43 protein-coding genes, 4 tRNA genes and 1 pseudogene (1 of these 48 only partly in view) are annotated in these 45,118 nt (G+C 56.1%); 13 read left to right on the top strand and 35 right to left on the bottom strand.

The features are described from left to right. The 17 genes and pseudogenes from tuf (DFR30_RS02440) to DFR30_RS02360 form a co-directional block, all read right to left on the bottom strand. Entirely contained in the window at nt 1-1,191 is a 1,191-nt protein-coding gene (tuf, locus tag DFR30_RS02440) for an elongation factor Tu (protein ID WP_132971158.1), read from the bottom strand. 38 nt (nt 1,192-1,229) lie between these two features. Next, nucleotides 1,230-3,329 (bottom strand): elongation factor G, encoded by a 2,100-nt coding sequence (fusA, locus tag DFR30_RS02435; RefSeq protein ID WP_132971157.1) that lies wholly within the window; start codon nt 3,327-3,329, stop codon nt 1,230-1,232. A gap of 27 nt (nt 3,330-3,356) precedes the next feature. Further along, nucleotides 3,357-3,827 (bottom strand): 30S ribosomal protein S7, encoded by a 471-nt coding sequence (rpsG, locus tag DFR30_RS02430; protein WP_132971156.1) that lies wholly within the window; start codon nt 3,825-3,827, stop codon nt 3,357-3,359. Between the two features lie 38 nt (nt 3,828-3,865). Next, on the bottom strand, nt 3,866-4,240 hold the full coding sequence (rpsL, locus tag DFR30_RS02425; RefSeq protein ID WP_132971155.1) for a 30S ribosomal protein S12: 375 nt from the start codon (nt 4,238-4,240) through the stop codon (nt 3,866-3,868). A 191-nt stretch (nt 4,241-4,431) separates the two neighbouring features. Beyond that, nucleotides 4,432-8,637, bottom strand: coding sequence for a DNA-directed RNA polymerase subunit beta' (rpoC, locus tag DFR30_RS02420; protein WP_132971154.1), 4,206 nt, complete (start codon nt 8,635-8,637; stop codon nt 4,432-4,434). 10 nt (nt 8,638-8,647) lie between these two features. Next, nucleotides 8,648-12,895 (bottom strand): DNA-directed RNA polymerase subunit beta, encoded by a 4,248-nt coding sequence (gene rpoB, locus DFR30_RS02415; protein WP_132971153.1) that lies wholly within the window; start codon nt 12,893-12,895, stop codon nt 8,648-8,650. Nucleotides 12,896-13,111: 216 nt separating this feature from the next. After that, nucleotides 13,112-13,489 (bottom strand): 50S ribosomal protein L7/L12, encoded by a 378-nt coding sequence (gene rplL, locus DFR30_RS02410; RefSeq protein WP_132971152.1) that lies wholly within the window; start codon nt 13,487-13,489, stop codon nt 13,112-13,114. Between the two features lie 57 nt (nt 13,490-13,546). Further along, a complete protein-coding gene (gene rplJ / locus DFR30_RS02405; protein ID WP_132971151.1) occupies nt 13,547-14,074 on the bottom strand; it encodes a 50S ribosomal protein L10 in 528 nt (175 codons plus the stop codon). Between the two features lie 227 nt (nt 14,075-14,301). Further along, entirely contained in the window at nt 14,302-14,997 is a 696-nt protein-coding gene (rplA, locus tag DFR30_RS02400) for a 50S ribosomal protein L1 (protein ID WP_132971150.1), read from the bottom strand. 2 nt (nt 14,998-14,999) lie between these two features. Further along, nucleotides 15,000-15,434 (bottom strand): 50S ribosomal protein L11, encoded by a 435-nt coding sequence (gene rplK, locus DFR30_RS02395; protein WP_132971149.1) that lies wholly within the window; start codon nt 15,432-15,434, stop codon nt 15,000-15,002. A gap of 82 nt (nt 15,435-15,516) precedes the next feature. After that, nucleotides 15,517-16,050, bottom strand: a complete 534-nt coding sequence (nusG, locus tag DFR30_RS02390) for a transcription termination/antitermination protein NusG (protein ID WP_132971148.1) — start codon at nt 16,048-16,050, stop codon at nt 15,517-15,519. A 3-nt stretch (nt 16,051-16,053) separates the two neighbouring features. Further along, a complete protein-coding gene (gene secE, locus DFR30_RS02385; protein WP_132971147.1) occupies nt 16,054-16,425 on the bottom strand; it encodes a preprotein translocase subunit SecE in 372 nt (123 codons plus the stop codon). 52 nt (nt 16,426-16,477) lie between these two features. Further along, nucleotides 16,478-16,553: transfer RNA gene (locus tag DFR30_RS02380), tRNA-Trp, on the bottom strand. Between the two features lie 16 nt (nt 16,554-16,569). After that, nucleotides 16,570-17,759: pseudogene (tuf, locus tag DFR30_RS02375) on the bottom strand (elongation factor Tu). A gap of 91 nt (nt 17,760-17,850) precedes the next feature. Beyond that, nucleotides 17,851-17,926: transfer RNA gene (locus DFR30_RS02370), tRNA-Thr, on the bottom strand. A 51-nt stretch (nt 17,927-17,977) separates the two neighbouring features. Next, nucleotides 17,978-18,051: transfer RNA gene (locus DFR30_RS02365), tRNA-Gly, on the bottom strand. A gap of 161 nt (nt 18,052-18,212) precedes the next feature. Next, nucleotides 18,213-18,297, bottom strand: a tRNA-Tyr gene (locus tag DFR30_RS02360). A gap of 256 nt (nt 18,298-18,553) precedes the next feature. Between DFR30_RS02360 and DFR30_RS02355 the strand changes: the two genes are divergently transcribed. Further along, nucleotides 18,554-19,897: a UDP-glucose dehydrogenase family protein gene (locus tag DFR30_RS02355; RefSeq protein ID WP_132971146.1), complete on the top strand. Its 1,344-nt coding sequence runs from the start codon at nt 18,554-18,556 to the stop codon at nt 19,895-19,897. A 44-nt stretch (nt 19,898-19,941) separates the two neighbouring features. Here DFR30_RS02355 and DFR30_RS02350 read toward each other — a convergent pair whose 3' ends face one another. Further along, complete coding sequence (locus DFR30_RS02350; RefSeq protein ID WP_132971145.1) at nt 19,942-20,412, bottom strand: aminoacyl-tRNA deacylase; 471 nt, start codon at nt 20,410-20,412, stop codon at nt 19,942-19,944. Nucleotides 20,413-20,553: 141 nt separating this feature from the next. Here DFR30_RS02350 and DFR30_RS02345 point away from each other — a divergent pair, with 141 nt between their 5' ends. Together DFR30_RS02345 and DFR30_RS02340 are read left to right on the top strand one after the other, a co-directional pair. Next, a complete protein-coding gene (locus DFR30_RS02345) occupies nt 20,554-21,237 on the top strand; it encodes a zinc metallopeptidase (protein ID WP_132971144.1) in 684 nt (227 codons plus the stop codon). A gap of 72 nt (nt 21,238-21,309) precedes the next feature. Next, nucleotides 21,310-21,732, top strand: a complete 423-nt coding sequence (locus DFR30_RS02340) for a hypothetical protein (protein ID WP_132971143.1) — start codon at nt 21,310-21,312, stop codon at nt 21,730-21,732. Here DFR30_RS02340 and DFR30_RS02335 read toward each other — a convergent pair. From DFR30_RS02335 to DFR30_RS02310, 6 genes are all read right to left on the bottom strand, one after another. Then, nucleotides 21,704-22,261 (bottom strand): hypothetical protein, encoded by a 558-nt coding sequence (locus tag DFR30_RS02335; protein WP_132971142.1) that lies wholly within the window; start codon nt 22,259-22,261, stop codon nt 21,704-21,706. The genes DFR30_RS02340 and DFR30_RS02335 overlap by 29 nt on opposite strands. 56 nt (nt 22,262-22,317) lie before the next feature. Next, nucleotides 22,318-23,199 carry a DMT family transporter gene (locus DFR30_RS02330; protein WP_132971141.1) on the bottom strand — a complete coding sequence of 294 codons (882 nt, stop codon included), beginning with the start codon at nt 23,197-23,199 and terminating at the stop codon, nt 22,318-22,320. Between the two features lie 200 nt (nt 23,200-23,399). Continuing rightward, entirely contained in the window at nt 23,400-24,479 is a 1,080-nt protein-coding gene (locus DFR30_RS02325) for a PAS domain-containing sensor histidine kinase (RefSeq protein ID WP_243640750.1), read from the bottom strand. Next, the gene (locus DFR30_RS02320; RefSeq protein WP_132971139.1) at nt 24,442-24,696 is read right to left on the bottom strand and encodes a PAS domain-containing protein; all 255 of its coding nucleotides are present in this window, start codon (nt 24,694-24,696) and stop codon (nt 24,442-24,444) included. Before DFR30_RS02320 ends, DFR30_RS02325 begins: the two co-directional genes overlap by 38 nt. 42 nt (nt 24,697-24,738) lie before the next feature. Then, complete coding sequence (locus tag DFR30_RS02315) at nt 24,739-25,272, bottom strand: mismatch-specific DNA-glycosylase (protein WP_132971138.1); 534 nt, start codon at nt 25,270-25,272, stop codon at nt 24,739-24,741. After that, nucleotides 25,269-25,985 (bottom strand): MBL fold metallo-hydrolase, encoded by a 717-nt coding sequence (locus DFR30_RS02310; RefSeq protein ID WP_132971137.1) that lies wholly within the window; start codon nt 25,983-25,985, stop codon nt 25,269-25,271. The genes DFR30_RS02315 and DFR30_RS02310 overlap by 4 nt, the downstream gene beginning before the upstream one ends. A 119-nt stretch (nt 25,986-26,104) precedes the next feature. On the opposite strand from DFR30_RS02310, the gene DFR30_RS02305 reads away from it, so the two are divergent. Beyond that, nucleotides 26,105-26,512: a cupin domain-containing protein gene (locus DFR30_RS02305; RefSeq protein WP_132971136.1), complete on the top strand. Its 408-nt coding sequence runs from the start codon at nt 26,105-26,107 to the stop codon at nt 26,510-26,512. On the opposite strand, the gene DFR30_RS02300 is transcribed toward DFR30_RS02305, so the two are convergent. Continuing rightward, nucleotides 26,509-27,156 (bottom strand): helix-hairpin-helix domain-containing protein, encoded by a 648-nt coding sequence (locus DFR30_RS02300; protein ID WP_132971135.1) that lies wholly within the window; start codon nt 27,154-27,156, stop codon nt 26,509-26,511. The genes DFR30_RS02305 and DFR30_RS02300 overlap by 4 nt on opposite strands. Nucleotides 27,157-27,421: 265 nt before the next feature. Here DFR30_RS02300 and DFR30_RS02295 point away from each other — a divergent pair, with 265 nt between their 5' ends. Both DFR30_RS02295 and DFR30_RS02290 read left to right on the top strand, forming a co-directional pair. After that, nucleotides 27,422-29,302 (top strand): ATP-binding cassette domain-containing protein, encoded by a 1,881-nt coding sequence (locus tag DFR30_RS02295; protein WP_132971134.1) that lies wholly within the window; start codon nt 27,422-27,424, stop codon nt 29,300-29,302. 98 nt (nt 29,303-29,400) lie between these two features. Next, nucleotides 29,401-29,700, top strand: a complete 300-nt coding sequence (locus DFR30_RS02290; protein WP_132971133.1) for a segregation and condensation protein A — start codon at nt 29,401-29,403, stop codon at nt 29,698-29,700. 9 nt (nt 29,701-29,709) lie between these two features. Here the strand turns inward: DFR30_RS02290 and DFR30_RS02285 are convergent, their stop codons facing one another. Genes DFR30_RS02285 through DFR30_RS02275 form a run of 3 tightly spaced genes read right to left on the bottom strand, consistent with a single transcriptional unit; the run spans nt 29,710 to nt 34,939 of the window. After that, nucleotides 29,710-30,801, bottom strand: coding sequence for a DUF2333 family protein (locus DFR30_RS02285; protein ID WP_132971132.1), 1,092 nt, complete (start codon nt 30,799-30,801; stop codon nt 29,710-29,712). Next, on the bottom strand, nt 30,798-33,860 hold the full coding sequence (locus tag DFR30_RS02280) for an efflux RND transporter permease subunit (RefSeq protein WP_132971131.1): 3,063 nt from the start codon (nt 33,858-33,860) through the stop codon (nt 30,798-30,800). The genes DFR30_RS02285 and DFR30_RS02280 overlap by 4 nt, the downstream gene beginning before the upstream one ends. Next, the gene (locus DFR30_RS02275) at nt 33,857-34,939 is read right to left on the bottom strand and encodes an efflux RND transporter periplasmic adaptor subunit (protein WP_132971130.1); all 1,083 of its coding nucleotides are present in this window, start codon (nt 34,937-34,939) and stop codon (nt 33,857-33,859) included. The genes DFR30_RS02280 and DFR30_RS02275 overlap by 4 nt, the downstream gene beginning before the upstream one ends. 122 nt (nt 34,940-35,061) lie before the next feature. Between DFR30_RS02275 and DFR30_RS02270 the strand changes: the two genes are divergently transcribed. Continuing rightward, nucleotides 35,062-36,228, top strand: a complete 1,167-nt coding sequence (locus DFR30_RS02270; protein ID WP_132971129.1) for a cation:proton antiporter domain-containing protein — start codon at nt 35,062-35,064, stop codon at nt 36,226-36,228. Between the two features lie 4 nt (nt 36,229-36,232). Here the strand turns inward: DFR30_RS02270 and DFR30_RS02265 are convergent, their stop codons facing one another. Together DFR30_RS02265 and DFR30_RS02260 are read right to left on the bottom strand one after the other, a co-directional pair. Continuing rightward, nucleotides 36,233-36,703 carry a hypothetical protein gene (locus DFR30_RS02265; protein WP_132971128.1) on the bottom strand — a complete coding sequence of 157 codons (471 nt, stop codon included), beginning with the start codon at nt 36,701-36,703 and terminating at the stop codon, nt 36,233-36,235. A gap of 107 nt (nt 36,704-36,810) precedes the next feature. Next, nucleotides 36,811-37,212 (bottom strand): MbcA/ParS/Xre antitoxin family protein, encoded by a 402-nt coding sequence (locus tag DFR30_RS02260; RefSeq protein WP_132971127.1) that lies wholly within the window; start codon nt 37,210-37,212, stop codon nt 36,811-36,813. Between the two features lie 277 nt (nt 37,213-37,489). Between DFR30_RS02260 and DFR30_RS02255 the strand changes: the two genes are divergently transcribed. From DFR30_RS02255 to DFR30_RS02235, 5 genes are all read left to right on the top strand, one after another. Further along, nucleotides 37,490-38,515, top strand: a complete 1,026-nt coding sequence (locus tag DFR30_RS02255) for a DUF481 domain-containing protein (RefSeq protein WP_132971126.1) — start codon at nt 37,490-37,492, stop codon at nt 38,513-38,515. Between the two features lie 2 nt (nt 38,516-38,517). Continuing rightward, the gene (locus tag DFR30_RS02250; protein ID WP_165869067.1) at nt 38,518-38,817 is read left to right on the top strand and encodes a DUF3301 domain-containing protein; all 300 of its coding nucleotides are present in this window, start codon (nt 38,518-38,520) and stop codon (nt 38,815-38,817) included. A 95-nt stretch (nt 38,818-38,912) separates the two neighbouring features. Then, nucleotides 38,913-39,152, top strand: coding sequence for a hypothetical protein (locus DFR30_RS02245; protein WP_132971124.1), 240 nt, complete (start codon nt 38,913-38,915; stop codon nt 39,150-39,152). Between the two features lie 9 nt (nt 39,153-39,161). Beyond that, on the top strand, nt 39,162-39,617 hold the full coding sequence (locus DFR30_RS02240) for a hypothetical protein (RefSeq protein WP_132971123.1): 456 nt from the start codon (nt 39,162-39,164) through the stop codon (nt 39,615-39,617). 110 nt (nt 39,618-39,727) lie between these two features. Beyond that, nucleotides 39,728-39,946 (top strand): YdcH family protein, encoded by a 219-nt coding sequence (locus DFR30_RS02235; protein WP_132971122.1) that lies wholly within the window; start codon nt 39,728-39,730, stop codon nt 39,944-39,946. Between the two features lie 12 nt (nt 39,947-39,958). Here the strand turns inward: DFR30_RS02235 and DFR30_RS02230 are convergent, their stop codons facing one another. Further along, nucleotides 39,959-40,648 (bottom strand): hypothetical protein, encoded by a 690-nt coding sequence (locus DFR30_RS02230; protein ID WP_132971121.1) that lies wholly within the window; start codon nt 40,646-40,648, stop codon nt 39,959-39,961. Nucleotides 40,649-40,735: 87 nt separating this feature from the next. Continuing rightward, on the bottom strand, nt 40,736-41,167 hold the full coding sequence (locus DFR30_RS02225) for a PilZ domain-containing protein (protein ID WP_132971120.1): 432 nt from the start codon (nt 41,165-41,167) through the stop codon (nt 40,736-40,738). 224 nt (nt 41,168-41,391) lie between these two features. Between DFR30_RS02225 and DFR30_RS02220 the strand changes: the two genes are divergently transcribed. Further along, nucleotides 41,392-42,828 (top strand): hypothetical protein, encoded by a 1,437-nt coding sequence (locus tag DFR30_RS02220; RefSeq protein ID WP_132971119.1) that lies wholly within the window; start codon nt 41,392-41,394, stop codon nt 42,826-42,828. Here DFR30_RS02220 and DFR30_RS02215 read toward each other — a convergent pair. The 3 genes from DFR30_RS02215 to DFR30_RS02205 form a co-directional block, all read right to left on the bottom strand. Further along, entirely contained in the window at nt 42,820-43,281 is a 462-nt protein-coding gene (locus tag DFR30_RS02215) for a DUF2914 domain-containing protein (protein ID WP_165869066.1), read from the bottom strand. The two genes, DFR30_RS02220 and DFR30_RS02215, sit on opposite strands and share 9 nt — an antisense overlap. A 67-nt stretch (nt 43,282-43,348) precedes the next feature. Beyond that, the gene (zapE, locus tag DFR30_RS02210; RefSeq protein ID WP_132971117.1) at nt 43,349-44,437 is read right to left on the bottom strand and encodes a cell division protein ZapE; all 1,089 of its coding nucleotides are present in this window, start codon (nt 44,435-44,437) and stop codon (nt 43,349-43,351) included. Between the two features lie 31 nt (nt 44,438-44,468). Next, nucleotides 44,469-45,118 carry the end of an insulinase family protein gene (locus tag DFR30_RS02205; RefSeq protein ID WP_132971116.1) on the bottom strand. Its footprint extends 2,320 nt past the window's final position, so only the last 650 of its 2,970 coding nucleotides appear in the window; its start codon lies beyond the right edge, outside the window; the stop codon is at nt 44,469-44,471.

Genomic DNA, 45,118 nt, shown 5'->3' with positions numbered 1-45,118 from the left:
TTACTCGATGATTTTTGCGACCACGCCGGCGCCGACGGTACGGCCACCTTCACGAATCGCAAAACGTAATCCTTCTTCCATCGCGATCGGTGCAATCAGGCTGACCGTGATCTTCACGTTGTCACCCGGCATCACCATCTCCACACCTTCCGGCAGATCCACCGCGCCCGTTACGTCCGTGGTACGGAAGTAAAACTGCGGGCGGTAGTTGCTGAAAAACGGCGTATGACGTCCACCTTCTTCCTTGCTCAGTACGTACACTTCCGCCTCAAACCTGGTGTGCGGGGTGATCGTTCCCGGCGCTGCCAGTACCTGGCCACGCTCCACTTCTTCCCGCTTCGTGCCACGCAGCAGCACACCCACGTTGTCGCCGGCTTCTCCCGAATCCAGCAACTTGCGGAACATCTCCACACCCGTGCAGATGGTCTTGGTCGTATCCTTGATGCCGACAATCTCGATCTCGTCGCCAACCTTCACCACGCCGCGCTCGATACGACCGGTGACAACCGTGCCACGACCCGAAATCGAGAACACATCCTCGATCGGCATCAGGAACGGCTGGTCAACCGGACGCTCCGGTACCGGAATGTAGCTGTCCAGTGCGTCCAGCAGCTTCTCGATCGACGGTACACCGATGTCGCTCGTGTCGCCTTCCAGCGCCTTCAGCGCAGAACCGGTGATGACCGGGGTATCGTCACCCGGGAAATCGTAGCTGTCCAGCAGCTCGCGAATCTCCATCTCAACCAGCTCCAGCAATTCTTCATCGTCAACCTGGTCGGCCTTGTTCATATATACAATGATGTACGGAACACCCACCTGGCGCGCCAGCAGGATGTGCTCGCGCGTCTGCGGCATCGGGCCGTCGGCCGCACTCACCACCAGGATCGCGCCGTCCATCTGCGCCGCACCGGTGATCATGTTCTTCACGTAATCCGCGTGTCCCGGGCAATCGACGTGCGCGTAGTGACGTGCTTCTGTCTCGTACTCCACGTGCGCGGTCGCAATCGTGATGCCACGCGCACGTTCTTCCGGCGCATTGTCAATCTGGTCGTAGGCCTTGAATTCGCCGCCCTGCTTCTCCGCCGCCACTTTCGTCAGCGCCGCGGTCAGCGTCGTCTTGCCATGGTCTACGTGACCAATTGTTCCCACATTGACATGCGGCTTCGTACGTTCAAATTTTTCCTTGGACACGACTGCTACCCTCTTCCGGTTTTGTTAGTGCCTGATTGTTAAGATGCCTTCTTGACGGCGTCGGTAATGCTGTTTGGTGCTACAGCGTAATGCGCGAACTCCATCGAATACGTTGCGCGACCCTGGGTGGCGGAACGCAGATCGGTGGCATAACCGAACATTTCCGCCAACGGAACCTCGGCGCGGATAATCTTGCCTGCAGGGCTGTCTTCCATACCCTGTACCTGGCCGCGCCGGCGATTCAGATCGCCCATTACGTCACCCATATTCACTTCCGGGGTGACGACTTCAACCTTCATGATCGGTTCCAGCAACACCGGGTCACCTGCCAGCGTCCCTTCCCTGAAACCCATCGAACCCGCGATCTTGAATGCCATTTCGGACGAATCAACATCGTGGTATGAACCGTCATAGAGCGTGACCCTGATATCCACCATCGGATAACCGGCAAGCACGCCACTTTCCATCTGTTCCTGTATGCCCTTGTCAACCGCGCCGATATATTCGCGAGGAATGACACCACCGGCAATCTTGTCGACGAACTCGTAACCATCACCTGCCGGCAAGGGCTCGAGCTTGAGCACAACGTGGCCATACTGGCCACGGCCGCCGGACTGGCGCACAAACTTGCCTTCCGCCTTTTCGACCACCTTGCGAATGGTCTCCCGGTAGGCAACCTGCGGCGCACCGACGTTTGCTTCAACACCAAATTCGCGCTTCATGCGATCGACAATGATGTCGAGGTGCAGTTCGCCCATGCCCGAAATAATGGTCTGGCCGGACTCTTCGTCTGTGCGCACCCGGAAAGAAGGATCTTCCTGCGCGAGCTTGCTCAGCGCTACACCCATCTTTTCCTGGTCCGCCTTGGTGCGCGGCTCAACCGCAACCGATATCACCGGTTCCGGGAAGTCCATGCGCTCCAGCGTAATCACGTTATTGATATCACACAGGGTATCCCCGGTAGTGACATCCTTCAGGCCTACCGCCGCAGCGATATCACCGGCAAACACTTCCTTTATCTCTTCGCGAGAATTGGAGTGCATCTGCACGATGCGGCCCACACGCTCTTTCTTGTGTTTAACCGGGTTGTATAGGGTGTCGCCGGACTTCAGCACACCGGAGTACACCCGGAAAAACGTCAAGGTCCCCACAAAGGGGTCCGTTGCAATCTTGAAGGCGAGCGCTGCAAAAGGCGCATCGTCCGAGGCTTCACGTACTGCCTCTGTCTCGTCCTTGTCATCGAGATGGCCGGTGATCGGCGGCACGTCGACCGGCGACGGCATGTACTCGATGATGGCATCCAGCATGGCCTGGACACCTTTGTTTTTGAAGGCCGACCCGCACAATGCCGGGACCACCTCGTTGGCCAGCGTCCGCTGGCGAATACCTGCTCGAATCTCGTGTTCGTCGAGATTTCCGTTCTCGAGGTATTTCTCCATCAATGCTTCATTGGCCTCGGCTGCCGCCTCAACCATGTGCTCGCGCCATTCGTCGCAGAGCGCCTTGAGGTCACTCGGGATCTCCCGCGCCTCGTAGGTCGTCCCCATGTCGGCCTCGTTCCAGTAAATGGCCTTCATGCGGATCAGGTCAACCACACCTTCAAATTTCTCTTCTGCGCCGATAGCGATCTGCAGCGGCACCGGGTTGCCCCCCAGGCGCTCGCGGATCTGCTCGACCACACGCAGAAAATCGGCGCCTGCGCGGTCCATCTTGTTGACGAACGCCATACGCGGTACACCGTAGCGCGTAGCCTGCCGCCAGACCGTCTCGGACTGCGGCTCGACACCACCGACAGCGCAGAACACAGCCACTGCGCCATCCAGCACTCTCAGGGAACGTTCGACCTCAATTGTGAAGTCTACATGCCCGGGCGTATCAATAATGTTGATACGGTGCTGCTCGAACTGCTTGTCCATGCCCTGCCAGAAGCAGGTCGTTGCAGCGGACGTGATGGTGATGCCACGCTCCTGCTCCTGCTCCATCCAGTCCATGGTGGCAGCGCCATCGTGCACCTCGCCAATCTTGTGCGAGATGCCCGTGTAGTACAGGACGCGCTCCGTCGTTGTCGTCTTGCCGGCATCGATGTGCGCCATGATGCCGATGTTGCGATAACGACTGATTGGAGTCTTGCGCGCCACTGCCGTCAATCCTGTTTTGTTGCGCTGTTACCAGCGATAGTGCGCAAAAGCCTTGTTCGCGTCGGCCATGCGATGCGTGTCTTCCTTTTTCTTCACAGCAGAGCCACGACTTTCCGAGGCATCCATCAATTCACCGGCCAGACGCAATGCCATGGATTTTTCGCCACGCTTGCGTGCTGCATCGATCACCCAGCGCATGGCCAGCGTGGTACGACGTGCCGGACGTACTTCAACCGGCACCTGGTAAGTTGCACCACCAACTCGGCGGGATTTGACCTCGACAGACGGGCGAATATTATCCAGCGCCTTGTCGAGCAATTCGATCGGGTCATTGTCACCGCGTGACTGAATCTGGTCCAGCGCACCATAGATAATGCGCTCGGCAACAGACTTCTTGCCCGACTTCATGACCATATTAATAAATCTGGCCAGCATCAGATTGCCAAACTTCGGATCAGGGAGAATCTCCCGGCGCTCAGCTGCTCTTCTTCTCGACATGGTTTACGTCTCTAAATCCAGTTAACTCAAATGGAACGTTACGACTTCGGTCGCTTGGCACCGTACTTGGAACGACCCTGGCGTCGACTTTCAACGCCCTGGGTATCCAGACTGCCGCGCACCGTGTGATAGCGCACACCCGGTAAATCCTTCACACGACCACCACGTATCAGGACAACCGAGTGTTCCTGAAGGTTATGCCCTTCACCACCGATATAAGTTGTCACCTCAAAACCGTTGGTCAGGCGCACACGTGCGACCTTTCGCAGCGCCGAGTTCGGCTTCTTCGGGGTCGTGGTATAGACGCGTGTGCAAACGCCGCGCTTCTGAGGACATGCCTCCAGCGCCGGGACGTTGCTTTTTACCTGTTTACGGGTGCGCGGTTTGCGCACCAGCTGGTTGATTGTGGCCATTAATGTGTACTCCACCCTCAATCACTCGGGGTGCTAAAAATTTTTGTAAAGTCCTGAAAATAAACGACAGGTCGGGAGAACCCGGCCTGTCGAAGGAGGCGCATTTTAGGTATTCCGCCCGACACTGTCAAGCAGAAATTCGGCAATCCCGGGCTTTACGCCGCGCCCTGGATCACCGGACGATCAGATCGTCAACCTTCCGTCACCTGGGACGGCTCATCATCGGCGGCCGGCTCACTGGCCGGTTTGCTTTCCATCACATCCTCAACGGTAATGCCCTGGCGCTGGCGACGTCGCTCAAGGTGATGCGCCAGACCGGTACCGGCCGGGATCAGACGACCAACGATGACATTTTCCTTGAGACCGCGCAGCCCGTCGCGCAGACCGCGAACCGATGCCTCGGTCAGGACTCGCGTCGTCTCCTGGAACGAAGCAGCGGACACGAACGACTCGGTTGCCAGCGAAGCCTTGGTGATACCCAGCAGCATCGGCGTCCATTTTGCCGGCTCCTTGCCTTCTGCTTCCAGCTTTTCGTTTTCGTCCAGCACGCGAGCCTTGTCGGCCTGTTCGCCACGCAGGAACTTCGAATCACCGGCATCGGTGATCTCAATCTTGCGCAGCATCTGACGGATAATGACCTCTATGTGCTTGTCGTTGATCCCCACACCCTGCAGGCGATACACATCCTGGATTTCCTTGACCAGGTATTCCGCCATCACGGTCGTGCCGAGCAAGCGCAGAATATCGTGCGGGTTCGGCTCGCCATCGGCCAGCATTTCACCCCTGGTGACCTGCTCACCCTCGAATACCGAGATATGACGCCATTTAGGAATCAATTCTTCATAGGTTTCACCACCCGACTCGGCAATAACAAGTCGTTGTTTACCCTTGGTTTCCTTACCAAAGCCTACGGTACCTGACGTCTCGGCCAGAATCGCCGGATCCTTCGGCTTGCGGGCTTCGAACAGGTCGGCAACGCGTGGCAGACCACCGGTAATATCACGCGTCTTGGAAGATTCCTGCGGAATACGTGCAACCACGTCACCCACCTGGACTTCCGCGCCATCCTCCAACGCAACGATTGCACCCGCTGGCAGGAAGTAGTGCGCTGCAAACTCGGTACCCGGGATCTTCAGCTCATTACCTTCGTCATCGATCAGCTGCACCATCGGTCGCAGATCCTTGCCAGCACTGCCGCGCTGCTTGGGATCGGTCACGATAAGACTGCTCAGGCCGGTAATTTCGTCGGTATGCTTCTGCACAGAAACACCGTCGACAAAATCAATGAAGCGCACATGGCCAGCAACCTCAACCACGATTGGATGGGTATGCGGATCCCAGTTGGCAATAATCTGCCCACCTTCAACCGACTGACCTTCATTGGCCGAAATAACCGCACCGTAGGGCACCTTGTAGCGCTCACGCTCACGACCGTGTTCATCGACTACACCGATTTCACCGGAACGCGATACAGCCACCAGGTTTCCGTTCTTGTCGGTCACCGTCTTGATGTTGTGCAACTTCAGTGAACCGCGGTTCTTGACCTCAACATTATTGACGGTCGCCGCACGACTCGCCGCACCACCGATATGGAAGGTACGCATGGTGAGCTGTGTACCCGGCTCACCGATTGACTGTGCCGCAATAACACCGATGGATTCACCGATGTTCACCCGGTGACCGCGCGCCAGATCACGGCCGTAGCACTTGGAACAGATGCCATAACGGGTCTTGCAGGAAATCGGCGAGCGCACCTTGATCTCATCGATACTGGCTTCTTCAATCTTTTCAACCCACTTCTCGTCGATCAGCGTACCGGCAGGAACAACGATATCGTCTGTACCGGGCGCATAGGTATCGGCTGCCGTAACTCGACCCAGTACACGCTCACTGAGCGATTCAACCACATCGCCGCCTTCAACCAGCGGCGTCATCAGCATGCCTTCCTCGGTGCCGCAATCAACCTCGGTCACAACAAGATCCTGAGCCACATCGACCAGGCGGCGGGTCAGGTAACCGGAGTTGGCTGTTTTCAGCGCCGTATCGGCAAGACCCTTACGTGCGCCGTGAGTCGAGATAAAGTACTGCAACACGTCCAGACCTTCGCGGAAGTTCGCGGTGATCGGTGTTTCGATAATCGAGCCATCCGGCTTGGCCATCAGGCCACGCATACCGGCCAGCTGGCGAATCTGCGCAGCGGAACCACGCGCACCGGAGTCAGCCATCATATATACCGAGTTGAAGGAGTCCTGCTTGACCTTCTCACCTTTGGCGTTGATGACTTCTTCCTTGCCAAGCTTGTCCATCATCGCCTTGGCCACCTGGTCATTGGTGCGTGACCAGATATCAACGACCTTGTTATAGCGCTCACCATTGGTCACCAGGCCAGAGGTGTACTGGTTTTCGATTTCCTTGACCTCACTCTCTGCCTCGGCAAGGATCTCGGCTTTCTCTTCCGGGATCACCATATCGTTGATACCGAATGACACAGCGGCGCGTGTTGCATAGGCAAAACCGGTGTACATCAGCTGGTCGGCGAATATCACTGTCGCCTTCAACCCGACGTTGCGATAGCAGAGGTTAATAACGCTCGAAATTGCCTTCTTGGTCATGTTGCGGTCAACCGCCTCGAAAGGGATACCCTCGGGCAGTATCTCGGACAACAGTGCCCGGCCTACCGTCGTCTCGAGTATGCGGCAACGGTGTTCAAGCTCACCATCATCGGTGATATTGCTGTCTTTCAAACGAACTTTCACACTGGCATGCAGATCGGCAACACCACTCTGGTATGCCCGATGCACCTCGGATACGTCGGCAAACATCATGCCTTCACCCTTGGCGTTCACACGCGTGCGGGTCATGTAATAGAGGCCCAGCACCACGTCCTGCGACGGCACGATAATGGGTTCACCACTGGCCGGCGAAAGAATATTGTTGGTGGACATCATCAGGGTACGCGCTTCCAGCTGGGCTTCCAGCGACAGCGGTACGTGAACAGCCATCTGGTCACCATCGAAGTCGGCGTTGAATGCCGCACACACCAGCGGGTGCAGCTGAATAGCCTTGCCTTCGATCAACGTCGGCTCAAATGCCTGGATACCGAGACGGTGCAGGGTCGGCGCGCGGTTAAGCATGACCGGGTGTTCACGAATGACTTCTTCGAGGATATCCCACACTTCCGGACCTTCACGCTCAACCAGCTTCTTGGCCGCCTTGATGGTGGTCGCCAGACCACGCAACTGCAGCTTGCTGAAAATGAACGGCTTGAACAGTTCCAGCGCCATGCGCTTGGGCAGCCCGCACTGGTGCAGACGCAGTGTCGGGCCGACCACGATAACGGAACGCCCCGAGTAGTCGACACGCTTGCCGAGCAGGTTCTGGCGGAAGCGGCCCTGCTTGCCCTTGATCATGTCGGCGAGCGATTTCAGCGGGCGCTTGTTGGTACCTGTAATGGCGCGACCGCGACGACCGTTGTCGAGCAGCGCATCGACTGATTCCTGCAGCATGCGCTTTTCGTTACGAACGATAATATCGGGTGCGTTCAGCTCCAGCAGACGTTTCAGACGATTGTTACGGTTGATCACGCGTCGGTACAGATCGTTAAGATCAGAGGTCGCGAAACGACCGCCATCCAGCGGTACCAAAGGACGCAGTTCCGGCGGCAGTACCGGCAAAACGGTCATTACCATCCATTCGGGCTTGTTGCCGGACTCCATGAAGGACTCGACCAGCTTCAGTCGTTTGCCAAGGCGCTTGAGCTTGGTTTCGCTCTTGGTAGCGCCCATATCCTCGCGCAGCTGGATAATTTCTTTCGGCAGATCCAGGTCACGCAGCAGTTCGAACACGGCTTCCGCGCCCATACGTGCATCGAATTCGTCGCCGTTTTCCTCGATGGCTTCAAGGTAGGCTTCTTCCGACAGCAACTGGCCACGCTCCAGCGTGGTCATACCGGCATCGATCACCACGAAGGCTTCGAAATACAGCACACGCTCGATATCACGCAACGTCATGTCCAGCAGCAAACCGATACGTGATGGCAGCGACTTCAGGAACCAGATATGCGCAACCGGGCTGGCCAGTTCGATGTGGCCCATGCGTTCGCGACGCACCTTGGCCAGCGTGACTTCAACACCGCACTTCTCACACACCACACCGCGGTGCTTGAGGCGTTTGTACTTGCCGCACAGGCATTCGTAATCCTTGACCGGGCCAAAGATCTTGGCGCAGAACAAACCATCACGTTCCGGCTTGAAGGTACGGTAGTTGATGGTCTCGGGCTTTTTGACTTCGCCATACGACCAGGAACGAACCAGGTCCGGAGACGCCAGACCGATGCGGATGGCATCAAAGTCGTCATTGTGACCTTGCGGTTTTAGCAGATTGAGTAAATCTTTCATGTTGTCTCCCTCAGTCCTGTTCCAGTTCCAGGCTGATACCCAGCGATCGAATTTCCTTCACAAGCACATTGAAGGACTCGGGCATTCCGGCTTCCATAAAATGGTTACCGTCAACGATGTTCTTGTACATCTTGGTACGGCCGTTTACATCGTCGGACTTGACCGTCAGCATTTCCTGCAAGGTATACGCGGCGCCGTAGGCCTCCAGTGCCCACACTTCCATTTCACCGAAGCGCTGACCACCGAACTGCGCCTTGCCACCCAGCGGTTGCTGGGTCACCAGGCTGTACGGTCCGGTAGAGCGAGCATGCATCTTGTCGTCGACCAGGTGATTCAGCTTCAGGATGTACATGTAACCCACGGTAACCTGACGTTCGAAGGTCTCGCCGGTGCGACCGTTGTACAATGTTGTCTGGCCACTCTCCGGCAGGCCGGCGAGTTGCAGCATACGCTTGATTTCCGATTCGGCAGCACCGTCGAATACCGGTGTCGCCATCGGCACGCCCTTGCGCAGGTTATTTGCCAGCGCAACGATCTCTTCATCAGTGAAGGAATCGAGGTCTTCTTTCTTGCCGCTGGCGTTGTAGATCTCACCGAGGTACTTGCGCAGCTCCTGAATCTTCGCCTGCGCATCCAGCATTTCGCCAATACGCACACCCAGTCCGGACGCTGCCCAGCCAAGATGCGTTTCCAGTACCTGGCCGACGTTCATACGTGACGGCACGCCGAGCGGGTTAAGGACGATATCAACCGGTGTACCATCCTCATCGTACGGCATATCTTCCACCGGCACGATCATGGAGATAACACCCTTGTTACCGTGGCGACCGGCCATCTTGTCACCCGGCTGGATGCGGCGCTTGACGGCCAGGTAAACCTTGACCATTTTCAGCACACCAGGCGCAAGGTCATCGCCCGCGGTAATCTTGTTGCGTTTTTCTTCCAGTCGGCGATCAAATTCTTCACGCACACTCTTGAGCTGTGTTGACGCTGCTTCAAGCTGTGTATTGTCATCCTCGCTCTTGAGACGGACTTCGAACCACTTGTCCTTGTCCAGACCATCAAGATAGGAAGCCGTGATTTTTGCGCCCGACTTCAGACCGGAAGGACCACCGGCTGCCGTTTTGCCAACCAGTAACTTCTCGACACGCTGGAAGACATCGCCTTCCATGATGCGCAACTGATCATTCAGGTCCTTTTTGACACCTGCAACCTGTTCATCCTCGATCTGCAGTGCGCGGGCATCCTTGTCGACACCATCACGGGTGAATACCTGCACATCGATAACAGTACCGTCCATGCCGGACGGCACGCGCAGCGAGGTGTCCTTCACGTCGGAGGCCTTCTCGCCAAATATGGCGCGCAGCAGTTTTTCTTCCGGTGTCAGCTGGGTTTCACCCTTAGGTGTCACCTTGCCGACCAGGATGTCGCCCGGTTTGACATCGGCACCGATGTATACAATACCGGACTCGTCCAGCTTGCCCAGCGCCCCTTCACCCACATTCGGGATATCGCCGGAGATCTCTTCCGGACCCAGCTTGGTGTCACGGGCAACACAGGTCAGCTCTTCAATATGAATGGTGGTAAAGCGGTCTTCCTGCACCACGCGCTCGGAGATAAGAATGGAATCCTCGAAGTTGTAACCGTTCCAGGGCATGAACGCGACGCGCAGGTTCTGCCCCAGCGCCAGTTCACCCAGATCCGTACTCGGGCCGTCGGCCAGTACGTCACCACGCGCTACCACGTGACCCGGCGACACCAGCGGACGCTGGTTGATGCAGGTATTCTGGTTGGAACGGGTGTACTTGGTGAGGTTATAGATGTCCACACCCGCTTCACCAGCCTCCGTCTCGTTGTCATTGACACGCACCACGATACGGCCGGCATCGACTGAATCAACAACACCCCCGCGGCGTGCAACAACGGTTACACCGGAGTCGACCGCCACCGTGCGCTCGATACCGGTGCCCACAAGAGGCTTCTCTGCACGTAACGTCGGAACGGCCTGACGCTGCATGTTGGATCCCATCAGCGCGCGGTTGGCGTCATCGTGCTCAAGGAACGGGATCAACGCAGCCGCCACCGACACAATCTGTTTGGGTGACACGTCAATGTAATTAACGCGGTCCGGTGTGGACAGCGTAAATTCATTCTGATGACGGCAGGACACCAGCTCGTCGATCAGCTTGCCTTTCGCGTCGGTATTGGCGTTGGCCTGCGCAATCACAAACTCGCCTTCCTCAATCGCCGACAGGTAATCCACATCGTCGGTCACACGACCGTCGATAACCTTGCGGTATGGCGTCTCCAGGAATCCATATTCGTTGGTCCGCGAATACACGGCCAGCGAATTGATCAGACCGATGTTTGGACCTTCCGGTGTCTCGATCGGGCAAACGCGACCATAGTGCGTCGGGTGCACATCGCGTACTTCAAAACCGGCACGTTCGCGCGTCAGACCACCCGGGCCAAGCGCCGATACGCGACGTTTGTGGGTAACTTCCGACAAAGGGTTGTTTTGATCCATAAACTGGGACAACTGGCTGGAACCGAAGAATTCCTTGATAGCAGCAGCCACCGGCTTGGCGTTGATAAGCTCCTGTGGCATCAGGCTTTCGGATTCCGCCACGCTGAGACGCTCACGCACGGCGCGCTCAACACGCACCAGGCCGATACGAAATACATTTTCCGCCATCTCACCAACACAACGTATACGGCGATTACCAAGGTGATCAATATCATCGACAACACCTTTGCCATCACAGATATCAACCAGTGTCGTCATAACGTCAAGGATGTCGGACCCACGCTCCGCAAGCACTTCTTTCAGCTTGCCCCAGGTGATGGTTTCATCTTTGTAATCGATACTTTCAAGCAACTGTTGCAGCCACGGCCAGGGAGACAGATCAACCAGGGCAATTTCCTTGTCATCACTCTTGGGTTTCAGTGCCGCTTGCAGCTGACGCGTGAAATAGACCGAGTCAACCAGGATGCCGGCGCCCGTGTCGCCTTCGCGACCCACACGACGGTTAAACTTCATGCGACCGACCACTGACAGGTCGTAGCGCTCGAAGGTAAAGAACAGGTTGTGGAACAGGTTTTGCGCAGCTTCCTTGGTCGGTGGCTCACCGGGACGCATCATGCGGTAAATCTCGACCTGGGCTTCCAGCGCATTATTCGTTGGATCGATGCGCAAGGTATTTGAAATATACGGGCCCCGGTCCAGATCATTCGTGTAGAGCGTTTCGATTTCCTTGACACCGGCAGCCTTGAACGCCTCGATCATCTCTTCAGTGATCTCGTCGTTGGCATTGGCAATGACCTCGCCGGTTTCCTTGTTGACCACGGTACGCGCCAGCGTTTTTTCAAGCAGGTAATCAGCCGGGACTTCCAGCGTCTTGACACCGGCCTTGTCCAGTTCGCGGATGTGCCGCGCGGTAATGCGACGACCTTCCTCAACGATCACCTTGCCCTTGATCTTGATATCGAAGGTTGCGGTTTCCCCACGCAGACGCTCCGGCACCAGGTCGAGCTCGACCTTGTCACCCTTGAGGTGGAAAGTATTGGTTTCAAAGAACAGGTCGAGGATCTGCTCGGTTTCATAACCGAGCGCACGCAGCAGTACCGTAGCCGGCAGCTTACGACGGCGATCAATGCGCACGAACAACGCATCCTTGTGATCGAACTCGAAGTCCAGCCAGGAACCACGATAGGGAATCACGCGCGCGGAAAACAAAAGCTTGCCGGACGAATGGGTCTTGCCCTTGTCGTGGTCGAAGAACACACCCGGCGAACGATGCAACTGCGAGACGATAACACGCTCGGTGCCATTGATGACAAAGGTGCCGTTTTCCGTCATCAGAGGCAGTTCGCCCATGTAGACTTCCTGTTCCTTTATATCCTTGATGGACTGGTTGCTGCCTTCCTTGTCATAAATAATCAGACGCACCAGCGCGCGCAGTGGCGCCGCGTAGGTCATACCCCGCATCTGACATTCCTTGACGTCAAACACCGGCTCGCCGAGGCGGTAGCTCACATAGTCGAGCGCCGCCGTTCCGGCGTAACTGGTAATGGGGAACACCGACGAGAACGCTGCATGAAGTCCCTTCTCCCGCCGACTGCTTTCAACCGTATCCGCCTGAAGAAAATCACGGTACGAATTCAGCTGAGTCGCCAGCAGGTAGGGAACGTCAAGAACGCTCTGCCGCTTGCCGAAATCCTTACGGATGCGTTTCTTTTCGGTATAGCTATAAGCCATTGGTGTTCCTCTTGGTCGTAATGAGCAGAGCCTGCCATCAGGCCCCGGTATTTCCAGCGGTTGTTGAAAATCACCGTTTCCGGCGGCTTTCAACAACCTGCTTTGTAAAAGCGGGAAAAGGCCGGCAGCGAAAACTCGCTACCAGCCATCCCGATCATGCAGTCAGCACAAGGCCAACTACAGACTGTCGCTTCAGCCCTGCGGGCATCGAGGTACTTACTTGACCTCGACGCTGGCGCCGGCTTCTTCGAGCTGCTTCTTGATATCTTCGGCTTCGTCCTTGGAAGCGCCTTCCTTGATCGGGGAAGGTGCACCCTCAACCAGTTCTTTGGCTTCCTTCAGACCGAGGCCTGTGATAGCACGAACAGCCTTGATAACGGAAACCTTGTTGGCACCAAAGCTGGTCATTATCACGTCAAACTCGGTCTGCTCTTCTGCGGCGGCGCCGGCATCGCCAGCTGCTGCCGGAGCTGCTGCGACTGCAGCGGCGGCCGATACACCGAATTTTTCTTCCATCGCAGAGATCAGATCAACGACCTCCATGACACTCATGTTGGAAATGGTTTCCAGAATTTCTTCTTGAGACGCTGCCATAATTGCAAACTCCTGAATACTTGCCTGTGTCAGGCAAAATAAATTTTAAATAAAGATTTAGGCTGACTGTTTCTGATCGCGAACTGCCGCCACCGTACGAACCAGCTTGCCCGGCACCTCGTTGAGGGTACGGACCAGCTTTTCGGTCGGCGCCTTCATGACCGCCATCAACAGGGCAATTGCCTGATCACGGGTCGGCATGCTGGCCAGACGGTCCAGATCCGATGCGGCGAGCATTTCACCGCCAAACGACACCAGTCTGGGTACGAGTTTGTCGTGCTCTTTCGCGAAGTTCTTGACCAGTCGCGCTGCCGCACCGGGTTCCTCCTGGGAGAAAGCCAGCAACAGCGGTCCGACCAGACCATCCTTCATGCACTCGAAATCCGTACCTTCAACGGCACGTTTGGCCAGCGTGTTCTTGACCACACGAAGATATACCCCACCATCACGCGCCATCACACGCAGGTCGGTCATTTCTTCGACGGTAAGACCACTGTACTCGGCAGCAACGGCTGAATGCGCCTGTTTGGCGATAACAGCAACTTCTGAAACTACAGCCTTTTTCTGTTCAAGACTTAGTGCCACCTGTTTACCTCCATAAGCCGGATCAAAATCACCCGACCTACTGTTAACGGTATTCGGCCCGGTAAGGCACGAACACCGGTTGCGGCGACCTCGACAAGAAAAAACTTGTTCGGGTTACGCCATCTGCGCCGGCTATCAGATTTTCACCTGATGATTAAGCCTTTCGGCACCTGCGGTCTTTGACGGCTTCCCGGTTACACCGGGCAGCGTCAAATTCGTTTAAAGCGTTACAGTTCCAGTGACGCAGGGTCAATCTGCAGACCGGGACCCATGGTCGTCGAAACGGTAAGCTTCTTCATGTATACGCCCTTGGCAGAGGCGGGTTTCAGCTTGTTCAGGTCGGTCAGCAGGGCCTGCAGGTTTTCCTTCAGGTCACCCACGGCAAAATCTGCCTTGCCGATAGAACAATGAATGATGCCGGCCTTGTCGGTGCGGTAACGCACCTGCCCGGCCTTGGCATTCTTTACAGCTGCCGCCACATCAGGCGAAACCGTCCCCACCTTGGGATTCGGCATCAGGCCGCGCGGACCCAGGATCTGGCCCAGCTGTCCCACCACGCGCATGGCGTCGGGACTGGCAATCACCACATCGAAGTCCATATTGCCTTTCTTCACTTCTTCTGCGAGATCATCCATGCCGACAATATCCGCGCCAGCTTCTTTGGCAGCATCAGCATTGGCGCCCTGGGCAAATACCGCAACACGCACTGTCTTGCCGGTACCGTTTGGCAATACCGTGGAGCTACGCACCACCTGGTCAGACTTGCGCGGGTCGACACCGAGATTAACGCTGATATCGACAGACTCGTTAAATTTGGCTTTCGGCAGCTCACCCAGCAGGGTCAGCGCCTCCTCGGCCGGGTACACCTTGCCCGGCTCGATCTTTTCATTGATCAACTTTTCTCGCTTGCTCAGTTTGGCCATGACTATTCAACTCCCTCGGTATCAAGACCCATGCTGCGCGCGGTACCGGCAATGGTGCGCACCGCGGCGTCCATGTCGGCTGCCGTCAGATCCGGCTCTTTCACCCGGGCAATCTCTTCCAGCTGCGCACGGCTAACCTTGCCTACCTTCTCGGTATTGGGAGTACCGGAGCCTTTTGGAACACCTGCTGCTTTTTTGAGCAGCACGGAAGCTGGCGGGGTCTTGGTAATGAAGGTAAAGCTGCGGTCGTTATAAACGGTAATAACAACCGGAACCGGCATACCTTTTTCCAGGCCCTGCGTCTTGGCATTAAATGCCTTGCAGAATTCCATAATATTGACACCGTGCTGACCCAGTGCGGGACCAACAGGGGGGCTGGGGTTGGCGTCCTGGGCTGGTACTTGCAGCTTGATGTACGCCTCGATCTTCTTGGCCATATGATGACTCCTGTGGGTGCAAACGCCTCTCGGCTCCCCGGTTAAAATCAGGGACAGAATTCAATTCTGTCCCTGTAAAAAATCAGCCTTTTTCGACCTGACCGAAGTCCAGGTCAACCGGTGTGGAACGTCCGAAGATCATGACTGCAACACGCAGCTTGCTCTTCTCGTAATTGACTTCCTCAACCACACCATTGAAATCGTTAAACGGTCCGTCGGTAACACGAACCACTTCACCCGGCTCGAACAGTACTTTCGGCCGCGGTTTCTCGACGCCTTCCTGGACACGCTGCAGGATGGCTTCGGCTTCCTTGTCACTGATTGGCGCAGGCTTGTCAGTGGTGCCACCGATGAATCCGAGGACCTTGGGCACATCCTTGACGGTATGCCAGGTTTCGTCATCCATCTCCATCTGCACCAGCACGTAGCCGGGGAAGAACTTGCGCTCGCTCTTGCGCTTCTGCCCTTCCTTCATTTCCACCACTTCTTCGGTGGGAATAAGGATCTCGCCGAACTTGTCCTGCAGACCGCTGCGTTCGATGCGCTCTACCAGGGATTGCCTTACACGGTTCTCAAAACCGGAGTACGCGTGTACTACATACCAACGTTTCGCCATGGTTCAGCCTCCCTGACCTGTCAGTATGCGAATGGCCCACAACAAAAACATATCAAGCATCCACAGCAGCACACCCATCAGGATGACCACGAATATGACCGCCATGACGGTCTGTGTGGTTTCGGCACGTGTTGGCCATACCACTTTGCGCACCTCGGTACGCGTATCACCCAGAAAAGCGATAATCGAATGCCCGAGCGCGGTCTGTGCGGCGATAAAAATCGACACACCAACTACTGCCAGCAACCCCAGCACCCGCATCAGCAGCGACTGGTCAGCAAACCAGTAAAACGCTGCAACCCCTCCGACAAGAAGGGCGGCTGCTGCTGTCAGCTTGGCGGTATCCGCACCACCTGCCTGTATTTCTGTACTCATATACCTGCTTTGGTAACGAAACAGCATTTAGCCCGTTTCGTCTCCCGATTAATGGCAGGCCAGGAGGGAATCGAACCCCCAACCTGCGGTTTTGGAGACCGCTGCTCTGCCAATTGAGCTACTGGCCTAAACGTTTACTGCTTCTTACTCGATGATTTTTGCGACCACGCCGGCGCCGACGGTACGGCCACCTTCACGAATCGCAAAACGTAATCCTTCTTCCATCGCGATCGGTGCAATCAGGCTGACCGTGATCTTCACGTTGTCACCCGGCATCACCATCTCCACACCTTCCGGCAGATCCACCGCGCCCGTTACGTCCGTGGTACGGAAGTAAAACTGCGGGCGGTAGTTGCTGAAAAACGGCGTATGACGTCCACCTTCTTCCTTGCTCAGTACGTACACTTCCGCCTCAAACCTGGTGTGCGGGGTGATCGTTCCCGGCGCTGCCAGTACCTGGCCACGCTCCACTTCTTCCCGCTTCGTGCCACGCAGCAGCACACCCACGTTGTCGCCGGCTTCTCCCGAATCCAGCAACTTGCGGAACATCTCCACACCCGTGCAGATGGTCTTGGTCGTATCCTTGATGCCGACAATCTCGATCTCGTCGCCAACCTTCACCACGCCGCGCTCGATACGACCGGTGACAACCTGCCACGACCCGAAATCGAGAACACATCCTCGATCGGCATCAGGAACGGCTGGTCAACCGGACGCTCCGGTACCGGAATGTAGCTGTCCAGTGCGTCCAGCAGCTTCTCGATCGACGGTACACCGATGTCGCTCGTGTCGCCTTCCAGCGCCTTCAGCGCAGAACCGGTGATGACCGGGGTATCGTCACCCGGGAAATCGTAGCTGTCCAGCAGCTCGCGAATCTCCATCTCAACCAGCTCCAGCAATTCTTCATCGTCAACCTGGTCGGCCTTGTTCATATATACAATGATGTACGGAACACCCACCTGGCGCGCCAGCAGGATGTGCTCGCGCGTCTGCGGCATCGGGCCGTCGGCCGCACTCACCACCAGGATCGCGCCGTCCATCTGCGCCGCACCGGTGATCATGTTCTTCACGTAATCCGCGTGTCCCGGGCAATCGACGTGCGCGTAGTGACGTGCTTCTGTCTCGTACTCCACGTGCGCGGTCGCAATCGTGATGCCACGCGCACGTTCTTCCGGCGCATTGTCAATCTGGTCGTAGGCCTTGAATTCGCCGCCCTGCTTCTCCGCCGCCACTTTCGTCAGCGCCGCGGTCAGCGTCGTCTTGCCATGGTCTACGTGACCAATTGTTCCCACATTGACATGCGGCTTCGTACGTTCAAATTTTTCCTTGGACATCTGACGGCTCTCCCGTTTTACTGTTCGCCAAGCTGCGGTTTAACGATGCTATCTATAATCTCAAGGGCCGGATTTACATCCAGCCCACAACTGGAGCTCATAACCGGATTTGAACCGGTGACCTCTTCCTTACCAAGGAAGTGCTCTACCGACTGAGCTATATGAGCAAATTCTTCCCTGCGTGCCCCTGGACACTGTCCCGGCGCGCACGCCTCACCTGGAGCGGGTGATGGGAATCGAACCCACGTATTCAGCTTGGAAGGCTGAAGTTCTACCATTGAACTACACCCGCAATACCCTGTTCGACGACACCCTCCGGGGGCGGTGCTGCCGCATGCATCGCGGCGCTCTTACTCGTCTTTCAGCATGCCGGTTTTACCCGACCCCGCTGCCGCAAAATAACGTGCAGTCCAACTGACACAAGGCCTTGCCTTGCACCGAAAACAGGCTTACTGGTGGAGGGGGGAGGATTCGAACCTCCGAAGGCTGAGCCGTCAGATTTACAGTCTGATCCCTTTGGCCACTCGGGAACCCCTCCGAAACGCAAGCCGCGTATTTTGATCCAGGCCCGGCCCGGAGTCAACCGTAGTGAACGGGATTTCTCAATAAAACAGCAAGCTTGTGCAGGTCATCGGAAAACCGGATAGCATGTCAGGATAAGCGGGTTTCTGGTAGCATGGCGCCGCTCGAGACCGGGTGGGGCAGTACTTTATCAGCAGTCCCGGCAAAATCACAAAGCAGGTAACCCCGTAGAAATCAGGGTGCCATCAACAATATTCGGGAGTTTCACTCACATGAAAGTCACAATTTACGGCTCTGGCTATGTTGGCCTGGTCACCGGTGCATGTCTTGCGCAAGTCGGAAATGACGTACTTTGCGTCGATATCGATCCTGACAAGATCGAAAAGCTCCGGCGGGGGGAAAGTCCGATTTATGAACCCGGGCTGAGTGAAATGCTTCAAAGTAACCAGGCTGCAGGTCGCCTGAATTTCACTCTTGAGCCTGAAGAAGGCGTGCAGCACGGCCTGTTTCAGTTTATTGCTGTCGGTACTCCGCCGGACGAGGATGGCTCGGCCGACCTGCAGCATGTTCTGGCTGTGGCAGGCACCATTGGCGAACACCTGGATGAATACCGGATTATCGTCAATAAATCGACGGTGCCAGTCGGAACTGCCGACCGCGTAAGGGCGCGTACCCGCGAGATTCTCGACAAACGCGGTCTTGACCTGGAATTCGACGTGGTTTCAAATCCGGAATTCCTTAAAGAGGGCGCCGCCATCGATGACTTCATGCGCCCCGATCGCATCATCATCGGCACAGACAACCCAAGAACCACTGAACTGTTACGCGCGCTGTACACACCCTTCAATCGTAACCGTGAACGCATAATTGCCATGAATATCCGTTCTGCTGAGTTGACCAAGTACGCAGCAAACTCACTGCTTGCAACAAAAATCAGTTTTATGAATGAGTTATCAAATATTGCCGAACGACTTGGCGCCGATATCGAAGCCGTACGTAATGGTATTGGTTCAGACCCCCGTATCGGCTACCAGTTTATTTACCCGGGTGCCGGGTATGGCGGCTCCTGCTTCCCCAAGGATGTCCGGGCACTGGAACACACGGCAAAGGAAAATGGCTACGATGCCGAACTGCTCCACGCGGTCGAGGCCGTCAATTTCCGCCAGAAGCAAAAACTGTTCGAGAAGATTTCCGATCATTACAACGGTGATGTCAAAGGTAAAACCTTTGCCTTATGGGGGCTCTCATTCAAACCTAACACTGACGATATGCGTGATGCGTCGAGTCGCGTCCTCATGGAATCGTTATGGGAGAATGGCGCCAGCGTTCAGGCCTTCGATCCCGAAGCTCATCACGAAACGCAACGCATCTATGGCGAGCGTGATGATCTCCGGCTATGCGACACCCCTGAACAGACACTGGAAGATGCCGACGCGCTGGTTGTTATTACGGAATGGAGCCAGTTCCGCAGCCCCGATTTCGATTTGATCCGGGACAAGCTCAGGGCACCAGTGATTTTCGACGGCCGCAACCTCTATGAACCCGAGACATTGGCGGCCAGGGGCTTCAGTTATCACTCCATTGGCCGGCAAACGCTCACGCCTTCAACGCTGTAAGCCCTGCGCCCCTGGTCCGCTGGCCAGGGGCACAATTTCGCCACCTAGAGATGACGACTGCAATCCGTGTGCTGCGCCTCGCCCAGCAAGGTCTCAAAGGTCTCGCCGCTCACATGTACCAGCTGCTCATGATCACCGGCCTCGAAATAGATATCCGGTTGTTCGGCCAGCGTTTCATCTACGATCGTTTCCAGATCGTAGGCGGGGCCCAGCGGCGGAACGGCGCCTGGCTCACAGTCTTCAAATAACGCACCCAGCTCGTATTCAGTGGCCAGACCGAGGTTGCGTCGCGTCAAGCGGTGTAATTCACCCAGATCTACCCGGCAACTGGCCGGCACTACCACCAGAAGGTAGCCACGCTCGTCTTCCAGCACGACTGACTTTGCGATCCTGTCGCCAGAAATGTGCGCCAGCTGCGCGGATTCCATGCTGGTAGCAGAATGCGGGTGATCCAGCAGGTCGAAATCGACATCCTGTTCAAGCAGGTAGTTCACTACCCGGTTTGCCATAGCCATATCACTTCCTCCCTTCGTCAACCTGTAAATTGAGTATAGTCCAGCGATCGGGCTTGCAAGTCGATTGGCGCAGGATTAGACATTTAGTCACACCCCCGCTGACGTGAGATACTTCCCACCTGATCATTCCAGATATCCTGCATGCATATTCTGCTCGCCACACTACTCATCCTGATCATCCTGTTTGGCCCGCAACTCTGGGTGCAGGCCGTTTTCAGGCGTCACGCCAGGCCTCGCCCCGAAATGGCAGGCAATGGAGGAGAGTTTGCGCGCCACCTGCTCGACCGTCTGCATATGACAGATATCGGCGTAGAAGTGGCAACCGATGGCGACCATTATGATCCGGTCAGTAAAATGGTTCGCCTTGACAAGGAAAGGCTGGAAGGAAAGTCACTTACCGCTGTCGTTGTCGCTGCACATGAAGTCGGTCATGCGCTGCAGGACAAACTGGGGTACCGCCCATTGCGCTGGCGAAGTCGCCTCGCCTCACTGGCCCAGGTTGCACAGCAACTGGGCAACGCCATGTTTGTACTCGCACCCGTGGTCGCCGGCCTGACGCGCGCACCGTCCGTTGCCGTCGTCATGTTACTGGCCGTCATCGCCAGCTTTGGCTCAGCCGCCCTGCTGCACCTGATCACATTGCCGGTAGAATGGGACGCCAGCTTTCGTCGCGCCCTGCCATTGCTTGAAGCCGGACACTATTTATCCGACAACGACCAGGCCGCGGCCCGACAAATACTGACTGCCGCGGCCTTCACCTATGTGGCCGCCTCGCTGGCCAGCTTGCTGAACTTGTGGCGGTGGATGCGCTGGATACGACGATAAGCCGCAACATTCCTACAGATTCATCCCCGGCATGCCGATGCTGTGGGCGAAACACGTAAAAGGACACCCGCTATGAAAAGTATGGCCGGCATTCTTGCCCTGCTGCTCACCACCAGCCTGTTTACCACATCGGCCCGATCACGTGATATGGATGACCAGTACGCCGTATTCGGCGTAGGTGCAGAAAATTGTGCGGCCTACCTGGTGGCCCGTGACCATGGTGGTACAGCAGAGCGCTGGTACCATCACTGGCTTGCCGGTTTTATGACGGCTGTCAACAACGCAGCTGCCGGCACCTATAACATTCTTGGCGACAAGCGTATGGCCGATGCGCTGGACTGGCTGGAAGGCTATTGCGCCGCCAATCCCAATGAAAACTTCACCAGCGCCGTTGCTGACCTCGTTACGATCCTTTACGAAGAACGAAAAAATATTGCTCCCGGCAAACAGGGTGGCTGGAACAAGCTCAAGAGCCAGCCGACCCCGGAGCCCTGACCACCACCTTTTTACCAAGCGCCTGACGCATCTCGTCAAGCCGGACAGGTGCTGCCTCCATGGGCGGCGCAAATGCACCGGAACAGACCAGACGCTCGGGATCTGCCTGGCCCGTAATATCCAGCAACATATGTGTTTCAAAGGCTATCACGCCGGGGCCGTCCCCGCTGCCGAAGACACCCCGGTGCGCGACTCTCAGCGGTGTAGCGAGACGCACATCCTGCTCACGGAGCTCAACCGAACGGACATTAAAAGTGGCGGGCCGGATATCGCGGGCCACAGGTGACGGTTTATGCATCAGAAAATAACAGAACGGCTGGTATTGATCGATGTGCTCATAACGGCTCACCTCTCCACCTTGCAGGTACACTCGCGCACTGCCTGCCGGCACACGCAATACTTCAACCACTTCCAGTGCTGTACCGACCTCAACCGGGTTACTGAAATAACCCGGCTTACCTGTACCTGCAGACTGACACGCCGCCAGACCCAGTGATATCGCTACAACCGCCAGTGCATGAATCCTCATAACATACGCCTCCCGACTCAACTGCAAACTAACCCGCCACATTACACGACAGAACATTAACCCGTCGCTGGACGACGCAAAAGCTGATCCCACTGATGTATCAACAACCCACCCACAATCAACGCTGTCCCGAACCATACACCGGCATCAATCACCTCGCCATTGAACCAGTGTCCCAGCAGAAGCGCCGTGACCGGTGTCACCAGCGTTACCAGGTTCACACGTGCTGCTTCAACCTCCCGCAGCAGGTAGAAATACCAGAAGAACCCCAGCAATGAACCAAAAAGAGCCAGGTAAACAATGGAAAATCTTGCGCGCTCGGGCAAGACTGCCGGCCAGCTGCCGTCGAACAATAACCAGGTCAGGATAAAAAGCGGCACCGCCAGCGTAAGCCCGCCCCCGGTGACAGCCAGCGCCGGCAACTCTACAGACAGACGACGCACCCAGACCGCACTGGCTGCATGCACCACGGCCGACAACAGCACGGCGGCAATACCGAGCTCTGTGTAGCCACCCTGCTCACCGCTCTTGAGGAACATCATCGCCAGGCCAGCCAGCCCCAGCAGCATGCCACCTATACGCACCAGCCCCAGTGATTGTTCAGACAACCACAGGGCCGCAAATAGGCTTGTCACCAGCGGCGACAAGCCGAACAACACGGCAATCCAGCCGGACGGTACATACTGCGCACCCCAGTACACCAGCGACATACTCCCGTAGATACCCAGTCCGGCCGCCGCATAAGCAAGCCGCGCACGCCCGTGCCAGGGCATTGATACCCCGGTAAAACGAATGGCCAGCAGGCAGAACAACAGTCCCAACGCCATCCTCGCCGTTACACCAAACAGGTAACCGCCACCCTCGCTGCTCCACTGGATCGCCAGCGGGGTGGTCGACCAGATCAATATGACACCTGCAAATGCTGCCGGCACTGACATCAGCCTGTCCTCTTTTTTCCTTCCAGAACGAAAAAGGCCGCAGTCCTTTCGGGCTGCGGCCTTTGTAAAAACGGTTTTACTAGATATTCAGATCGTTTTCCCCGGGCAGCAGCAACGCACACACCACATCAGTTTGGGTGTGGCACAAATTACGGCCTGTCGGGAATGGATCACATTAAACATGGTTTCAAGTCTGCACTTCAAGACGCATCACTGTCAACAGCCCCGAGCGTGAAATAAAAACAGGCACCCTCACCGACAACGCCCTCCGCCCAGACCCGTCCACCATGGCGTTCGACAACACGTTTCACGGTCGCAAGGCCTATACCGGTTCCTTCATGCTCTTCACCATGCAACCTTTGAAAAACGCCAAACAGTTTGTCTGCATAAGCCATATCAAAGCCCACGCCATTGTCCCGGACAAAGAACACCGTCTCTCCACTCTCTTCCGATGACCCCACTTCAATACACGCCCGGGTGGTTTGCGCGGTAAATTTCCAGGCATTGCCAATCAGATTATCCAGCAGGACATCAGTAAAATGACTGTCTGAGGCAGATGTCATACCCGGGTGTATCACAATTTTTATCTTGCGTTCCGGGTCGTGCTCCTGCAGACGCGACAGCGAAGACTCCGCTGCCGCACTCAGATCAACCGGTTTTGTCTGCAAGGCGCTGCTGCCCAGCCGGGAAAGCGCCAGCAAACCATCGATCAGGGATGACATGCGATTGGTTGCACCAATAATTCTTTGCAGATACGCTGCCCCGGTTATATCCAGGACATCGGCATAGTCTTCCCTCAGGATACTGGAGTACCCGTTAATCGCACGTAGTGGTGAACGCAGATCATGCGATACGGAATAACTGAAAGATTCAAGCTCATGGTTAGCCGTCTCGAGTTCACGGGTGCGTAGTGCGACCAGTTCCTCCAGACCTTTCCGATAGCCTTCCAGCTCTTTTTCAATGGCTTTTCTTTCGCTGATATCGCGCACGTGGCCCTGGAGATAGGATTCCCCATCCAGGGTTACCGCCGTCAGATGCACATCCGCCTCGAAGTTGCTGCCATCCGCGCGACGATGCAGCCATTCGAAAGATTGCGGACTACCGGCCAGCGTGGCATCAATGGTTTTCCGCGCAAGAACGGAAGAATCGGCGCCGTCCAGCTGTTGTGGCGGTGAAAAATCCATTGGCGTCTTGCCCAGCAATGCATCGCGTTCACAACCGAATATTTCCAGTGCCTTTGGATTACAATCCGTGAAGCGACCATCCCGGAGGGTAAGAATCGCGTCCGTCGTATTGGCATGGCGGCGAAAATGCCATCGGCGTGTTATTCAGAATCTGCTCGTAGGTGCAGCCGAACATCTTCAGCGTTTTGTGATTGCATTCGACAAACCTGTCACCGGTCATCAGGAAAATGGCATCATTTGCTGTTTCGAACAACAGTCGAAAACGATCGCCGTACGCACTTTCAGGCAATCCCTGTTGCTCGAATTCTGCCATCTTATCCAACCTCGGGAAGTAGCACTACTTCGAATTTTGAGACTAGCTTTTATTCAACACCCATGCAAACGTATTGTAGTGCGCGATGAGGTCATCAAGGGAAAACGCTGCATTGGCCGGACTTGGGTTTGGCGTGACAAATACCTGGCTACTACCGATAGCAAAGGACTGTTGCCCCCAGCCTTCATCGTCACCTTCGATGTCTGCATGGCGCAGGAAATGTTGCCAGGCCAGCTTGCCATGGAACCAGGCCCAGCGAGGCTCCAGTGACTCAATCAGCGCCAGCAGTCGTGGCGCACCTTGCCGGTAATCAGCAGCGCGCAAATCCGCCGCACCGCGGGTTGGTCGCTTCACCACATCAGTGAAACCGATACCCTCACCCTCAAGCAACTGCTGCATGGCATCAACACCCGGCTTGAGCGGGGCCGACACCAGCTTGCTGGCATTCAGCGCTTTCCAGAACCGGTTACGTGGATTGGCGAAAGGAAACCCCGCCTCTACCGAAGGCAGGGACGGATTCAGACCGACAGACAGAATCCGAAGTCCTGGCGCTACAAAATCAGGCAGCGTTTTCACGAATCGTCTGGCATCTCATGTCCCTTACATACCGGACCGTAAGGCCCGTGACGGTGCTTGTCATGGTAGTCCATCCGATAATGCACGAAGCGCTCTGGCGCATCGAAGTGCAGGAACGGGTTTCCTTCAATTTGTTCCTGCATTGTGGATACCGGCTTTTCAGCATAATTGTGCCCGGGGAGGATCAGCGTATTTTCAGGGAGATTCTGCTTCATGTTTTTCAGCGTATGAAACATCTGTTCCGGATCCCCGCCAGCCAGATCGCACCTCCCGCAACCGAACACAAAAAGCGTGTCGCCGGTTATCAATTGCTGTCCGACCTTGTAGCATGCCGACCCCGGCGTATGCCCGGGTGTATGCAGAACTTCGATTTCGGTATCGCCCAGCTGAATGCAATCACCACCATGATGCAGGGCAGGCCTGCCGGTGTCCGCGCCCCAGAATTTTGCTTCGGGCTTCAGCAGGTGTAACTGGGCATCGTGACTGGCCAGTAATTCTTCAATACCGTTGATATGGTCATAGTGACTGTGTGTGAGCAGGATATCGGTGATCGTCACACCGTGCTGTTTTGCCAGCGCCAGCACCTCGGGAATATCCCAGGCCGGATCGACGACTGCGGCACGACCACTTGCGCGGTCCTCGATAAGATAAACGAAATTCTCCATTGGCCCGAGCTCCAGGGCATGGATCGAGCCAGTTGCGGTTTCTGTCATTGCGCTGTCCTTCCGGGATAAGTATCCCCTTATGAAAACGCAAACGCCCCGGGAACGCAAAACCTCTGCCAGCAGGTGTATCTGCCCATGACGCTGGCCGCCCGAAAGGGCATAATCTGATGCAATTCAATTCAGCGAGACGGACAGTGCCAGGTATTGTCGCAAGACCCGACGAAACAAAGGAATACTGGTTCCATGAAGGTTGCCATATTCTTGAAATATCCAACCGTGACGATGACCCGGAAGCCTCTATTGCACGCGCACGGGTAGCGCCCGGAGTCACCACGCACTGGCACAGTCTGCGCGGCGTGACGGAACGTTATCTCATTTTAAAAGGAAGGGGAGAAGTCGAGGTGGGTGAGTCCGGTATCCAGATTATGGAAGCCGGTGACATCATCCTTATACCATCCGGTACACGACAACGGATACGAAACTGCGGGAACGATGACCTGATTTTTTACGCGATCTGCACGCCGCGCTTCACATCGGCCTGCTACCAGGACATCAGTGAACCAGACAGCGGCTAGTCACAATCGAAATGGCGGCGCAACTTGCGCACTGTGGCGGATCCGACGCCACGAATGGTCAATAAGTACTCATCACTGGCCGCACACAGCTGTTTCGGTGTTCGCACCCCTGCGCTGAACAGGGCTCGTGCTATCGCCACATTTACCCCTGCTGCACGAACGCCCGCAAAGAATACCTGCACATCATCGCCACCAGGCACTAACTTCAAAACCGGTTTTGCAGCCGCCCTGGCACTCGAGCGCCGGACTCCCTGCGGTGTTTTCGTCGGCTGTGCAGCACCAGGCACCTTCCAGCCGCAAAAATGGATAAACCGACGCAAGCGATAAGGCATGACAATGTCTTGTGGCCAGCTCCGCAACGCTTGCTGCAGCGAAGCCTGACAAGCCAGCAACGCCATCATAATGGTGATCACCTGGGCCATTGACTGGTTCCACGCCACAATACCTTCACCACTCATGCGACTGGTCAGCGTCCAGCCAAATACACCTACTGCCGTCGCTGCAAATACGATTGCCATGACAGAAAATGCCAGTGTCCAGCCATAGGGAGAGAGATTTCGGCTATACCTGCACAGCAGACTGCTGCAGCGGCCCTGCCAGTAATCGAACACGGTTGGATCAGCGTAGAATTCGTGATCTTGCATGGCCTGTATCCTGTAACCCGGAGCGGAGATTATCCGCGTACCAATAGCAAATTAGCGTGATACCGCACACAAATACGATTCAGTCCGTTGAATTTCCTGGCTGCCTTCTGCGCCCCACACACCCGGGGTTTCAATATAAACATCAACAACCTGTAAATCTTCCCCGGTGCGAAGCATAACAGCAGGGCGGTATCCCATACCAGTCTATCGGCAGCCGACTAAATCAGTTGAGCGAACCGCTGGCAGCGCTTATGCTCTGCGCCCCATGCCCATCCTCAGAACACGCAAACTACGCCTTGGTTTTGGTGGCCCAATGCTGCTTGATGGTATCGATCTCACCATCGATGCCGGTGAACGTGTGTGCCTGGTTGGCCGCAATGGTTCCGGCAAATCCACTCTGCTCAAGGTACTGGAAGGCCGCATAGCCCCCGACGAAGGTGAAATTGAAATACAGCAGGGTTTGAAAATCGCCTCGCTGGACCAGCACCTGCCCGACGGATTCAATGGCAGCGTTTTCGACTGTGTATCGGAAGGTCTGGGCGAACTCGGCGCCCTGATAAAACGTTTTCACCAGCTAAGCAGTCTTCTGGCCAGCCACTCTGACGAGAAGTTGCTCGCGCAAATGGAAAAAACCCAGCACGAACTCGAGGCAGGTGACGGCTGGTCGCTGGAACAGCGTGTTGAAACCGCTATTTCTCGCCTGTCCCTCGATGCCGATGCTGACGTCCAGTCGCTTTCCGGCGGCGTCCAGCGTCGCGTGCTGCTTGCAAGGGCGCTGGTCGCCGAACCCGATCTGCTGCTACTCGACGAGCCAACCAATCACCTGGATATAACGTCCATTGAATGGCTGGAAGAGTTTCTGCTCAGCTTCAAGGGCACACTGCTGTTCATCACTCATGACCGCAGCTTCCTGTCGGCGCTGGCCACACGCATTATCGACCTTGACCGTGGCATATTGACCGACTGGCCGGGTGACTATGCCACCTATCTCCGTCGCAAGCAGGACTGGCTCGATAACGAAGCCAGCGAGCAGGCACTGTTCGACAAAAAACTTGCCGAAGAAGAACGCTGGATCCGCCAGGGCATCAAGGCGCGCCGCACCCGTAACGAAGGCCGGGTACGTGCGCTGGAAAAAATGCGTGAACAGCGCCGCCAGCGCCGGCAACTGACCGGCAAGGCCAGGCTGCATGGCCAACAGCTCGAAACATCGGGGAAGCTGGTCGCGGAGGCTGTTGATGTCAACTACAGCATCGCTGGCAATACCTTGATCAGGAATTTCAGCACTACCATCCTGCGTGGTGACAAGATCGGACTGATCGGGCCCAACGGAGTTGGCAAGACCACGCTACTGCGCCTGCTGCTGGGGGAGCTGAAACCCGATAGCGGCAGCATCCGGCTCGGTACCAACCTGGAGATTGCCTATTTCGACCAGCGTCGCGCCCAGCTGGATACACAGCAATCTGTTATCGACAACCTGTCGGACGGGCGCCAGTTCATCGATATCAAAGGCCAGCAACGTCACGTCATAAGCTACCTGCAGGACTTTCTGTTTGCTCCGGACCGTTGTCACACGCCTGTATCCGCCCTTTCAGGCGGTGAACGTAACCGCCTGTTACTGGCCAAGCTGTTCAGCAAACCCGCCAACCTGCTGGTACTGGATGAGCCGACCAATGACCTGGATATGGATACCCTCGACCTGCTCGAAGAACGCCTGATCGACTTTGCTGGCACGGTGCTACTGGTCAGTCACGACAGAACATTTCTCGACCGGGTTGTCACCAGTTCACTGGTTTTCGAGGGGGAGGGATACGTCAACGAGTACGTGGGCGGCTACAGCGACTGGCTGCGTCAGAAGCAGGCGCAGAAATCCTCTGCACGAGCCGGCACTGATGCGCCTGCACAGGCATCCCGCAAGAAACCCGCCCGGCCAGCCAAACGCAGTTACAAGGACCAGCACGAACTCGACCAGTTACCACAACGCATCGAACAACTGGAAACCGAGATCGAGTCAATGCACCAGCGGATGGCAGATGGCAGCTTCTACCGCCAGGATGCCATTCAAATTTCTGAACAAAAAGAACGGCTTGCCAAACTGGAAGCGGAACTGGAACAATCCTATGCCCGCTGGGAAGCCCTGGAACCCTGACAGGTCTTAAAACCGTATCGTGCACAGGCTTTCTGGGGCGCAATTTCACACTGTGGCACAATAGCGCTATCGCAATTCCCGAAACAGAGATTACAACCATGAGCGAACCAGAACTGACGACCGAAGAACGCGTGCTGCGTATGATGAAACGTACACTGACCGATATTGCACGCGACACCGCACCGGAACCCGGTCTCCGCCACCCCCTTTCCCAGGGCACCATTCAGGGTATACGGGAATGTCTGCAAGTCATTACCAGCCGCGAACAGGAACTGGCCACCGAATATGGCCGAAATACCGGTTCGCGACCACGCTACATCGATGAACCCCGTGACGAGGTGGTTGTACCACTGAATATCAATACCCTGAAAGAAGGCCTGAAAAAGGACGGTGAATAGGCGTCCCGCTCAACCCTGCTGTAACAAGTCCCTGAGATCGATAATCGCCGCATTGGCACGCGCAATGTAGTTGGCCATGGTCAACGAGTAGTTGGCAAACAGACCAAAACCACTACCATTGATAATGACCGGGCTAAGTGTTGGCTGCTGCGCCTCTTCCAGTTCACGGATAATCTGGCGCAGGGAAACCAGTGCATTCTTCTTTTTCAGCACCTGTTCGAAATCGTATTCGACCGCCTTCAGGATCTCGCCCAAGGCCCAGGTGGCGCCACGTGACTCGTAAAATACATCATCGAGTTTCAACCAGGGCGTCTTTACCACCACACTCGTTGATGCAGTTGTCGACTGTTTGGCACCGACATCGCCAGCCAGATCCGTGTTCACCCGTATCTGTCCGACGCTTGCACTCAGGCGCTGCGAGAGACTGCCGAGCCGCTTCTCCACAATCTCCAGGTATTGCCGCAGATTATCCGCACGCGCATAGAACTGGGCCTGCTGGTTCGCGGGGTCAGCAAGACGACGCATATAGTCGTCGAGCGCTTTCATGCCCTTGCGGTATTCACCCTCACTGGGCGGAAACAACCAGGAATCATTGCGAAAATTAAACCGTGGCTCGGCCTCCGCCAGCGCGGCATCCTCGACTGATTGCGACTGCGAACGTGACATGTGATTGCGTAACGCCGCTGCCCCGTCGCGCAACATAACCAGCGCCCCGTACTCCCAGTTAGGCATGTTATCGAGCCACAGCCCCGGGGGCATTACGTCATTGGAGAGATAACCCCCCGGCTTGTCCAGCAGCACCTCGCCAACATGGATCAGTGTGCTGGTAAAGATCACTCCGACACGCAATTGCGCCTCGTCACCCGCAAACCGCTGCAGTGCAACCTGTTGCACATCAAAGCTGTCCGGTTCCTGACTCCAGTACCAGCCCAGCGCAAGAGAAAACACCAGGGCTGCCGCGATCAGTAATCCGGCTGACGCCAGCAGGCCTTTCTGTTTCAGGTTGGCTGGATGGTAAAGGCTGGCCAGTTTCCAGGCCACGCCTTTAAACCACTCAGCTGTTTTCCATAATGCCGTCTGTATGCGTTCAGTAGTTTTCATGGTGACATGGTAGCACTTGCAGGAGCATTACCGGAATCGGCTTCACCCAGTCGCAGCAGGGCCGGCAGCAGCAGCAGCGTAAACAGTGTACTGACGGCCAGACCGCCGACAATTACCGCGGCAAGCCCCCGGTACAATTCGGTGCCAGCACCAGGAACCAGTAATAACGGCAACATACCGAACAGACTGGTCAGGGTACTCATCAGAATAGGTCTCAGGCGCAACTGGACCGCTTGCGCAACCGCATCACGCCTCCCCAGGCCAGCACGCTCGGCACGGCGTGTCTGGTAGACCAGAAGGATCGCATTATTGACTACCAGTCCCAGCAGAATCACAAAGCCGATCATGGTCAGGAGATCGAGGGGCTGGAAAGTGAAAATATTTACCAGCTGTAGTGCAATGGCACCCCCTACTGTCGCCAGCGGCAACACTACCAGCACCAACAGGCTGTCTGTAAAGGAGCGGAACAATGCACTCATCAGCAGGTACAACAGCGCGATTGCCAACAGGAAGCTGCCACCCATGGCTGTCAGCGCCTGATCCAGTTTTTCCGCTGTGCCGGAATAGCGTATAGCACCGTCCTCGGGTAACAGCTGCTGCAGCGACGGGACAATTTTACTACGCACGACCTCCATCAGGTGCTCCAGCGACATTCCCTCGGGTGCGCGCACAGCCAACGTCACTGTTCGTCGCCGGTCCAGGCGGCGAATCTGGTTCGGGCCCGCGGTACGCTCGACATGCACCAGTTCGTCCAGTGGCAGTACACCCGCCTCTGGCGTAACCACAGGCATACCGGCCAGCGCTTCCGGCGTCGACCAGGGTTCGGAACGCACCACAATATCGCGCCGCCGCTCACCATCAAAATACTCACCGACAAACAGGCCCGAACCAAAGGCACGTGCCACCCGGGCGACAGTTTCGCGGTTCCAGCCGGCTTCGGCTATACGCCGTTCATCCGGCACCAGCAGGATCTCCGGTTCGGCCATTTCAAGTCCCGGCTGTGGTGACACGGAAGCACCGGGCAGGGTTTCTTCAATCAATGTGTAACCGTCACGCGCTACGTCCAGCAATGCTTCCAGGTTCCTGGACTGGAAGTTGATCTCGACATTCCCGCTTCCTCCAAAACCCCGGAACAGGGAATCACGTCGAGCGAAGGCCAGCGTATCGGGGAAGCCCTTCACGAGTTTGTTAAGCACCGGCACCAGCTCGCCCGCCTTGCCGGGATCCACAGCACGTACTCCCATGAATGCCCCGCCGCGGTACACCACAAAAAAATAGTGCTTGACCTGCGGTTGCTTTTCACCCGTCAGGTAAGGCTGCATCCGCTCGGCGATCACTTGCCCCATTTCTTTTTCGATTGTTTCCAGATTGACCCCGGGCGCCACGTTGATACTTGCGGATACCCGGTTACGGTTACCGCTTGGCAGGTAATCGGCTTCCGGCAATAACCACCAGCTCAGCACCGGCGGCACCGTAACCAGCAACAGAATCAGACCATAGCGACGCTGGCGTGTTGCTGTCAGCTTCATCAACCAGCGCGTTATGTCGCGCCACCAGTGCGCATGTCGATCTTCAAGGCTGAGCACCCCCAGCCACTGACTGGCTGCCACCGGCACCAGTGATACGGCAATCAGCAATGACGCTATGACAGCTGCTGTAATTGCAATCGCAAGGTCGGCAAACAATTGCCCCGCTTCATCCGCAAGGAACACTACAGGTAAAAATACCGCTACCGTTGTAGCTGTCGAAGCCAGCAGCGCACCCCACACCTGTCCCACACCCTGCATGGCTGCTTCGCTGGCTGACTTGCCCTGCTCGCGCAGGCGCACCACATTTTCCAGCACCACGATACCGGCATCGAGCACCATCCCGACAGCAAAGGCCAGACCCGCCAGGGAAATGATATTCAGGGTGTGGCCACTGACGTCAAGCAATACAAATGCGGCTGCAAGACACAACGGAATCGCAACCGCTACTACCAGCGTGGCGCGTATTCGCCGGAAGAACCACCACAACACCCCGATAGCGAGTAAAACACCTGCCACCAGGTTAGCGCTGAGCATTTCGATCGAATCCTGTATATATACCGTTTCATCATAGACCTGCTGAATGCTCAACCCTGCCTGGTTCAGCGGGCCTTCCAGCTCACTGACAGCCTGCTGCAGGCCCTGCATCACTTTCAGCACATTGACGCCAGACTCGCGGTAGGCATTCACGGCAATGGCATGATCGCCCTGATTGATCACCAGGCTGGTGCTGTCAACCGGCAGCAGTTCAACACGTGCCACATCTCGCAACAGCACTGGCCGGCCCTCACGCCAGTCGACAACAAGCTCACCAAACTTGCTCACGGGATAGGTGCCGGCAAAGCGAATGGTGTAACGTCTTTTGCCAACATCCACTTCACCTGCAGAAACATCCTCATTACCTCTGACCCTCGCTGCGACCTCCGGCAACTCAACATTGAGTGCTGCAAGCCGGTAAGGGTCAAAGGTGATACGCAGCTCCTTGCTTCGCCCGCCACGAATTTCCGAACTGGCCACACCTGCAACACGCTCAAAACGGGTCTGCACCAGGTCTTCGACAAAATTAAAATAGCTTGATATTTCCCTGTCATTACCAGGGAGTGGTTTGAAGATAAACCAGGCAATAGGCTGGTTGCGTGCACCAATGGTAGACAGTCTCGGCTCATCGACATCTTCCGGGTAGCCGCTTACCCGGTTCAGGCGGTTGAGCACATCAACCAGCGCACGCTGCAAATCGGTACCGGTTTTAAAGCTCAGTGTCACCCGGCCACGACCCCGTTGCGCCCGTGACAGCATGGAAGTCATACCTGGTGTACCACGCAGGGCTTTTTCCTGGGGCTCGAGAATTTCTGACTCGATTTCCTCCGGTGCTGCCGAGCGCCAGCCGGTCGTAATGGTAATTTCCGGACGCTCAACTTCCGGCGTAAGCTGCACAGGCAGCCGCCCCAGACTGATCAGGCCAAACATCACAACCATCAATGCCGCGACCAGCGCAGCAACCGGGTTACCCAGTGCGTAGCGGGTCAGGATCACTGCGTACTACCCTTCCCCTGCACCTTAACCTTCTGTCCATCGCGCAATCGTTCGCCACCACGCGTCACAACCCTGTCGCCTGGATGGAGCTCACCTTTAACTTCTATCCACGGGCCACTGGCAATACCGGGAATGACCGGGACACGATGAGCTATCGACTCATCATCGACGACAAATACACTGATTGCACTGCGGCGTAACACCAATGCGTCACGTGGGATAGACAGCACCTTGCGAGGGATAGCCGCCGGGACCGCGATACGTACACTTTCACCAACCTTCCATTCCCCGTCCGGTAAACTGACACGCAACTCATAGAGTCGCGAGCGCGTGTCACCAACCGGTACCCGCGCACGCACCTGCCCCCTGTAAACCTTGCCCTCACGCTCAAAACTCACCGATGCACCCGGCTCAAGGAAGGGCAATGCGGATACCGACACCCAGCCCTGGATTTCAAGATTCAGGGGATCGGTCATAGCTACAACAGCTGCTCCCTCGTCAGCCCACTCACCGGCGTTCAACAGACGCTCGGTTACAATACCGGTAAAGGGTGCCCGCAACCGGGTACGCTCCAGCAGCGCGGCACTGCGCCGCTCCCGCGCCTGCGCCGCCTTGAGCTCGCTTCTTGCCCCCAGCCGGTCTGACTCTACCTGCTCCAGCTGACTCTGTGCAGCGTTGTTACTGCGCGCAAGTTTCTGCAAGCGGGCTGCTTCCAGCTTGAGAAACCCCAACCTGGCCTTGATGCGCGCAACATCAGCCTCGCGCTCTGCATGCTCCTCACGCAGCAACACATCATCAATGCGCGCAACGACGCCGCCTTCATCTATAGAAGCCCCGACTTCCGCAACCCATAACAACCTGCCGCTGACTTCTGCAGCAAGCCTCGCCTGCTCACGGCTAATGACTGTCCCCGTGTAATAGTCGACAGGTGCCAGCATCCGCATTGCCGCTTCCGCAACAATTACCGGCTTTTCCATACTACGCGCCTGTTGTACGGAGCCAGCTCCCTGGCTCCACAGCATAGTGAAAGCCAGTACAGCGGCATACACTGCACGCGCGCTACCTGTCATTGTTCTCATGGATTTCCGCCATCTCGCATCAAAGTTACGGTCAGCATACCGCTTCGCACCCGACGACTCAAAAAACGCCTGCAGACAAGTATGGTAGGCTTAAGACCTTTATCAGATGGGGTGTAGCTGTTTTGGATCAATCCATCGTTTTCTCGGTTTTTCTGATCTTTACCGGTGCCGCAGTGCTGGCAACAGCCGCACTCTATGCACGCCAGTCAATGCTGGTAGCTTACATCCTGCTCGGCATGTTGATTGGACCCTCGGCGCTGGGACTGGTCAATGATGTCGAATTGCTGCGCGACCTGTCACACGTTGGCATCGTGTTCCTGCTGTTTCTGCTTGGCCTGAACCTGCACCCTCAGGATCTCTGGCGCCTGCTTGGCAAGGCAACTTTTGTAACACTCGGCAGCTCATTGCTGTTTGCATTACTGGGTGGTATCACGGCAACACTGTTCGGTTACAACCTGGTCGACTCTCTTGTCATCGGTGCTGCACTGATGTTTTCCAGTACTATTATCGGCCTGAAACTTTTACCCAGCACCGTGCTGCATCATCAACATACCGGTGAGATTATAATCAGTGTTTTGTTACTGCAGGATCTGATTGCCATCCTGATCATGCTGGTCCTGCACGGTATGGCCGGCGCCTCGGCTGGCTGGGAGCACGCCACGCTGGTTACGCTTGCATTGCCCGCAGTGCTGATCTTTGCCTTTGCCTTCTCCCGCTATGTACTCACCCGGTTACTGGCGCGCTTCGACACTATCCAGGAATACATTTTCCTGCTGGCCATTGGCTGGTGCCTGGGCATGGCAGAGCTGGCCCAGGCACTCGGCCTGTCAGCCGAGATCGGGGCTTTCATCGCCGGTATTGCCGTAGCGACCGAACCCATTTCACGTTTTATTGCCGAGCGACTGAAGCCTCTGCGTGATTTCTTCCTGGTAGTATTTTTCTTCAGCCTCGGTGCCGGACTGGAGTTCAGCGCCATGCAAACCGTCCTGCCAGCTGCTATCGTGCTGGCACTCATCAGCCTGGTATTGAAACCACCTGTATTCAAACTCTTGTGGGTTCGCCAGGGCGAGACAGCAGCGACTTCGGCCGAAGTCGGTGCCCGGCTCGGTCAGATCAGCGAGTTTTCATTGCTGATCGCGGTGCTGGCCACGCAACATGCTGTTATCAGTATGCAGGCGTCCTACCTGATTCAGCTTGCAACACTGATCACCTTTATCGTGTCGTCCTACTTCATTGTACTGCGATACCCCACGCCCATGGCCGTATCGGACCGATTACGCCGGGACTAGTCAGCTAGCGACTGAGGTAGAAGTAGTCCCAGCCATGCCCCGATAATGCCTCCAGTGCCTCCATCAGCCTGTCGGCGGGTACTGCCTCGTGCGGGAATACATTTTCTATTTCCACAAAAAAACATCCGAACGCCGCGCTACGCCGCCAGTCGAAGCGAAACAGTGGAGATGATTCACCGCATTCCGGGCAGGTCAGTTGTTGATTGTGTTCCGGTTCTGAAGGACGCCGCTGCGGTGTTCTGCACGCCGCACAGCGCAAGGTCGATGCAGGTTGCGATTCCAGCAGCTGCACAGCATCGAAGTCGTGCAGGCAGATACGGCACACAGGCTGGCCCTGCACGGCAGCTTCATCGGTCAGGGAAATCTGTGGGGCGCAGCCAAGAAACGTCACCAGTGACAGGAAATGCTCGCCAACCGCATACACTGCCTCCTCTCCGTCCTTTAGCACCCCGGTCAGCCCTGTATCTTCAAGCACGCTTGTTACATGTGCAGGGGATGCCGGCCGCCACAGCGGCTCATCACAACAGTACAGGACAAGTGAATGCACAGGAAAAAGCCGTCAACAGGCGCTGGTGGGGTTACTCAGGAGCCGTTGGTGGTTGTGATTTCCCAGCTGTAGGAGCAATCGAGATAGGAGCGCACTGAAACCAGGCCGACAATCCCGTCCTCGACCATGGTAGCCAGTGGTGTACGCTGACGGAATTTTCGATTCGGCCTGTTCATCCAGAGCTTGCCCATGCGCTTGCTGAACGGGTAAGTGGTGCGCAGTGCATCGGCTATACATATCAGGTGCTCCACCCGCTGCATCACTTCAGGACTGTCCGGAAGGGGGCGGTTCTCGCGCAACTGCCTGATTTCCCGGGCAGGTGCATCAGCCAGACCCAGCAGGAGCAACTGGTCTTTCCCACTGATACCCCACTCGTCCAGCATCGCCAAAATACCCTTGGTGAGCTGTACGCGCTCCTCTTCTGTCATCTCCGACATTGTAGTGCCCCGGTTCTGTTATCTGGCCTCAAGTGTAACATGAGGCCGGGTATCGACACCTGCGCTTACCCTTTCGAAAAGCATGGAAAAGTCTGGAACCGTTTAATAACCATCCCGAAATACCGCGGGCGGCGGAGGCGAAACAGACTGGCCATTCGTTCACAGCGACAGCACAGCCTGTTTTTATGACCGTACCTGCAATCCCGCCTGTGGTAACCTCCGCGCTCGAAAATACCGGCAACAACAAGCCAACAAAACAAGCGAGGACAACCGCACCATGCGTTTTCCATTTCGACAGCTGCTGTGTCTGACCACCGGACTATTCAGCGCACTTTCATTTGCAGACCAGGCAACCTTATCCAATGGCGACCGGATTACCGGCACTTTGATTGAACAAACGATGGACGAGCTTGTCATTGATACGAGCTATGCCGGGAAAATAACAATAAATCGCAGTGAAACCCTGAATCTTTCTACTGACCACCCGCTGCGCCTGCAACTACATGATGGACGTCAGCTGGATGGTGTGCTCAAAGCTGATGAAGCGGCTGGCCTGAATGTAGAGACAGTCGATGGACAACAACTCCCCTTGAGCGGACTCGATGCGATCGCCTCAATTGGCGCGATACCCTCCGACAAGCCGGCAGAATACGAATGGCGTGGCAATATCGCCGTGGCCGGCGAAGCACAATCAGGCAACACCGATACTGACAAGCTGAACCTGAGCACTCGCGTTGTCGCGGAAAAGAAAAATGACAACCGCTTTACGGTTGGCGCCATGCTGGCACGCGAGCACGTAGACGATCGCCTGACCAAGGAGCAGTACCGGCTGGATGGAAAGTATGACCATTTTTTCCACGACAGGTGGTACGGCTTTATTGGTGCATCTTTTGAACAGGATCCCTTCAGGGATATCGATCTTCGCAGCGTATTCTCGGCTGGTTCCGGTTACCAGTTCCACGATTCTGACAAGCTGAGACTATCTCTGGAAGCGGGTCTCAGTTATACCGACACCAGCTTCGTCGTCGACCAGGACGACAGCTATGCCGGTTTCAACTGGGGTCTGAACTGGGAGCAATCGCTGCCGGGAGACAAGCTGATGTTTTTCCACCGACACCGTGGCAACCAGGGCCTGGACAGCTCAGACAACCTGATTATCAATGCGCAGACCGGTATCAAGCTTCCGATTGCCGCCGGCCTGAGCGCCTCGGCTGAGTACGACCTTGACTGGGACCGCTCACCTCCTGACAACACCAAGAGCACAGACCATACCTATCTGCTCGGTGTCGCATACGACTGGTAACATTGAGCGGCTCATCCGGTCTGCTGCTGCTTATCCTGCTCGGCCTGCTGATCTGGCTGTGGCAGAACAGCCTGCGGGCACGGGAATCCGCCATACGCGCCGCCCGCGAGGCCTGCCAACAGCAGCATTTTCAATTGCTCGACGGCAGCATTGTCCTGCAGCGTCTCATGCCAGGGCGCCAGGAGAATGGTCGGCTGTCACTGCGCCGCACCTTCCTGTTCAGCTACAGTGAAGATGGACTGCAGCGCAAAACCGGCTTTGTCATTATGTCGGGAAACCATATCGAACAAGTGGGCTTGTGAGGTTAGCTCCCCGGCTTGCTATACTGTCGCTTCATCGCAGGTATTTATCTGCAAAAAACTCTCCATTCACAGCGGTAAAAATGCGAACCTGAGCCATGCCCTATTACGTATACAAAATTTCACCCGGTCCGACAAAACTGGTCAGTGCGCTGGAAAAGCTGGGGCAATACGACAGCTTCAAGGAAGCCAAACAACATGCCCGGGGCCTGCGTGCCGAACTGTCTGAAGACGACAAGTGCCAGATCAAGGTCATGTTTGCCGAGACTGAACTTGAAGCGGAAGAACAACTGATGGAAAAGCGTGAGGCCCCCATACTGCGCGAGTGGGAAAAATAATCACTGCTGATGGTTGAAGAAGACGCGTACCGTTCAACCTACAATGCCGTGAACCAGCGGCGCTGTGCCTTTGAAAAAGCGGTCCTCACCCGACGCTGCCACTGCAGCTGCTCTACTCGCTTCTACCTCGCTGACCGTGAGGGCATTTCCTGTAACGCAGCGCAGGCACACTCTCGCTGCCAGCAGTTGTTACTACTTATGAGAGAAAATGCCCGCTTTGCACTCAAACTGACCGGGACCGGTGACGAACTGCCACACGCCAAGGAAATCAAGGTGCAGAATGGTGGCCTGCTGGGCCTGCAGAATCTGCTTTTACCCGATGCCCCCGCCGACGCTGTTGTGGATATCGCCACCCTTACGGTTCAGGGTGTCCGGACTTTCGGCTCGATACAGCAATTCCCATTCCAGGAAATCGTCAAGTCAATCGTCCACTTTGAAGGACGTCGTCGCCCGCACGCCAGATAGACGAACCGCCCCGGCGCGCGGATGAACTCAATGCCGATGAGCGGTATATTATTCACAGGTAGAACCGGCGGCCCTGGTTTTCAGAGGCCGCCAGAAAGGGAGTCCCGGACATCAACAACCCGCTTTCGGAAGAAGAAATCCAGGCCCTTCAGCATAAACTGGAGGAGTTGCGTCTTGAACACCGGGACCTCGATGATGTAATTCATCACCTGGTTCAGTCAGACTACCCCGATCAACTCCAGCTAAAACGCCTGAAAATGCGCAAGTTGCGCCTCAGGGATTCCATAGAAATAATTCAAAGTCGGCTTATTCCCGACCTTGATGCCTGACCGAAGCCGGGTCTAATAACGTCGGTAGGGTACAACCTTCACGGGCGAGAGTGACTCGATCGTGGCGCCTTTTACCTCAACAAGACGTCGCACCTGTACGTACAAACGTTTGACACCCTTGCCCTTGCTCAGCGTAAAACGATTTTTCGGTTTCAGGTCCATCCACTTTGCACCGGCGAAATCCGCGGTTTCAGCGATGCGCACCTGGTCAGCTTTACCCGACACGCTGACCGTCACAGCAACCTGCGCGCCGGACGACAGCGCACTATCCGGGCTGACCCTGACTGCCGTAATCTCAAGCTCTCCAGCAGCCTGAGGCTGAACATCAGCTGACGTGGCCGCCGCACATACGGGCCCGCCACCACCCGGTGCCAGATTGAGAACGACTACCCGGTTGCCGGCCATGGGTTCCAGCCCCTGCTGCCTGCCCTGGTAACCACGCCGCGAAGCGGTGAGCATCATGCTGCTCTCCGGAAGATCGTCAAAACGTACAATGCCGTCACTGGTGGCGCGATGCGCACCAAACTGATCCGTCCTGGCCGAGGTACCAAGACATACGGAAGTTTCAGCGACAGGCGCCCCTGTCTGCTTGTCGACCACCCTGACTTCGAGCCAGTTACTTGCATAAACGACTGACCAGGCCGGCATCACCAGCAACCCTGCAAGACCCGCTAAAATTCCAGATTTTTCTATAATATTCATGGCGTTACACCTACTTGTCATTATTGTTAAAATCACCAGACAGGGCCAGTGTATCCCCGCAGCCCGTATTCCGACAAGAACCGCCCGTCAGCTGACCTCGTCGTCATCCAGCACCGGGAAACTACCTGCATATCGGTCAATCCATTCACACGCCGCCTGTTCACCGCTAATTAAACGCCCCTCGGTTTCCAGCACCTCCGATTTGTAGTGCTCGATATGGCATACCTGTTCCACCATGCGTACCCGGAAGCGGTCGCCCGCCTGCAGAAAAGAGACGCCAACCGTAAATCCGCCATCTTCCTTCCTGCACCATGCAACGCGACCCTCTACCTCGAAAGCCGGCCGCAAATGGGAAATCCGGATGGTTATGGGTGCCCCTACCGCCAGTTTTCGCGGGGAAGAAAATGCTAAACCCCCATGTCCGATATCATGCAAGTGCTCCTTGCCAGCACCTGAATCGTTATCATCCATCTTATATTCAATAGGTATATCAGATGGATGGCGTATAAAACTACGCATAACCCGCCTCCGAAACATCACCCTCCCTGGCAGGATTATTATCCCTGACGACCCAATTGTAGCCGTTTTGTCTGGCCAATATAGCGCAGCCCGCACCCCCGCGATGCATGAGAGATTGTGACCGGGTTCCTGTTTACAGCCGGATCCCCGGGATAAACCTGCAGAAAACCTTAATAAATCAGCCGATCTGACGCTATCCACGGGTGGGAAAAAGGTTATTAGAGATGGGCATCCGGAAAAAACAGCACACGGTCAGGACGCCTGATACTGCGCCGCCAGCCAAGCCGGCATGTATCCAGCGCGCAGACACTATCCGGCGCAAGGCACAGCACTACACGAATATCACCGAACAAACCGGGAAACAGTGCAATGATCGACACAGGGCGAGTCAACAACGCGAACAGGCTGAAAAGGAAATGGCCGTGTTGCGTGCGGAAGCACTACAGGCGCGACGCCTTGCCGCACAAATCGAGGAACTGCATCAACCTCCCCGCCCCCGGCGAAAGGGCCGCATCATGAGCACAACCTTCTCCGACCCCGGCCAGGCACAGCGCATGACGCGAAGAGAAACCGATAGCACGCCTTCGACGGGCAGTCAGCTCAGCTTCAATCCCCTGCATCCATCGATGGAATTGCCCCCTGAGCAACTCATTCGTCTGCTCGGCCTGGAAAACAAGACCAAACGCCGGAAGAAGCGCCCGGCTTCTTCCGCTGCTTCATCCGGAAAGATGAAGCCCGCTGCCAGAGCAGTAGATAAACTGGCCAAACTGACGCTGCCGGCGATACCACCCGCCAGTGCTGAACGCGAAAAGGATATCGCTTCCACACCGTTTGAAGGACCGCGCAGGAACCTGGTGGCCGCTTCGCTCGTGGTTGGCACTCTCGCAGGAATAGGACTTTCCATCTACCTGTTCTGGGGCAGCCCGGATGAGGCGACAGCAACAGCCTCGCAAAAAGCACCACTTCAGGGAACCGAAAAATCCCTGCGCCAGGCACCCGCTACCCGTAAGGCGCCGTCATCTATTGCCTCACCAGCCACTGCGCCTGTCCCGGCAACTGTGGAATCCGCCAGACAGGGCACAGTAAACCGCGCAAACATCATTTCACCAGCTGACATAGAAATGGAGCAGGCCCGCCTGAGAGAGAATGCTGAAAAACGCTTTGCGGAACGTATGCTGCAACAGGATATTCGCCTTGACCGGGAAGCACTGACAACACAACCTGCTCCTGCAGAAGCGCTAATCCCGGCTCCTGACAGTGACGCGACCATAGCGGCTGAAAATGCAAAAACAGATCCTGAGCCGGTAGTCGTTATCTCTGAACCGGCAAGTGCCCCGGTGCAGCCTGCGGTAGCACCAGCCGAGGCCATCACAAACCCCGCTTCGGAACCGGAACCGGTTACAGAAGACCTGCCATTATCTCTTGAGCAAGAACCGGCCATGACGCCCGTTGACTCCAGCGTTGAACATGCGACTGACAGTGCCGCCACCCAGGAACCTGTATACCAGGCACCACTGGCAACCCCACTGGAGGATGAAGTGACAACGACCGAGACCGGGAATATCAATGAAAGTGAAAGGACAACTGTCGAAAACGGGAATATTGACGAAGGTGAAGTAACAACGATCGAGACCGGGAATACCGGTGACGCCTTATTCTGAAGAATCCCCGGCCGTGGATGGCATGTCTTGCGCCGGTATATCTTCACCCTCCGACAAATCTTTCTGCAAATTCGCGCGCCCTGCATCTACTGGCTCATAGCGGAACAGCTCGACATACAGTGGCAAGCCATTGTCATCGAGTACCGTCACAGACCATTCTCCGAAGCTGTCAGGTGGAAAGACTTTTTTCGAAAAAACCCGCCAGCGATTGCCACCAACGACAAAAGGAACATTTGATACAGCACGACCCTGGTACTCCCAGCGATGGGTCACGGTATGCCCTTCCAGGTTACGTAAATCGGTAAAGAAGTAAACTTCTGTTGCAGGCGGATTCAGCACCAGGACACGGTCAGTTGGCTCACGATTTGCAATGCGGGTCGTAAATGAAGCACGCGCCACCTCACCTCCTGCAACAAGTGCCTCCTCGGCGCCCACCTGCGCAGAGATAACCATAAGCGACGCAAGTAGACAGTAAATTCGAGCCCGGTACCACATACAAAACTCCTCCTGTTCCGATATTCTATCCCGGTTGGTGCGGGCGTGACAGATAACTTTCACTGGCCATTTCTGTCAGCCGGCTGGCAGTACGCTGGAAAGGCTGCACAAGCTGTTGCCCCGTGTATAACTGACCAGGCGTCGCGTCTACAGTCATCACCAGCTTGACCCCGTGATCATAGAGCGCATCAATCAAATGCATGAATCGCCTGGCACCCTCGTCCATCTCCGCTGACATCACCGGCACAGTCTCAAGCAACAGAGTATGAAACTCACACCCCAGCTCAAGGTAATCACGCGCCGAGCGGGGGCGCAGACACAGCTCATCGAAGGTAAACCAGGCGATGCCGTCTGCCAGCGCGACTGTATGCAATTCACGTCCTGCCAGGCTCAGCACTCCGTTTTCAGTTGGCGAAACGCCGGCAAGCGCATCAAGATGCTCCCTGAGCCACCTACGGGCCTGCTCCAGATCCCTGCCAACAAGGCTGGTACCCCCTTGCTGCAGCAGGGCAAGCCGGTAATCTTCACTTCCGTCCAGAACCAGGACTTCTGTGTGCTGTTCGATCAGCTCAATTGCGGGAACGAAGCGCGCTCGCTGCAACCCTTCATGGTAAAGCCTTCGGGGCTCGATATTGGACGTTGCCACCAGCGTGACCTGTCGCTCGAACAAAGCTTCGAGCAACCCTGCAAGCAGCATTGCATCGGCCACATCGGTAACATGAAATTCATCAATACATAACAGGCGAACGTGTTCTGCCAGCTGGTCTGCCACAATCAGCAACGGGTCGGGAGTTTTTGGCAATGCATCGAGCGCCTCGTGAATCTCCAGCATAAAGCGATGAAAATGCACGCGACGTTTTTTGTTGAAGGGCAAACTGCCAAAAAAAGCATCCACCAGCCAGGTCTTGCCTCGCCCTGGACCACCCCACAGGTATAAACCGCGCACGGGTGGCAACTGTTTGCCAGACAGACGCTGCCAGAAATTGCGGCGTGCAGGCGGCTCAAGCAAAGCTTCATACAAGGCCTGCAAATACTCCACAGCTTTTGCCTGGCAAGCATCTGAATGGAATCCCGGTGTCACCAGCGCAGCCCTGTAGTGCTCGCGGGGTGCCATTTTACTGTCCGGCAAGGCAGCTTTCACTGGCTCACAGAATCTGAATATCGAGACCCAGCGTCCTGCAATCGCCTTCACTTGCCGGGCTGGTGACAACAGCTATGCTTGCCTGCTCGGGCCGGAGGTAAGTTTCACCTACCCGCCTGAGATCATCCAGCGTGACATCCAGTATTCGCTTACGTTGCGCCTGACGCCGTTCAGGCGTGCGCCCGTGCAAAGCGCAAAGAAAGGCATCACGCGCCTCTCCAGCCGGCGATGCGGGCTTGTCGATACTGCTGATAACACCAAGAATCGCTTCTTCGAGCAACCGCCACTCGTGCTCTTCGGTCAACAACCATTCAACTGCGTGATCAAAGTCATCCAGTGTCTCGGCAAGCCGGGGATCACGGTATGAGAAGAAACGGAATGCTGCATTATCGGAATCATGGCTGGCACCACCGCCATAGGCACCACCCTGCTCACGGATTGCCCGGTGCAGGTAGCCATTTCGCAGGAAACCGGGCAGCACTGCAAGTGCAGCCGCATCGGGGTGCTCTGCCGGGACAGTCTTGTAGGCCTTGGCGCAAAAATTCACCTGGGTATTGGCAATCCATGCTTCACGCACACGCGCACTGACTTTACCCGGTACAAATGGCGTATGGTTACTGCTATCGATCTGCACACTCGACCAGGCCTGCTTCA

Source organism: Thiogranum longum, from assembly GCF_004339085.1.
GTDB classification, from domain to species: Bacteria; Pseudomonadota; Gammaproteobacteria; order DSM-19610; family DSM-19610; genus Thiogranum; species Thiogranum longum.
Note: the sequence above shows the minus strand (reverse complement) of the source record. Positions and strands in the feature narration are given on the sequence as shown.

Excerpts from the sequence above, each read along its gene's own strand:
- rpsG (WP_132971156.1), bottom strand. The coding sequence starts at position 3,827 with ATGTCGAGAAGAAGAGCAGCTGAGCGCCGGGAGATTCTCCCTGATCCG.
- rpsL (WP_132971155.1), bottom strand. The coding sequence starts at position 4,240 with ATGGCCACAATCAACCAGCTGGTGCGCAAACCGCGCACCCGTAAACAG.
- rpoC (WP_132971154.1), bottom strand. The coding sequence starts at position 8,637 with ATGAAAGATTTACTCAATCTGCTAAAACCGCAAGGTCACAATGACGAC.
- rpoB (WP_132971153.1), bottom strand. The coding sequence starts at position 12,895 with ATGGCTTATAGCTATACCGAAAAGAAACGCATCCGTAAGGATTTCGGC.
- rplL (WP_132971152.1), bottom strand. The coding sequence starts at position 13,489 with ATGGCAGCGTCTCAAGAAGAAATTCTGGAAACCATTTCCAACATGAGT.
- rplA (WP_132971150.1), bottom strand. The coding sequence starts at position 14,997 with ATGGCCAAACTGAGCAAGCGAGAAAAGTTGATCAATGAAAAGATCGAG.
- rplK (WP_132971149.1), bottom strand. The coding sequence starts at position 15,434 with ATGGCCAAGAAGATCGAGGCGTACATCAAGCTGCAAGTACCAGCCCAG.
- nusG (WP_132971148.1), bottom strand. The coding sequence starts at position 16,050 with ATGGCGAAACGTTGGTATGTAGTACACGCGTACTCCGGTTTTGAGAAC.
- secE (WP_132971147.1), bottom strand. The coding sequence starts at position 16,425 with ATGAGTACAGAAATACAGGCAGGTGGTGCGGATACCGCCAAGCTGACA.
- DFR30_RS02355 (WP_132971146.1), top strand. The coding sequence starts at position 18,554 with ATGAAAGTCACAATTTACGGCTCTGGCTATGTTGGCCTGGTCACCGGT.
- DFR30_RS02350 (WP_132971145.1), bottom strand. The coding sequence starts at position 20,412 with ATGGCTATGGCAAACCGGGTAGTGAACTACCTGCTTGAACAGGATGTC.
- DFR30_RS02345 (WP_132971144.1), top strand. The coding sequence starts at position 20,554 with ATGCATATTCTGCTCGCCACACTACTCATCCTGATCATCCTGTTTGGC.
- DFR30_RS02340 (WP_132971143.1), top strand. The coding sequence starts at position 21,310 with ATGAAAAGTATGGCCGGCATTCTTGCCCTGCTGCTCACCACCAGCCTG.
- DFR30_RS02335 (WP_132971142.1), bottom strand. The coding sequence starts at position 22,261 with ATGAGGATTCATGCACTGGCGGTTGTAGCGATATCACTGGGTCTGGCG.
- DFR30_RS02330 (WP_132971141.1), bottom strand. The coding sequence starts at position 23,199 with ATGTCAGTGCCGGCAGCATTTGCAGGTGTCATATTGATCTGGTCGACC.
- DFR30_RS02320 (WP_132971139.1), bottom strand. The coding sequence starts at position 24,696 with ATGGCAGAATTCGAGCAACAGGGATTGCCTGAAAGTGCGTACGGCGAT.
- DFR30_RS02310 (WP_132971137.1), bottom strand. The coding sequence starts at position 25,985 with ATGACAGAAACCGCAACTGGCTCGATCCATGCCCTGGAGCTCGGGCCA.
- DFR30_RS02305 (WP_132971136.1), top strand. The coding sequence starts at position 26,105 with ATGCAATTCAATTCAGCGAGACGGACAGTGCCAGGTATTGTCGCAAGA.
- DFR30_RS02300 (WP_132971135.1), bottom strand. The coding sequence starts at position 27,156 with ATGCAAGATCACGAATTCTACGCTGATCCAACCGTGTTCGATTACTGG.
- DFR30_RS02295 (WP_132971134.1), top strand. The coding sequence starts at position 27,422 with ATGCCCATCCTCAGAACACGCAAACTACGCCTTGGTTTTGGTGGCCCA.
- DFR30_RS02290 (WP_132971133.1), top strand. The coding sequence starts at position 29,401 with ATGAGCGAACCAGAACTGACGACCGAAGAACGCGTGCTGCGTATGATG.
- DFR30_RS02285 (WP_132971132.1), bottom strand. The coding sequence starts at position 30,801 with ATGAAAACTACTGAACGCATACAGACGGCATTATGGAAAACAGCTGAG.
- DFR30_RS02275 (WP_132971130.1), bottom strand. The coding sequence starts at position 34,939 with ATGAGAACAATGACAGGTAGCGCGCGTGCAGTGTATGCCGCTGTACTG.
- DFR30_RS02260 (WP_132971127.1), bottom strand. The coding sequence starts at position 37,212 with ATGTCGGAGATGACAGAAGAGGAGCGCGTACAGCTCACCAAGGGTATT.
- DFR30_RS02255 (WP_132971126.1), top strand. The coding sequence starts at position 37,490 with ATGCGTTTTCCATTTCGACAGCTGCTGTGTCTGACCACCGGACTATTC.
- DFR30_RS02245 (WP_132971124.1), top strand. The coding sequence starts at position 38,913 with ATGCCCTATTACGTATACAAAATTTCACCCGGTCCGACAAAACTGGTC.
- DFR30_RS02240 (WP_132971123.1), top strand. The coding sequence starts at position 39,162 with ATGGTTGAAGAAGACGCGTACCGTTCAACCTACAATGCCGTGAACCAG.
- DFR30_RS02230 (WP_132971121.1), bottom strand. The coding sequence starts at position 40,648 with ATGAATATTATAGAAAAATCTGGAATTTTAGCGGGTCTTGCAGGGTTG.
- DFR30_RS02225 (WP_132971120.1), bottom strand. The coding sequence starts at position 41,167 with ATGCGTAGTTTTATACGCCATCCATCTGATATACCTATTGAATATAAG.
- DFR30_RS02220 (WP_132971119.1), top strand. The coding sequence starts at position 41,392 with ATGGGCATCCGGAAAAAACAGCACACGGTCAGGACGCCTGATACTGCG.
- DFR30_RS02215 (WP_165869066.1), bottom strand. The coding sequence starts at position 43,281 with ATGGTTATCTCTGCGCAGGTGGGCGCCGAGGAGGCACTTGTTGCAGGA.
- zapE (WP_132971117.1), bottom strand. The coding sequence starts at position 44,437 with ATGGCACCCCGCGAGCACTACAGGGCTGCGCTGGTGACACCGGGATTC.